Origin of the sequence: Streptomyces sp. F001, from assembly GCF_004187715.1 — a bacterium.
Lineage (GTDB): Bacteria > Actinomycetota > Actinomycetes > Streptomycetales > Streptomycetaceae > Streptomyces > Streptomyces flavusporus.
In genome coordinates this window covers 1-56,593 of the sequence record NZ_QZWF01000022.1, presented here as the reverse complement: position 1 = coordinate 56,593, position 56,593 = coordinate 1, and the positions used below count along the sequence as shown (strand labels likewise).

The 56,593-nt window shown below is 71.1% G+C and carries 48 protein-coding genes and 3 pseudogenes (1 of these 51 cut by a window edge); 20 read left to right on the top strand and 31 right to left on the bottom strand.

The features are described 5' to 3' along the window. From StrepF001_RS37660 to StrepF001_RS37650, 3 genes are all read right to left on the bottom strand, one after another. On the bottom strand, positions 1-1,426 hold the 5' portion of the coding sequence (locus StrepF001_RS37660) for an EAL domain-containing protein (protein ID WP_129802666.1). The gene continues 716 nt to the left of window position 1, outside the view; the window shows 1,426 of its 2,142 coding nt (coding positions 1-1,426); the start codon lies at positions 1,424-1,426; the stop codon falls past the left edge of the window. Continuing rightward, entirely contained in the window at positions 1,423-2,235 is an 813-nt protein-coding gene (locus StrepF001_RS37655; RefSeq protein WP_129802665.1) for an SAM-dependent methyltransferase, read from the bottom strand. The genes StrepF001_RS37660 and StrepF001_RS37655 overlap by 4 nt, the downstream gene beginning before the upstream one ends. A gap of 320 nt (positions 2,236-2,555) precedes the next feature. Further along, positions 2,556-3,530, bottom strand: a complete 975-nt coding sequence (locus StrepF001_RS37650; RefSeq protein WP_129802664.1) for an SCO0930 family lipoprotein — start codon at positions 3,528-3,530, stop codon at positions 2,556-2,558. 282 nt (positions 3,531-3,812) lie between these two features. Between StrepF001_RS37650 and StrepF001_RS46600 the strand changes: the two genes are divergently transcribed. Together StrepF001_RS46600 and StrepF001_RS37640 are read left to right on the top strand one after the other, a co-directional pair. Continuing rightward, positions 3,813-4,382, top strand: coding sequence for a hypothetical protein (locus StrepF001_RS46600; RefSeq protein WP_240797838.1), 570 nt, complete (start codon positions 3,813-3,815; stop codon positions 4,380-4,382). Between the two features lie 16 nt (positions 4,383-4,398). After that, a complete protein-coding gene (locus tag StrepF001_RS37640) occupies positions 4,399-5,166 on the top strand; it encodes a DUF4239 domain-containing protein (RefSeq protein WP_129802663.1) in 768 nt (255 codons plus the stop codon). A gap of 121 nt (positions 5,167-5,287) precedes the next feature. On the opposite strand, the gene StrepF001_RS37635 is transcribed toward StrepF001_RS37640, so the two are convergent. Further along, on the bottom strand, positions 5,288-6,154 hold the full coding sequence (locus StrepF001_RS37635) for a hypothetical protein (protein ID WP_129802696.1): 867 nt from the start codon (positions 6,152-6,154) through the stop codon (positions 5,288-5,290). 335 nt (positions 6,155-6,489) lie between these two features. Here StrepF001_RS37635 and StrepF001_RS37630 point away from each other — a divergent pair, with 335 nt between their 5' ends. After that, complete coding sequence (locus StrepF001_RS37630; RefSeq protein WP_129802662.1) at positions 6,490-7,158, top strand: class F sortase; 669 nt, start codon at positions 6,490-6,492, stop codon at positions 7,156-7,158. 30 nt (positions 7,159-7,188) lie between these two features. On the opposite strand, the gene StrepF001_RS37625 is transcribed toward StrepF001_RS37630, so the two are convergent. Then, positions 7,189-8,025 (bottom strand): polysaccharide deacetylase family protein, encoded by an 837-nt coding sequence (locus StrepF001_RS37625; RefSeq protein WP_129802661.1) that lies wholly within the window; start codon positions 8,023-8,025, stop codon positions 7,189-7,191. A gap of 150 nt (positions 8,026-8,175) precedes the next feature. Here StrepF001_RS37625 and StrepF001_RS37620 point away from each other — a divergent pair, with 150 nt between their 5' ends. Next, complete coding sequence (locus StrepF001_RS37620; protein WP_129802660.1) at positions 8,176-8,637, top strand: universal stress protein; 462 nt, start codon at positions 8,176-8,178, stop codon at positions 8,635-8,637. A gap of 87 nt (positions 8,638-8,724) precedes the next feature. Further along, positions 8,725-10,137: an amino acid permease gene (locus StrepF001_RS37615; RefSeq protein ID WP_129802659.1), complete on the top strand. Its 1,413-nt coding sequence runs from the start codon at positions 8,725-8,727 to the stop codon at positions 10,135-10,137. Here StrepF001_RS37615 and StrepF001_RS37610 read toward each other — a convergent pair. Next, positions 10,134-10,949: an alpha/beta hydrolase gene (locus StrepF001_RS37610; protein ID WP_129802658.1), complete on the bottom strand. Its 816-nt coding sequence runs from the start codon at positions 10,947-10,949 to the stop codon at positions 10,134-10,136. The genes StrepF001_RS37615 and StrepF001_RS37610 overlap by 4 nt on opposite strands. A 57-nt stretch (positions 10,950-11,006) precedes the next feature. On the opposite strand from StrepF001_RS37610, the gene StrepF001_RS37605 reads away from it, so the two are divergent. Then, entirely contained in the window at positions 11,007-11,480 is a 474-nt protein-coding gene (locus StrepF001_RS37605) for a MarR family transcriptional regulator (protein ID WP_129802657.1), read from the top strand. A gap of 4 nt (positions 11,481-11,484) precedes the next feature. On the opposite strand, the gene StrepF001_RS37600 is transcribed toward StrepF001_RS37605, so the two are convergent. Further along, the gene (locus StrepF001_RS37600) at positions 11,485-12,639 is read right to left on the bottom strand and encodes a CapA family protein (RefSeq protein ID WP_129802656.1); all 1,155 of its coding nucleotides are present in this window, start codon (positions 12,637-12,639) and stop codon (positions 11,485-11,487) included. A gap of 212 nt (positions 12,640-12,851) precedes the next feature. Between StrepF001_RS37600 and StrepF001_RS37595 the strand changes: the two genes are divergently transcribed. The 3 genes from StrepF001_RS37595 (at position 12,852) to StrepF001_RS37585 (ending at position 14,881) form a co-directional block, all read left to right on the top strand. Further along, the gene (locus tag StrepF001_RS37595; protein ID WP_129802655.1) at positions 12,852-13,397 is read left to right on the top strand and encodes a sigma-70 family RNA polymerase sigma factor; all 546 of its coding nucleotides are present in this window, start codon (positions 12,852-12,854) and stop codon (positions 13,395-13,397) included. A 148-nt stretch (positions 13,398-13,545) separates the two neighbouring features. After that, positions 13,546-14,061 (top strand): hypothetical protein, encoded by a 516-nt coding sequence (locus StrepF001_RS37590; RefSeq protein ID WP_129802654.1) that lies wholly within the window; start codon positions 13,546-13,548, stop codon positions 14,059-14,061. 169 nt (positions 14,062-14,230) lie between these two features. After that, a complete protein-coding gene (locus tag StrepF001_RS37585; protein ID WP_129802653.1) occupies positions 14,231-14,881 on the top strand; it encodes a zf-HC2 domain-containing protein in 651 nt (216 codons plus the stop codon). A 119-nt stretch (positions 14,882-15,000) separates the two neighbouring features. On the opposite strand, the pseudogene StrepF001_RS37580 reads toward StrepF001_RS37585, so the two are convergent. Continuing rightward, positions 15,001-15,895: pseudogene (locus StrepF001_RS37580) on the bottom strand (DNA-formamidopyrimidine glycosylase family protein). A 41-nt stretch (positions 15,896-15,936) separates the two neighbouring features. Further along, on the bottom strand, positions 15,937-18,024 hold the full coding sequence (locus StrepF001_RS37575; RefSeq protein WP_129802652.1) for a SpoIIE family protein phosphatase: 2,088 nt from the start codon (positions 18,022-18,024) through the stop codon (positions 15,937-15,939). A 189-nt stretch (positions 18,025-18,213) separates the two neighbouring features. Between StrepF001_RS37575 and StrepF001_RS37570 the strand changes: the two genes are divergently transcribed. Then, complete coding sequence (locus StrepF001_RS37570; protein WP_129802651.1) at positions 18,214-19,635, top strand: lipase maturation factor family protein; 1,422 nt, start codon at positions 18,214-18,216, stop codon at positions 19,633-19,635. Here the strand turns inward: StrepF001_RS37570 and StrepF001_RS37565 are convergent. The 8 genes from StrepF001_RS37565 to StrepF001_RS37530 are packed head-to-tail and all read right to left on the bottom strand — an operon-like array spanning position 19,623 to position 27,448. Next, the gene (locus StrepF001_RS37565) at positions 19,623-20,456 is read right to left on the bottom strand and encodes an amidohydrolase family protein (RefSeq protein ID WP_129802650.1); all 834 of its coding nucleotides are present in this window, start codon (positions 20,454-20,456) and stop codon (positions 19,623-19,625) included. The two genes, StrepF001_RS37570 and StrepF001_RS37565, sit on opposite strands and share 13 nt — an antisense overlap. Next, positions 20,453-20,767: an L-rhamnose mutarotase gene (locus StrepF001_RS37560; protein WP_129802649.1), complete on the bottom strand. Its 315-nt coding sequence runs from the start codon at positions 20,765-20,767 to the stop codon at positions 20,453-20,455. The genes StrepF001_RS37565 and StrepF001_RS37560 overlap by 4 nt, the downstream gene beginning before the upstream one ends. Then, on the bottom strand, positions 20,764-21,732 hold the full coding sequence (locus StrepF001_RS37555; RefSeq protein WP_129802648.1) for an aldo/keto reductase: 969 nt from the start codon (positions 21,730-21,732) through the stop codon (positions 20,764-20,766). Before StrepF001_RS37555 ends, StrepF001_RS37560 begins: the two co-directional genes overlap by 4 nt. Next, positions 21,729-22,484 carry an SDR family oxidoreductase gene (locus tag StrepF001_RS37550; protein WP_129802647.1) on the bottom strand — a complete coding sequence of 252 codons (756 nt, stop codon included), beginning with the start codon at positions 22,482-22,484 and terminating at the stop codon, positions 21,729-21,731. Before StrepF001_RS37550 ends, StrepF001_RS37555 begins: the two co-directional genes overlap by 4 nt. Continuing rightward, positions 22,481-23,824 (bottom strand): L-fuconate dehydratase, encoded by a 1,344-nt coding sequence (locus StrepF001_RS37545; protein ID WP_129802646.1) that lies wholly within the window; start codon positions 23,822-23,824, stop codon positions 22,481-22,483. Before StrepF001_RS37545 ends, StrepF001_RS37550 begins: the two co-directional genes overlap by 4 nt. 36 nt (positions 23,825-23,860) lie before the next feature. Further along, positions 23,861-24,886 (bottom strand): ABC transporter permease, encoded by a 1,026-nt coding sequence (locus StrepF001_RS37540; protein WP_129802645.1) that lies wholly within the window; start codon positions 24,884-24,886, stop codon positions 23,861-23,863. Further along, positions 24,879-26,378 carry a sugar ABC transporter ATP-binding protein gene (locus StrepF001_RS37535; protein WP_129802644.1) on the bottom strand — a complete coding sequence of 500 codons (1,500 nt, stop codon included), beginning with the start codon at positions 26,376-26,378 and terminating at the stop codon, positions 24,879-24,881. The genes StrepF001_RS37540 and StrepF001_RS37535 overlap by 8 nt, the downstream gene beginning before the upstream one ends. Continuing rightward, the gene (locus StrepF001_RS37530; protein WP_129802643.1) at positions 26,375-27,448 is read right to left on the bottom strand and encodes a sugar ABC transporter substrate-binding protein; all 1,074 of its coding nucleotides are present in this window, start codon (positions 27,446-27,448) and stop codon (positions 26,375-26,377) included. Before StrepF001_RS37530 ends, StrepF001_RS37535 begins: the two co-directional genes overlap by 4 nt. Before the next feature lie 181 nt (positions 27,449-27,629). On the opposite strand from StrepF001_RS37530, the gene StrepF001_RS37525 reads away from it, so the two are divergent. Further along, a complete protein-coding gene (locus StrepF001_RS37525; RefSeq protein ID WP_129802642.1) occupies positions 27,630-28,331 on the top strand; it encodes an FCD domain-containing protein in 702 nt (233 codons plus the stop codon). An 18-nt stretch (positions 28,332-28,349) separates the two neighbouring features. Here StrepF001_RS37525 and StrepF001_RS37520 read toward each other — a convergent pair whose 3' ends face one another. The 6 genes and pseudogenes from StrepF001_RS37520 to StrepF001_RS37495 form a co-directional block, all read right to left on the bottom strand. Then, positions 28,350-31,370 (bottom strand): glycoside hydrolase family 38 C-terminal domain-containing protein, encoded by a 3,021-nt coding sequence (locus StrepF001_RS37520; protein WP_129802641.1) that lies wholly within the window; start codon positions 31,368-31,370, stop codon positions 28,350-28,352. Between the two features lie 30 nt (positions 31,371-31,400). Further along, a pseudogene (locus StrepF001_RS48710) lies at positions 31,401-31,605 on the bottom strand (endo-beta-N-acetylglucosaminidase); the annotation flags it as partial. A gap of 98 nt (positions 31,606-31,703) precedes the next feature. After that, positions 31,704-32,972, bottom strand: coding sequence for a cellulase family glycosylhydrolase (locus StrepF001_RS37510; protein ID WP_129802640.1), 1,269 nt, complete (start codon positions 32,970-32,972; stop codon positions 31,704-31,706). 33 nt (positions 32,973-33,005) lie between these two features. Continuing rightward, positions 33,006-33,920 carry a carbohydrate ABC transporter permease gene (locus tag StrepF001_RS37505; protein ID WP_129802639.1) on the bottom strand — a complete coding sequence of 305 codons (915 nt, stop codon included), beginning with the start codon at positions 33,918-33,920 and terminating at the stop codon, positions 33,006-33,008. Then, positions 33,917-34,810: a sugar ABC transporter permease gene (locus StrepF001_RS37500; RefSeq protein ID WP_129802638.1), complete on the bottom strand. Its 894-nt coding sequence runs from the start codon at positions 34,808-34,810 to the stop codon at positions 33,917-33,919. The genes StrepF001_RS37505 and StrepF001_RS37500 overlap by 4 nt, the downstream gene beginning before the upstream one ends. Before the next feature lie 6 nt (positions 34,811-34,816). Beyond that, on the bottom strand, positions 34,817-36,109 hold the full coding sequence (locus tag StrepF001_RS37495) for a sugar ABC transporter substrate-binding protein (RefSeq protein WP_129802637.1): 1,293 nt from the start codon (positions 36,107-36,109) through the stop codon (positions 34,817-34,819). A 278-nt stretch (positions 36,110-36,387) separates the two neighbouring features. On the opposite strand from StrepF001_RS37495, the gene StrepF001_RS37490 reads away from it, so the two are divergent. The 4 genes from StrepF001_RS37490 (at position 36,388) to StrepF001_RS37475 (ending at position 41,388) form a co-directional block, all read left to right on the top strand. Beyond that, positions 36,388-37,398, top strand: coding sequence for a LacI family DNA-binding transcriptional regulator (locus tag StrepF001_RS37490; RefSeq protein WP_129802695.1), 1,011 nt, complete (start codon positions 36,388-36,390; stop codon positions 37,396-37,398). Between the two features lie 46 nt (positions 37,399-37,444). Next, the gene (locus StrepF001_RS37485) at positions 37,445-38,116 is read left to right on the top strand and encodes a TetR family transcriptional regulator (RefSeq protein ID WP_129802636.1); all 672 of its coding nucleotides are present in this window, start codon (positions 37,445-37,447) and stop codon (positions 38,114-38,116) included. 179 nt (positions 38,117-38,295) lie between these two features. Next, positions 38,296-39,843: an MDR family MFS transporter gene (locus StrepF001_RS37480; RefSeq protein WP_206307062.1), complete on the top strand. Its 1,548-nt coding sequence runs from the start codon at positions 38,296-38,298 to the stop codon at positions 39,841-39,843. A gap of 201 nt (positions 39,844-40,044) precedes the next feature. Beyond that, on the top strand, positions 40,045-41,388 hold the full coding sequence (locus tag StrepF001_RS37475; protein ID WP_129802634.1) for an amidase: 1,344 nt from the start codon (positions 40,045-40,047) through the stop codon (positions 41,386-41,388). A 9-nt stretch (positions 41,389-41,397) separates the two neighbouring features. Here StrepF001_RS37475 and StrepF001_RS37470 read toward each other — a convergent pair whose 3' ends face one another. Both StrepF001_RS37470 and StrepF001_RS37465 read right to left on the bottom strand, forming a co-directional pair. Then, the gene (locus StrepF001_RS37470; protein ID WP_129802633.1) at positions 41,398-41,880 is read right to left on the bottom strand and encodes a GNAT family N-acetyltransferase; all 483 of its coding nucleotides are present in this window, start codon (positions 41,878-41,880) and stop codon (positions 41,398-41,400) included. A gap of 64 nt (positions 41,881-41,944) precedes the next feature. After that, entirely contained in the window at positions 41,945-42,118 is a 174-nt protein-coding gene (locus StrepF001_RS37465) for a hypothetical protein (protein WP_129802632.1), read from the bottom strand. Between the two features lie 468 nt (positions 42,119-42,586). Here StrepF001_RS37465 and StrepF001_RS37460 point away from each other — a divergent pair. From StrepF001_RS37460 to StrepF001_RS37450, 3 genes and pseudogenes are all read left to right on the top strand, one after another. Then, positions 42,587-43,150: pseudogene (locus StrepF001_RS37460) on the top strand (metal-dependent phosphohydrolase); the annotation flags it as partial. Positions 43,151-43,241: 91 nt separating this feature from the next. After that, the gene (locus tag StrepF001_RS37455; protein WP_129802630.1) at positions 43,242-43,898 is read left to right on the top strand and encodes an IS607 family transposase; all 657 of its coding nucleotides are present in this window, start codon (positions 43,242-43,244) and stop codon (positions 43,896-43,898) included. A 68-nt stretch (positions 43,899-43,966) separates the two neighbouring features. Beyond that, on the top strand, positions 43,967-45,688 hold the full coding sequence (locus StrepF001_RS37450) for a hypothetical protein (protein WP_240797837.1): 1,722 nt from the start codon (positions 43,967-43,969) through the stop codon (positions 45,686-45,688). Here the strand turns inward: StrepF001_RS37450 and StrepF001_RS37445 are convergent. The 5 genes from StrepF001_RS37445 to StrepF001_RS37425 all read right to left on the bottom strand — a co-directional run bounded on the left by StrepF001_RS37445 (position 45,667) and on the right by StrepF001_RS37425 (position 52,099). Beyond that, positions 45,667-47,160 carry an SDR family NAD(P)-dependent oxidoreductase gene (locus StrepF001_RS37445; RefSeq protein WP_129802629.1) on the bottom strand — a complete coding sequence of 498 codons (1,494 nt, stop codon included), beginning with the start codon at positions 47,158-47,160 and terminating at the stop codon, positions 45,667-45,669. The two genes, StrepF001_RS37450 and StrepF001_RS37445, sit on opposite strands and share 22 nt — an antisense overlap. A gap of 105 nt (positions 47,161-47,265) precedes the next feature. After that, positions 47,266-48,627, bottom strand: coding sequence for a wax ester/triacylglycerol synthase family O-acyltransferase (locus StrepF001_RS37440; protein WP_129802628.1), 1,362 nt, complete (start codon positions 48,625-48,627; stop codon positions 47,266-47,268). Positions 48,628-48,875: 248 nt separating this feature from the next. Continuing rightward, entirely contained in the window at positions 48,876-50,096 is a 1,221-nt protein-coding gene (gene glgC, locus StrepF001_RS37435) for a glucose-1-phosphate adenylyltransferase (protein WP_129802627.1), read from the bottom strand. A 51-nt stretch (positions 50,097-50,147) separates the two neighbouring features. Next, positions 50,148-51,299, bottom strand: coding sequence for a glycogen synthase (gene glgA, locus StrepF001_RS37430; RefSeq protein ID WP_129802626.1), 1,152 nt, complete (start codon positions 51,297-51,299; stop codon positions 50,148-50,150). Between the two features lie 38 nt (positions 51,300-51,337). Further along, positions 51,338-52,099 carry a (2Fe-2S)-binding protein gene (locus tag StrepF001_RS37425; protein ID WP_240797836.1) on the bottom strand — a complete coding sequence of 254 codons (762 nt, stop codon included), beginning with the start codon at positions 52,097-52,099 and terminating at the stop codon, positions 51,338-51,340. A gap of 211 nt (positions 52,100-52,310) precedes the next feature. Here StrepF001_RS37425 and StrepF001_RS37420 point away from each other — a divergent pair, with 211 nt between their 5' ends. Next, positions 52,311-53,441: a DMT family transporter gene (locus StrepF001_RS37420; protein WP_129802625.1), complete on the top strand. Its 1,131-nt coding sequence runs from the start codon at positions 52,311-52,313 to the stop codon at positions 53,439-53,441. On the opposite strand, the gene StrepF001_RS37415 is transcribed toward StrepF001_RS37420, so the two are convergent. After that, the gene (locus StrepF001_RS37415; protein ID WP_129802624.1) at positions 53,431-54,579 is read right to left on the bottom strand and encodes a transglycosylase family protein; all 1,149 of its coding nucleotides are present in this window, start codon (positions 54,577-54,579) and stop codon (positions 53,431-53,433) included. The two genes, StrepF001_RS37420 and StrepF001_RS37415, sit on opposite strands and share 11 nt — an antisense overlap. A gap of 312 nt (positions 54,580-54,891) precedes the next feature. On the opposite strand from StrepF001_RS37415, the gene gndA reads away from it, so the two are divergent. Further along, positions 54,892-56,331: an NADP-dependent phosphogluconate dehydrogenase gene (gndA, locus tag StrepF001_RS37410; RefSeq protein WP_129802623.1), complete on the top strand. Its 1,440-nt coding sequence runs from the start codon at positions 54,892-54,894 to the stop codon at positions 56,329-56,331. Positions 56,332-56,593: the final 262 nt, after the last annotated feature.

Here is a 56,593-nt window from a genome sequence, read left to right as displayed (position 1 = left end):
GGTGGACCAGCGGCTGGTACTCGATGAAGAACTCGCTGCGCTCCAGCGCCGCGGGCAGCGCGGTGGTCAGCCCGTGCCGGGTGATGACGCGGGCATCGGCCTCGGCGTCGGCCAGCTCGAACCGGTTGCCGCCCGCCGACTTGGCCCGGTACATCGTGATGTCGGCGCTGCGCAGCACCTCCGCCGCGCTCCGCTCCCCCGCCGCGCCCTCGACGATACCGATGCTGCCGCGCACGGTCAGCTCCCGGCCTTCCACGATGACCGGGGCGACCAGCGCGTTCATGATGCGGGCGGCGAGTTCGTCCACCTCGCGCCGGCTGTCGGGGCCGGTGGTCAGCGCCACGAACTCGTCGCCGCCGAGCCGGGCGACCATCTCGCCGGGCGCGGTGGCACAGGCCTGCAGCCGGTCGGCGACCTCGACGAGCAGCCGGTCGCCGGCCGCATGGCCGAGGCTGTCGTTGACGGTCTTGAATCCGTCGAGGTCGAGGTAGCACAGGCCGAAACGCCGGCCCTCGCCGGCGTTCAGCACCTTCTCCAGGCGCTCGAAGAACAGGGTGCGGTTGGGCAGGCCGGTGAGGGCGTCGTGCGTGGCCTCGTAGCGCAGCCGGAGGTTGAGCAGCCGCCGCTCGGTGGTGTCCTCCATGAGGGCCAGCTGGTACTGCGGGTTGCCGTCGGCGTCACGCAGCAGGGAGACGGTCAGATTGGTCCACAGGACCGTTCCGTCAGGCCGGTAGAAGGCCTTCTCCACGTGGTAGTGCTCGCGCTCGCCGCGCACCAGTTCCTCGTACAGCCGCCACACCTGGGGCGCGTCGTCCGCGTGCGTCCACTCACGGAAGTTGCGGCCGCGCACGTTCTGCTCGGAGCCGCCGAACATGCGCAGCAGCGCCTGGTTGGCCTCCAGGACGTGTCCGTCCAGGTCGGCGATGCCGATGCCTATGGCCGCGCCCTCGAACACCGCCCGGAAGCGGGCCTCGCTCGTGTGCAGCGCCTGCGCCACCACGCCCTGGGCACGCAACGCCGCCTGGGCGATGGCCTCCTGCTCGGCCAGGGTCCGCTCGCGCAGCGCCTGGGCGAACCCGGCGGCCACGGCGTGCTGCAGCCGGGCCGACCGCGCCCGCAGATCGTCCTGCGGACCGTCCTCGCCGCAGTAGAGCACCAGGTAGGCGTCGATGCAGTCCAGGGCGCGGGTGAGCGCCTCCGGGTCGGTGCAGTGCGCGTCGACCAGGGCGGCGCCGACCGCCCGTCCCTCGGCCGCGTCGAAGGTGCGGGCCCGCAGCATCTCGCTCAACCGCCGGGCCAGCGGCAGCAGTTGCTCCTCGAACTCCGGCCGGGTCAGCGACGTCGAGGTGGCCGGGAACACCGCCCGGCTCCAGATCGTCGCGAACCTGCGCACTCTGTCCTCCGGCCCGTCCGGCTCCGCGCTCACGCCGTACGCCCCACGCCCGCGAAACCGGAGAAGGCATACGGATCCTCGTCCTCCGGTTCGGTGTCCGGTCGCCAGACGGGCATCGGCACCAGTCCCGGTTCCACCATGTCGTACCCCTCGAAGAACCGCGCGATCTCGTCGCGCGAGCGCATGATCAGCGGGTTGCGGAGGTCCTTGTATACGTCCACCGTGCCGCTCGCCCGCTCGGGGGGCAGCGGAATTCCCTCGTACGAGGCATGGGTGAGAACCAGCATGCTGCCGGGCGCCAGTGCGTCGCTCAGCTGAGCCACCGCCCCGTAGGGATCGTCCGCATCCTCCACGAAGTGCAGTATGGCAACGAGAAGCAGCGCGACCGGCCGCTTCAGGTCGAGCAGGTGCTCCACCTGAGGGCTCGACAGGATCTCGTGCGGCTTGCGGAGGTCGGCGGCGACGACGTCCGCGTTCTCGTTGCCCTCGAGGACGGCCTCGCTGTGCGCCACGGCCACCGGGTCGTGGTCGACGTAGACCACGCGCGCTCCGGGCCGCGCCTGCTGGGCCACCTCGTGGACGTTGCCGAAGGTCGGGATGCCCGAGCCGACGTCGAGGAACTGTGTGATGCCCTCGCCGACCGCGTACCGCACCGCGCGACGCATGAACGCCCGGTTCGCCTGCATGATCTTGGGGAGTCCCGGCATGAACTCCATCGCCCTGCGGGCCGCCTCCCGGTCGACCTCGAAGTTGTGCGAACCGCCCAGGTAGTAGTCGTACATTCGCGCAACGCTCGGCACCGAGATGTCGATGCTCCGTGGGGCCCAGGCGGGACGCTCCATCTATCTCTCCAAGGCGTAGGCGATCCGGTGTTCGAGCTGAGGCTACTGATCGCCCGCCAAAGGAGCGAGCGGAAACGGAAATTGACCATCCGTTCCCGGTCACTGCCTGCGGCACGTGCCAAATTGACCCACTCGGGAACAGGCTACGAAAAGTATCCGCAGCATCTCGCAGAGTTCCGGAGTTCCGGCGTAAGGGGATGAGTCAGGCGGACTCCCGGTGAATTACGGCAAAGCGGTCCGCCTTCCGCGAGGGGTGCGGAAGGCGGACCGCGAGGTCGCGCGCCGGGGCCGGACCTGGTGGGGAGGTCCTCCTGCTCTTCCTACTCGGGCGCGCCGACCGGCTTGCCGTCGGGCGCCACGGCGAACCAGGTGCCGCCCACGCCCTGACCCTTGGTGTCGCCGGGCTTCTTGTCGCCGGCGAAGGTGTAGATCGGTACGCAGTCGATGGTCTGCTGCTTGATGCCGTCGGGGCGGTCGAAGACGACGTAGCCCCGGTTGGGGGTGGACCCCTGCAGATCGATCCCCTTCGTGTCCTTCGCGTCGACCGGCGCGACGACGGGCCACTTCTCCAGGCACTCACCGGTGCACGCGGTCTTCATCGGCCACTGCGAGTCCTTCATGAAGCGGTAGACCGTGTGGCCGTTCTTGTCGACGACGATCTCGCCGAGCTTCGGGTCCTCGCGGGTGGACAGTCCGGGCAGGTCGGCGAGCTTGGCCTTCTTGCCGTCGGGGGCCAGCGCGTACCAAGTGCCGCCCACGCCCTGGCCCTTGGTGTCGCCCGGGTTGACATCCTTCGCATAGCGGTACGCCGGCCAGCCGGCGATCGTCAGCTGCTTGGTGCCGTCGGGACGGGTGACCTCGCCGAGCAACTCCTCGTCGACTCCCTCACCGGCCTTGACATCGTCCGCAGGCACCGGCGGCCAGGCAGTCGCACAGTCGCCCTCGCAGTTGGTCTTCGGCGGCTCGGCGGTGTCCTGATCGAACCGGTACAGGGTGCGACCGGCACTGTCGGTCAGCACCTGGCCGAGCTCCGCATTGGCCGACACCGCCAACTTGCCCGCGGGGGCGGCCTGGGCCCCGGCGTTCTGCCGGTCCGGCGCCGCGCCCGCATCGGCCCCTGTTCCGGTACCCGTACCCGTACCGATGCCCGTGCCGCCGTAACCGCCCGCCGCGGCCGTGGCGCCCACGTTCTGACTGGCCGACTGGCCGCCGTTTTCCTGACCGCACGCCGTCGTCAGCGCCAGTACGGCCACGGCGCTCGCCACGAGTGAGGCGCTCCGCCAGGAGGTCTTCATCGTCAACTCCCCATAATCCCAAGGGTGTTGCAGCGCCCTGCTGCGCCGCCGCACGACAATGGGTACGAACGGGGACGGTGGTTGTGTTCAACCGCGACGAGATTTCTTTCCGGAATCTGTGAAGTGGCCGGGCCGGACTCCCGGGTGGGTCGCATGTGCGTCCACCCGTCCGGACACACGGGCGCCCGCTGATCAAACGCCCTGCCACCTCGCTTCCCTCCTTCGGGGCAATCCCCCGGGCGAGGCGCGTGCGGCGGCCTTGGACGCCTCATGATCTCCGTCGTGCATGGATCCGAACCGACCCGTTCGCCCGTCGCCGTACGGGTGTTGACCCTGGTGACACTGGCCTGGGTCCTCGTCGGCGTCCCGGCCGGTGTCGCGACGGCCGACGCCTGTGCGTACGCCTCGACCGGACCCGGCGGCACGGAGGCGGTGGCGGTGGCCGGGAGCCACACGTGGCCCACTCCCCCCATGTGCCCGTCGCCCACACCGACACCCACCCGACGCCCACTCCGTCTCCGCCGCCGAAACCGGCCCCGCCGCCTCCTCCAGAACCACCGCCACCGAACCGGCACCGGAGCCACCGCCTCCGTCTCCCCGCCGGCTCCCCGGCCCGCACCGCCCGCCGCTCCCACCCCGACTCCGACGCCCATCCCGAAGCCGACCCCGACCCCGACTCCGAAGCCGTCGCCGTCGCCCACTCCGCGTCCCTCGGTCACCCCGGTGAACTACCCGGAGTACCGCACACCGCCGCGCAACCGGCCATCGCACCACGGCCGGTCGCCGGTCACCTACGTCCTGCTCATCACCGCGCCCGCGGTGATCGCCGTCGCCGCGCTGCGGCCGCGTTGATCCCTGGAGGAACCCGTTGCCGGAATGGCTTGTTCTCACCCTCGCGATGCTGGCCGCCTGCGCCGTGGTGGTCGTCATCACCCTCCTGCGCCACCGATCGGCGTCCGAGGACGAGGATCCCTCCGAGACGCCGGACGTCATCGAGTACATGACGATGTGGATCGGCGTGGTCTACGCCATCGTCCTGGGCCTGGCCATCGCCGGTGTCTGGGAGGCCCGCAGCGTCGCCCAGGAGCACGTCCGGGCGGAGGCCCAGGCGCTGCACGAGATCTCGGAGCGGGTACGGGTCTACCCTGCCGACGTCCGTGACCGCATCCGGGACGATGTCAACGCCTATGTAGGACATGTCGTCACCACCGAGTGGCAGGCGATGGCCGACAACGGCAAGGTCACCGAACGCGGCACCGAGCTCCTGGGCCGCGTACGCACGGACGTGACGGACTACCAGCCGAAGTCGGACTTCGAGGCCCAGGCCTACCAGCCGCTCCTCGACCAGGTGGCCGCGGCGGACCAGGCGCGTGCCGCCCGCGCGGACTCGACCGCGCCGACCATGCCGGGCGTGGTCTGGTTCGGCCTCGTCGTCGGCGCCGTGGTCACCATCGGGATGATCCTCGCCCTGCAGATCCGGCGGACACCACGCGAGCTGATCCTCGCCGGCCTGTTCTCCGCGCTGATCGCCTTCCTGCTCTTCCTGATCTGGGACTTCGACGCGCCCTACAGCCGTGGCATCACAGCCTCGGCCGAGCCGTTCCTCAGTCGCTTCCCCGACGCCAAGGGCGGCTGACAAGTCCCTACCGCGGCATCCGTTCGCCGCCACCGCAGAGGCCTTCGCCACGGATTCCGTCGGGACGTCGGGATACGTGGCGAAGGCCTTGCACGTGAGAGGCCTGAGGGCCGACCCGGCCTCAGTTCTGCTGCTCCGAGCGGCGGCGCACCCAGAGCAGCCCGCTGCCGAGGACGGCCGAGGCCACCATGCCGCCGCCGATGGCCATGTCGGTCGGCGTCGCCCCGACGCTGCTGCTGCCGCCGATGCCTCCGCGGACACCGCCGAGGACGGTGAAGGCGCCCGGGCGGGTCAGGACCCGGCCGGAGCAGTTGACGGTGATGTCGTACCTTCCGGGGCGGGCGTTGCTGTTGATGATCGCGGTGGCCCTCAACGCCCCGCCGACGCTGTTGATCGGCAGCCTGGTCGTCGGGAAGGCAGGGGACGTGATGGTGCCGCCGTTGGGGCAGTCGTTGACCGTGACGGCCAGCTGGCCGCCTCGGGAGATCACGCCGGGCAGGGCGACGATGTTCCTCGGGGAGACGAGGCCGTTGCCGCCGGCGTTGCCGCCTCCGATGCCGCCGCCGTTCCCGCCTGCGTTTCCGCCGCCGTTCCCCCGACCGTTCCCGCCGTTACCGCCGAAGCCGCCGCCATTACCCCCACCATTACCGCCGTTCCCGCCGAAGCCGCCGCCGTCACCCCCACCATGGCCACCATTGCCGCCATTACCGCCGAAGCCGTTCCCGTTCCCGTTCCCGTTGCCCCCGAATCCGCCACCGTTCCCGTTGCCGTTCCCCCCGAAGCCGCCGCCGTTGCCGCCGCCGTTACCGTTGCCATTGCCCCCGAAGCCGCCGCCGTTGCCGTTGTCGCCCCCGTTGCCGCCGTTCCCACCAAAGCCGCCGCCGTTCCCGCCGCCGTTCGGGTCTTCCCAGGCTACGGCCGCGGGAGCGGCGAGCCCGAGGGCGGCGACGGCAGCCGCAGAGGCCGCCAGTGCACGTAGAGTTCGCATGTCTTCCTCCGCGGAAGACGCCCCGGGACCCGTCCCCGGTCGATCGGCGAGAAAGCGTCTCCCAGACAGACCCTCAGTTGCCGGGGACGCGCCCGCATTTCGGCAATGGTCCGTCCTGGTGAGGCGACACGCCGGACGAAAACCACACAATCGGATATTGCCGCAGGTCACGCGCCGTCGAAAAATTCCTGTTCGCGGCGACTCGGATGGCGCACCGGGAAGCCGCGCAGGGCCACCCGTTCGTATCCGCCCCGTCGCCTGTGACTCGCGCTGGACTTAGCGTTCTCCTATGCGCGAAATGACGTGGCGACGGCCGCGTCGAGAGGGGATGGCGAATGTATGTTTCCGAGTTCGGGCCGGCCGAAGAGGAGGTGCGGCCGAGGAAGCGTGCCCCATGGGGCGTGATAGCGCTGGTCCTGCTGACCGGTCTCGCGCTCATCCGGAACGGCTCGGGGGAGTTCAACGTGGGTCCGCCGCAGCCCGCGTCGGCGGCGGCCTCGGACACCCGCACCGTCCCGGACACCTTCACGAATGCCCCGTCCCCGCTGCCCTACTCCGTGCCGGACCGGGTCCGGATTCCCGCCATCCAGGTCAACGCGCCCATGATGCCCGTCGGTCTGGACTCGGCCGGCTGGGTCGATGCGCCGCCGCCCGCGAACGCCAATCTGGCGGGCTGGTTCACCGGTGCCGTCTCCCCCGGTGAAAAGGGCACCGCGGTGATCGTCGGCCATGTCGACAACCACCAGGGGCCCGCCGTGTTCTACGGTCTCGGGACGCTGAAGCGGGGGAATCGGGTGGAGGTGAGCCGGCAGGACAGAAGGACCGCCGTTTTCGAGATCTACAGCATCGAGGTGTTCGAGAAGAACAACTTCCCCGGCGACCGGGTCTACGGTTCCAAGGGCACGCCCGAACTGCGGGTCATCACCTGCGGCGGCGGTTTCTCCGAGCAGAACGGCTACGACGGGAACGTGGTCGCCTTCGCCCGCATGATCGAGGTCCGCTGACCGGGCCCCGACGGTGCGGGCGCTCGCCCCTCACACCTGGTACCGACGCGGCACGGTGATGTGGTACCCGGCGTCCAGCAGCTGCGGCAGATAGTCGCGCAGCGCCCGCACGCTCTGCGAGCGGTCTCCCCCGGAGTCGTGCGAGAGCACCACGACGCCAGGGCCGGCGCCGTTTCGCACCCGGTCGACAATGGTGCGGGTGCCGGGCTCGATCCAGTCGAGGGAGTCGACGGTCCAGCCGAGGGGTTCCATGCCCAGTTCGGCGCCGAACTGGAACACCGCCCGGTTCCAGGCGCCATAGGGGGCACGGAACCAGCGGGGCCGCTCACCGTACGCCTCCTCGATGATCTCGCTGGTGCGCTCCATCTCGGAGCGGATCCGACCACGGGTCAGCCCGGTCAGCAGGGGGTGGGACCAGGTGTGGTTGCCGACGACGTGCCCCTCTTCGGCCATCTCGGCGAGCAGGTCCTTGTTGTGGACGACCATCTCCCCGCACACGAAGAACATGGCGCGGACGTCGTAGGCCCGCAGGGTGCTCAGGATGTCCGGGGTGTAGTGCGGGTCGGGACCGTCGTCGAAGGTCAGCACCATGGTGCGGCCGATTCCGGTCACCCGCAGGAGGGGTTCACTGCGTACCGGGGTCCCGCCGGAGGCGGCCGGGGGGCCGTATCCGGCGAGGGGCTGGAGGCGGTAGGCGGAGGGCTTGAGCGGGCGGCGCGCCGGAGGACCCGCCGCGGGGGCGGCAAGCGGTGTGACCGGGTCGCTGTCGGTGCCCAGGGCAAGCAGACCGGCCGTTCCGGCCGTGCCCAGTGCGGCTGCGCCGCCCAGCACCACCCTGCGCCGCGTGAGCATCTGATCCTTCTTCATGACTCATCAGTCGCCCGGCCCACGCCCGGCGCATCTCAGCAACACCGCAGCGGCGGCAGGAAACACCCGTGCGGCCCATGACACTCCGTCCGCGGCGCCCGTCGCTTCCCGCCCGGCGTCCGGACCTGCGGCTTCCGATAGCCTCGAGCCGTGACGGAACAGCACTCGCACCAGTTCGAGCGCGGCACGGACGGCCCCAAGGTCATCCTGGTCGGCGTCGACGGCTCGGACACCTCGATGCGGGCGACGGCGTACGCCGCGGGCCTGGCCCGCAGGCAGAAGGCCCTGCTCGCCATCGTGTACGTCCAGCCGGTCATGGCGGCCGGCGCGGCACTCGGGGCGCCGGTCGCGGCGACGACCGACGCGATCGCCGAGAACCTGGTGACGGAGATCCGGGAGGCCACCGAGCGGCTGAAGGGGATATTCGAGCTGCGCTGGGAGTTTCACACCTTCCGTGGCGATCCCTACAACGGCCTGGTCAAGGCGGCGGACGAACTGAAGGCGGACGCGGTCGTGGTGGGCGCCTCCGAGCAGGCCGGTCACCGCTTCGTCGGCTCGGTGGCGGTGAAGCTGGTGAAAGCGGGACGCTGGCCGGTGACCGTGGTGCCGTAGGGCGTGCGTGGCGTCTTCCTTCGAGGACGTGGCTGAGCCATCATGATCCGCGGTCAGCCGGTTGCCTATCGCGAAGAGGTGAGGCGTATGGCCAGGCTCCGAATGGGTGAGGGAATTCTCCGCCGCAAACCCATTGAGCACATCGAGGAGACGGAAGTCGTCGAGGGCACCCAGCTCGAACGATCCCTCGGTCTGTGGCAACTGACCGCGATCGGCGTCGGTGGCATCATCGGCGCGGGCATCTTCACCCTCGCGGGCACGGTGGCCAACGGCACGGCGGGGCCGGCGGTGCTCATCTCGTTCCTCATCGCGGGCGTCGCAAGCGCGGCGGCGGCACTGTCGTACGCCGAGTTCGCGGGCCTCATTCCGAAGGCGGGTTCCGCCTACACGTACGGCTACGCGGTGCTCGGCGAGCTCGCTGGCTGGTTCATCGGCTGGGACCTGCTGCTGGAGTACACGGCGATCGTGGCGGTGGTCGCGATCGGCATCTCGGGATACTTCAGCTTCCTCATCGGCGAGATGGGCGCCGACCTGCCGAACTGGATGCTGGGCGCGCCCGGCACCGGCGACGGGCACCGGATCGACCTGTTCGCGGCGCTGCTGTGCCTGCTCATCGCGTATCTGCTGAACCTCGGCATCAAGAACGCGGCGCGCTTCGAGACGGTCGTGGTCGCCCTGAAGGTGCTGGTGGTGCTGCTGGTGATCGCGGTCGGTGTGTTCCACATCGACACGGCCAACTACAACCCGTTCTTCCCGTACGGGATCGGCGGGGCGTTCACCGGCGCGGCGACCGTGTTCTTCGCGGTGTTCGGGTACGACGCGATGTCGACGGCGGCCGAGGAGTCGAAGGACGCGCAGCGGCACATGCCGAAGGCGATCATCTACTCACTGGCGATCTCGATGGTGCTGTACGTGGCCGCGTGCCTGGTACTGACCGGCATGCAGAACTACACGGAGATCGACCCGGAGAGCGGCTTCTCGACTGCGTTCAAGGCGGTGGGGCTGAGCGGGCTGGCGGATGTGATCGCGGTGGGCGCGATCATCGGCATTCTGACGGTCATGTTCACGTTCATGCTGGGCGTCACCCGGGTGTGGTTCGCCATGTCCCGGGACGGGCTGCTGCCGCCGTGGTTCGCGAAGACGCACCCCACGCGGCACGTGCCGACCCGCGTGACATGGATCGTCGGGGTGGCGTCGGCCGCGATCGCCGGGTTCCTCCCCATCGGCGAGGCGGCCGAGCTGACCAACATCGGGATCCTGTTGGCGTTCGCGGTGGTGTGCACCGCGGTGATCGTGCTGCGCTACCGGCACCCGGAGCTGCCGCGCACCTTCCGTACGCCGTGGATGCCGTGGGTGCCGGCGGTGGGGGTCGTCTTCTCGATCTGGCTGATCACGTTCCTGTCCTGGCAGACCTGGGCGCGGTTCGCCGTGTGGTTCGCGCTCGGCCTGGTGATCTACTTCGGCTACTCGTACCGGAAGTCGGAACTGGCGGGCCGTTAGAGGGTGCGCAGGAATTCGGCGAGGATCTCGTTGAAGACGTCGGGCCGCTCCATGTTCGGGTAGTGCGCGGCGTCTTCGACGGTGACGGAACGGCCGTCGGGGACGGTGCGCGCGAGTCGTTCGGCCTCGGCGATCAGTTGGGCGGAGTCCAGGGCGCCGTTCACGGCGAGCAGCGGTACATCGATCTTCGGCACGCGGGGCCAGGTGTCGGTGAGGGGGACGTGCCAGTTCTGCTCTCCGACCGTGTGCTTGGAGATGGTGCCGAGGGCCATCTCCCGCAGCCGCCGCAGGATGTCCGGGTCCACCTCGTCGACCGTGCGGTGCGGTCCGGCCGCGCCCCGCATGAACGCCGCCAGCCAGGCGTCGATGTCCCCGGCACCCAGGGCGCGGGCGAACTCGGCCTCGATCTCCCGCCCCCACGGTTCGGTGTACGCGAACTCACTGGTCGCGGCTCCGCAGACGACGACTGCCCGGACCAGCTCCGGGTACTCCAGCGCGGTGTCCGTGGCGATGCCCCCGCCCATCGACACGCCGACGAGGACGGCCGGGCCCGCGTCGAGGTGACGCAGCAGCGCGGCCAGGTCGTCGGCCCAGCGGAACGGCCTGCTCGCGTTGGCGGAGGCACCGTGGCCGCGTACGTCGGGGGCGATCACCCGGTGGCCGGCGGCGAAGGCCGGCGTCTGGGCGTCGAAGACGCGGTGGTCGGCGTACCCGGAGTGGAGCAGGACCAGCAGGTCGCCGCTGCCCGTGTCGCGGTAGGCGAGATCGCCGTCAGCAGATGCGAAGTACCTCAGTTCCGTAGCAGTCGTCATGACAACCAAGGTGTCATCTCTTGGCCAGTTTGACAACCGAGGTGCCATGATGGCCTCGTGAACGAGATCGACAGACCGCTCCCTCCCGACGAACTCGCTCACCGCCTCACCGCGGTGTTCGACCTGGTGGGCCCGCTGTACCGGCGCGTGCAGCGCAAGGTGGAGCAGGGCGAGGCCGTCGAAGGGCTGTCCGTGGGAGTACGGGCCGTCCTGGACCTGCTGGGCAAGCAGGGGCCGATGACTGTGCCGCAGATGGGCCGGGCCCAGGCACTGAGCCGGCAGTTCGTGCAGCGGATGGTCAACGACGCCGCGGCGCGCGGACTGGTGGAGAGCGCCCCCAACCCGGCGCACCAGCGCTCGCCCCTGATCCGGCTCACGGACGAGGGCCGCACGGCGATCACCGCGGTCCTCGCCCGCGAGCACGCCCTCCTGCGGGAGGTCGCCGGCGATCTGACGGACACCGAGGTGACGGCGTGCCTGCGGGTGCTCGGCGAGATGCTGAAGCTGTTCGATCACGTCGACGTGAACTGACCGGCTACTCCCCCATCACCAGACCGTCCTGCGCCGCACCCCGGCTGAGCACGACCTGCTGGATGCGGTCACGCGCGGCGGCGACGTCGGCGCCCTGGGCCAGGGCGGCGTTGATGTTGACCACCCGGCCTGCGTCGATGTCGTACAGCTGCGGAATGAACTCGGCCTTCGTCACCTGCCAGCGCTGCCCCGGCCGGGCGGGCGGGGTGAAGGTGAAGCGGCCGATGGTGGACTGGGTGCCCCGGGGGTCCGGGACGCCCTGGCGGTCGGGCATCTGGCCGGTGACCTGATCACCCGTCCCGTAGACCACCCAGGTGCCGTTGACCTTTTCGTACGCCTGCGGGACATGGGCGTGGGTGCCGAGGATCAGGTCGATGTCGGGGCGGCCGCGGGTCTTGGCGGCGGTGAGGGTCTCCGCCAGGCTCAGCTGCCGCCGGTCCGGTTCGTCCTGCCACTCGGTGCCCCAGTGCAGGGACACGACGACCACATCGGCGCCGGCCTGCCGGGCCGCCCGGGCGTCGGCGAGGATCCGGCCCTCGTCGATCTGGTGGACGGCCCAGGGCCGCCCTGGGAGCGGGTGACCGTTGGTGCCGTTGGTGTAGGCGAGGTGGGCGACCATCGCCCGGCCCGCGGGCAGGATGGTGACCGTGCGCGCCTCGGCCTCGGTACGCGCCGCCCCGGCGTGCCGGACCCCGGCCCGGTCGAGGGCGTCCAGGGTGTGCCCGATGGCCTCGGCACTCTCGGCGGTGCCGCGGGTGGCGGCGGTGGAGCAGCCGTCGTAGCCGGTCGCGGCGAGCCCTCCGGCGATCTCCGGCGGAAACGTGCCCGGCCGACCGGCGTGGGCGCCTCCCACGCCGTACACGGCCTCCATGTGACACAGCGCCAGGTCCGCCTGGGAGACGACCGGCTCCACCCCGGACAGCATGGGCCGGAAGTCGTGGCCGACCCCGCCCCCGTCGAAGCGCGCCCGGTCGAGGACGGACGCGTGCGGGAGGACGTCGCCGGACGCGACGAGGGTGAATGCGCTGGAGTCGGCGGAGGCCGGGCTGCCGGCCCGGCCGGAGGACTTCTCGTTCTGGGCCTGGCAGGTGGCGCCCGCGGCGAGAAGGGCCGTCAGAGCCAGGGCCACCTGTCGTCTGCGTGCGATGCGTACGATCATCAGCTCACCCCAGTGCTGTCACATTTACGGACTAATAAGTACGAAGTTGAACACAGCGCCAAACAGCCCCAGGGCTCCCTTTAACCCATCCGGTGTGCGCGACCGGCGGTTGCGGACCGTTCGTCGTACCGTTCGCCGACGCGTTCGACCGTCCGCCGCACCAGCGTGTGCGCGCCCTGTCCCGGAACCGCACCCTGCGATCCCATACGCGCATGACGGCCGGAACCACCATCACCAACGGGACGACCGCCGAGCACGAGCTCGCCGCGCTGCAGCGGGAGCACGGCCGACCGCTCTTCGCGCTGCTGCTCCGGCTGTGTGACGGCGACCGGCAGCGCGCCGAGGACCTCGTCCAGGAGACCCTGGTACGCGCCTGGCAGCACCCCGAGGCGCTGCGCGCCGACGCCTTCGAGTCCGTACGGCCCTGGCTGCTGACCGTGGGCCGACGGCTCGCGATCGACGCGCGGCGGGCCCGGCAGGCACGTCCGCCGGAGGTCGGCGACGCGGTTCTGGAGAGCGCGCGGGTGATCGCCGACCACGCCGAGCGGTCGGCCGCCACCGTCGACGTACGCGAGGCTGTGAAGACCCTCACTCCGGAGCACCGTGAAGTCCTGGTGCTTGTGTACTTCCAGGGGGCCAGTGTGGCGGAAGCGGCGGCAACCCTGGGAATCCCGCCCGGTACCGTGAAGTCCCGCGCGTACTACGCGCTGCGCGCCCTGCGCCGGGTGCTTCCGGGATACGCGGCCGACCTGCGGTGAAACCGGCTGCCGAGTCAAACCTCCGTAAAGCGCCTTGCTGAGGACCCCGGTTGAGTAATCGGCTGTCCTCATCCGTGTTCCGGATAGGGCCACGGGCCACCGGCCCGGGGCCGGGCGACGCGCACGCACCGGAGGAAGGCAGGAAGGGATGCAGCACAGAGGTCACCAGAGTACGGACGGCACCGGTGGCGGTGAACTGACCGTCCCCATGGCCTGGTTGTACGCCGAGTACATCGCCGACGAACTGCTGCGGACCGGCGATCTCATGCCGCCGACGTCCTTCGAGTTCCGCGCCGGGCGGGACGCCCTGGCACTGACCATCTTCCTGTCCGACACGGAGGGTGAGCTCTCCGGCATCCGGGTCGTCTCCCAGCTGGAGACCTGGCTGTCACTGACGGCGTACGACCAGCCGTGGCAGGACTGGGTGCGCGAGCGCACGGCCGAACTCGCCGCCGAGGCGGCCCGGGCGGGCGGACCCGCGCCGGACCTGGAACTGGCTCAGGCGGCCTGGCGCTGGCTGCAGGAGACCGAGCTGCTCGCCCCCGACCTGAACGCGGTCCCGGGCGGCGGTGCCGTGGTGGGCGAGGACGACGGGCCGAAGGTGTGGACGCCGGCGTGGCAGCTGGGGCTGCCACTGGGGCACCTCGCCATCCATCTCTTCTAGATTCCTCTGGATTCCTCGGAATCCGACCAATCCTCGGGCCGGACCGCTCCGAATTCCTTGGTTGCGATTCTGTACGGGGCTTGAGTGATTCGGCGGCTTGGTGCGTACCGGTGGGAGCAAGGAGTAACCCCACCCACACCCACCGACACGAGGATCACGAGGATTCGGCATGAGGTCCCTGGAGAGGCATCGCGACGTCGGCGCGTACGCGCTCGGCGTGCTGGACGAGGCGGACGCCTTCCGTTTCGAGGACCACCTCATGGAGTGCCCTCGATGCACCGCACACGTCACCGAATTCGGGCCCACCGCCCGGCAGTTGATGCTCTACCGGCGCGCGACGCCACGCTCGGTGCACCCCATGGCCGGACCCGGCCCGCGGCTGCTGGACCGGCTTCTCGGCGAGGTCGCGGCGCGGCACCGGGCCGGGCGTCGACGGCTGCTGTTCGCCGTGGCCGCCGCGGTGGTGTGCGCCGTGGCCGGGCCCGGGATCGCAATCATGACCGAGGGCGGCGACCGGGCGGTGCGTGTGTCGGCGACCGACGAGCGCACCGGGGTGTGGGCGCAGGTCACGACCGAGAACGAGGTCTGGGGCAGCCAGGTGGTGGTGGAGGTCAAGGATGCGGCGGGTCCCCGGGCCTGCCGGCTGGTCGCCATCGGCCATGACGGCTCGGAGGAGACGGTGACCAACTGGACCGCGCCCCACCATGACGCCCGCCCGAACACTCTGCAGGGCGCGGCGGCCCTGCATCCCGACCAGATCGCGCGGTACGAGGTGCGCACGAAGACCGGGGAGCGGCTGGTGGCGGTCGACTCTCGCTGAGCGCTCCGCTGGAACGCCGGTACGCCATCTGCGGGTGCGTCGTGGCTGGTCGCGCCCACGCGGCGGAGCCGCATGTCGACACAGCCCCGCGCCCCTTGGGTGCGCTGCCCAACCGCCCGTTACTTGAGCAGGCGGGACATTCTGCGGTCCGCCAGTGGCTTGCCGCCCGTCTGGCAGGTGGGGCAGTACTGGAGCGAGGAGTCGCTGAAGGAGACCTCCCGGATCGTGCCGCCGCACACCGGGCAGGGCTCGCCGGTCCGGCCATGGACGCGCAGGCCGCTCTTCTTCTCGGCCTTGAGGCGTCCGGCGGCCAGGCCCCGGGAGCGTTCGACGGCTTCCGTGAGCGTCGTGCGCAGGGCCTCGTACAGTCTTCGGGTCTCCTCGGGTGCCAGGGAGGCGGCGAGCTTGAACGGGGACGTCTTCGCGGCGTGCAGGATCTCGTCGCTGTAGGCGTTGCCGACGCCGGCGATCAGGCTCTGGTCGCGCAGCGCCCCCTTGAGCTGTCGGCGTTCGCCCTGAAGCAGCGCCGCGAATCGGGCCTCGTCGAAGTCGTCGGCTGGGGGTGCCCCCAGGCCCTTAAGGCACTGGGGGAGGGTCCGGGCCGAGCCGGGCCACGCCGGGCACCTCCTGCGGGTCCCGGACGACGTACACCGCGAGCCGTTTCTGGGTGCCGGCCTCGGTCAGGTCGAAGCCGGCACCGGTCTCCAGCGCGACGCGCAGCGCCAGTGGGCCCTTGCCGGGGCGGGGCGGGCCGTCCGGGAGGCGGTCCTTCCAGTGGAGCCAGCCCGCGCGGGCGAGATGGGTCACGAAGTGCGGGCCGCCGTCCGTCTCGCAGTCGAGGAACTTGCCGTACCGGTGCACGGCGGCGATCTCGCGGCCCTCGACGGCGGCGAGGGGCGGGTCGTACGTCTTGAGCACACTGATCGCGACCGGCAGCACGCGCACGACCTCGTGACCGACGAGGTGGTCGGTCAGGAAATCCTTGAGCGCCTCGACCTCGGGCAGTTCCGGCATACGTCCAGAGTGCCATCCGGGACCGACAGTGCCACGGGGATTCAGCGACGTTCCGGCACCACGAACTCGGCCCACACGCACTTGCCGCCGCCACGCGCCTCCACGCCCCACACGTCCGTGAGCACCTCGACGAGGAGCAGGCCGCGTCCGGAGACGCAGGAGTGGGTCGCCTCGCGGCGGCGCGGCAGGGCGCTGGAGGAGTCCTCGACCTCGACGCGCAGCCGGCGGTCGGAGCCGGACAGGACCCGCAGGGTGACGATCGCGGCGCCCTCGGTGTGCATCAGGGCGTTGGTGATCAGCTCGTCGGCGACGAGTTCGACCTCGTCGGAGCGGTCGGCGGCACCCCAGGCGCCGACCGCGGCGCGGATCATGCGCCGGGCCTCGGTGAGGGCCTCCGGGTCGCCGGGGGCCACGTGCTGCTGGAGCCGGCCGCCGGTCTGGGGGGCGTCAAGGCCGCGGCGGCGCAGCAGGAGCAGCGCGACGTCGTCCTCGCCGCCGCGTTCCTCGGCCACGTCGATGAGCAGGTCGGCGAGTTTCCACACGTCCTCGGGACCGGAGGCAACCATCGCGGTGAGGGTCTGCACGCCGTCGTCGAGGTCGGCGCCGGGCTCTTCGACCAGGCCGTCGGTGCACAGCAGCAGGGTGTGGCCGGGATCGAGCTCGACAGTGCCGACGGGGTACTCGAGGCGCCCGAACTCGGCGGACAGGCCGAGCGGCAGGCCGCCCGGGACGGGCACGCGGCGGCAGCTGCCGTCCGGGGCCCGGATCAGCGGGTCGATATGGCCGGCCCGGACCACCTGGACCACGCCGGTGGCCAGGTCGGCCTCCGCGTACAGGCAGGTCGCGAAGCGATCGGTGTCCAGTTCGTGGAGGAAGACGGAGGCGCGCGCCATCACCGTGGCCGGCGTGTGCCCCTCGGCGGCGTAGGCGCGCAGGACGATGCGCAGCTGGCCCATGACGGCGGCGGCGTGTGTGTCGTGGCCCTGGACGTCGCCGATGACGGCGCCGACCCGGCCGCCGGGGAGCGGGATCAGGTCGTACCAGTCGCCGCCGATGTCCCGGCCGAGGGAGCCCCCGGCGCCGCCGGCCCGGTAGCGGACCGCGACGTCGGCGCCCCGCACGCTGGGGATGGTGCGCGGCAGCATGGCCTGCTGGAGACCGCTGGCCAGGTCCTTCTCCTGCTCGTAGAACATCGCCCGTTGCAGGCTCTGCGCGATGCTGCTGCCGAGCGCGACCAGGATGTTGCGTTCCTCGGGGGTGAAGCCGCGGCGGTCGTTGTAGAGCAGGCCCATCGCGCCGATGGGCTGGGCCTGGACGATGAGCGGCAGATAGGCGGCCGAGGTGATGTCGAGGTCGGTGATGTGCGGCCACAGGATCGGGTAGCCCTCGGCGAACTCCTCCGGGGACTCGATGAAGCGGGGACTGAGGGTGCGCACGACCTCGCTCATCGGGTAGGGCTCGTCGATACGGGTGATCAGCGTGCCGGGCACGAAGCTGCCCTCGGGTCCCTCGGCGACCAGCCGGATGCGTCCGGCCTCCACCAGGCCCATGACCAGACTGGCCGCGCCGAGGTGGGTGACGCCATGGGTGTCCTTGAGGACGTCGATGACGTCCTGGACGGTACGGGCGTGCGCGAGGGCGGCTGTGGTGAACTCCACGACGTCGGTCTGATCGCGCCGGGCGTGGTCCTGGCCGGCCGGTTCGCGGCGCGCCGCGAACTCGCCGAGCTCCTGGGTGGCGTCCCGGACGATGCCGATGATCCGGCGCGGCCGGCCCGTCTCGTCGCGCCGGATGTAGCCCTGGGTGTGGGTCCAGCGCAGGGTGCCGTCGCGGCGGCGGAGGCGGAAGTAGGCGCCGTAGTTCTCGCTGCCGTCCTTGATGGCCTGGGCGACCAGGGTGTCGAGTCGTCGGCCTTCGGTGCGCGGGACCCGGACGCCCAGGGACTCCGGGCGGCCGTCGTATTCCTCGGGGCGCAGGTCGAAGACCTCGTGGGCCTGGGGGTCCATGTGGAACAGACCGGTGTCCAGGTCCCAGTCGAAGCTGCCCATCTGGTTGAGCGCCAGGATCGGGTCCGGGTGGGCGGGCCAGTCGTCCGGGAGAGACAGGGCGCTCGCTCCCCGATCAACCATGCGCCCACTTTGCCAGCATTCGACCGATTCTTCGACCGGGTCAGCCGTCGAGGCCATCAGCCGGACCGCCGAAGATGTCTGCTTCACTCTCCTGTGGTCACGTAAACAGAGAGAGCGGATGCAAAGAGTGACGAACCCGCCCGGGGGCAGACGTACCGGCGCCAGAATGGAAGAGAGGAGCGCATGCCCGTGGACTGGTTCACCGCACCCGACTACTGGCTGAGCCGGCTGGTCTTCCAGCGGGCTCTGGCCGGCGTGTACCTGGTCGCGTTCCTGACGGCGGCCCTGCAGTTCCGGGCGCTGATCGGTGCCCGCGGGATGCTGCCGGTGCCGCGGTTCGTCGAGTACGTGCCCTTCAAGCGGGCCCCGAGCCTCTTCCAACTCCACTACTCCGACCGTTTCTTCGCGGTGTGCGCCTGGTCGGGCTGTGCGGTGTCGGCGGCGCTGCTGGCCGGCCTGGACTCGCTGCTGCCGTTGTGGGGCGGCATGCTGCTGTGGCTGGTGCCGTGGGCGCTGTATCTGTCGATCGTCAACGTGGGCCAGACCTGGTACGGGTTCGGCTGGGAGTCCCTGCTGCTGGAGGTCGGCTTTCTCGCCGTGTTCCTCGGCAACGACGAGGTGGCGCCGCCGATCGTGGTGCTGTTCCTGCTGCGCTGGATCCTGTTCCGGGTGGAGTTCGGCGCGGGTCTGATCAAGCTGCGCGGGGACGAATGCTGGCGGAAGCTGACATGCCTGGACTACCACCACGAGACCCAGCCGATGCCAGGCCCGCTGAGCTGGTTCTTCCACCGTCTGCCGCGCCCGCTGCACCGGGTGGAGGTGGCCGCCAACCACTTCACCCAGCTCGTGGTGCCCGTTCTGCTGTTCACCCCGCAGCCGGTCGCCACCGCCGCCGCCTCGCTGATGATCGTCACGCAGTTGTGGCTGGTTCTGTCGGGCAACTTCTCCTGGCTGAACTGGATCACCATCGTGCTGGCCCTCTCCGTGGTGCAGTTCCCGGCCGACCCGCCGGCGGTGCCCGACGCTCCCCTCTGGTACATGGTCGTGGTCCTCGCGGTAGCCGCGCTGATCGCGTTCCTCAGCTACCAGCCGGTCCGCAACATGATCTCCCGCCGCCAGATCATGAACCGCTCCTTCGACCCGCTCCACCTGGTGAACACCTACGGCGCGTTCGGCAGCGTCAGCCGGGTGCGGTACGAGGTGGTGGTCGAGGGCACCGCCGACGCCGTACCGCACGAGGACTCCGACTGGCGGGAGTACGAGTTCAAGGGCAAGCCCGGTGATCCCCGGCACTGGCCGCGCCAGTTCGCGCCGTACCATCTGCGGCTGGACTGGATGATGTGGTTCGCCGCGCTGTCGCCCGCATACGCCGGCTCGTGGTTCGGCGCGCTGGTGGAGCGGCTGCTGGAGAACGACCGGGACACGCTGAAGCTGCTGCGCCGCTCGCCCTTCCCGCCCGACGAGCCCCCGCGGTTCGTCCGCGCCCGGCTCTTCCGTTACCGCTACACCACCTGGCGGGAGCTGCGGGAGACGGGTGCGTGCTGGGAGCGGACGTATGTGCGGGAGTATCTGCCGCCGACCCGGCTGGCGGAGGTGGCTCAGAGGCCGTAGACGCGGGTGGCGGTGGCTTCGAAGACCCGGGTGCGATCGAACGGGCCGAGCAACTGCTCCGCTGTGGCAAACACCTGACCGTACGACGCCGCCAGAGTGCACACCGGCCAGTCGGAGCCGAACATCAGCCGGTCCGGGCCGAAGGCGTCCAGCACCACGTCGGCGTACGGGCGCAGGTCGTCGACCGTCCAGGAGGCGAGGTCCGCCTCGGTGACCATGCCGGAGAACTTGCAGACAGTGTTGGAGAGGGCGGCCAGAGAGCGGACGGCGGTCTCCCAGGGTTCTCGCTCCCCGGAGGCGATGGGCGGCTTGCCCAGGTGATCGAGGACGAAGGTGAGCTGCGGCAGCGCCTCGGCCGTCTTGACGCAGGCCGGCAGCTGGTTCGGCAGGACGACCAGGTCGTAGACCAGCCCCGTGTCCGCGACGGCGGCCAGTCCGCGCCGTACCTCCGCACGCAGCAGCCACTCCGGGTCGGGCTCGCCCTGGACCTGGTGGCGGATGCCCTTCAGGTACTGCCCTCCGGGCAGCTCCCGCAACCGGGCCAGTTCCTCGGCGACGTCCGGGCGGGTGAGGTCGGTCCAGCCGACGACACCGGCGATCAGCTCGTGCTCGGCGGCGAGGGCCAGGAACTCCGGGGTCTCCTCGGGCACAGTGATCGTCTGGACGAGGACCGTACGGTCGACTCCGGCCGCCCGCGCCTCGGGGGCCAGGTCGGCGACGGTGAAGTTCCTTCTGAGCGGCTGAAGTACGGGGCCGGTGATCCAGTCCTGGTCCCGCACCGACAGGTCCCACACGTGGTGGTGGGCGTCGACGACGGTCACGGCAGCTCCCACACGACGGGCAGCCCGGCGTCCGCGCCCTCGCCGGAGTAGTCGTGCACCACGTCGAGCAGCTCGGCCATGCGGGCCTGCCAGGCCACGTTGACGGGCAGTTTCTCCAGCTCGGCGAGCAGGCGGCCGTAGTCCTCGCACTCCAGGACGTGGAAGAGGTCGGTGCCGCTGCGCCAGATCGTCCAGGAGGTCGCCCCGGCGGCCCGGATGGCGTCCGTGAGCTCCTTCGGGACCTCGCGGTGGGCGGCCTCGTACTCGGCGACGCGGTCGGGGCGGACCTTGGTGTGCAGGGCGACTCTCATGACGTCTCCTCGGCGGGGAGCAGGCCCGTCTCCCGCAGCTCCTGCCAGAAGGCCGCCGGCACGGACGTGTGGAACTGCTCGGCGCAGTCGACGACTTCGTGCGCCGAGCGGGCGCCGACGAGGACGCTCGCGACCGCCGGGTGCGCGGTGCAGAAGGCCAGGGCGGCGGCGCGCAGGGTGGTGCCGTGGCGGTCTGCGACGGACTTCAGCCGCAGGGCGCGGTGCAGCAACTCGGGTGACGCGGTGGCGTAGTTGTACGTCGCACCCGGCTTCGGGTCCGCCAGGAGGCCGGAGTTGAAGGCCCCGCCGATCACGACGGAGGTGCCGCGTGCCTGGGCGGTGGGCAGCAGCTCGGTGAGCGCCCCCTGGTCGAGCAGCGTGTAGCGGCCGGCGCACAGCACCACGTCGACGTCGGTGTCGTGCACGAAGCGCGTGAGCATCTCCGCCTGGTTCATGCCGGCGCCGATCGCGCCGACGACTCCCTCCGAGCGGAGCTTCTCCAGCGCCGGGTAGCCCTCCCGGAAGGCCCACTCGGCGTGGTCGTCGGGGTCGTGGAGGTAGGCGATGTCGACGCGGTCGAGGCGGAGCCGTTCCAGGCTGGCCTCCAGGGTGCGTCGTACGCCGTCCTCGCTGAAGTCCCAGACGCGGCGGTGCGTGGCGGGGACGGCGAAGCCGTTGCCGAGGTCGTCGCCGGTGCCGTCCGACGGCTCCAGGCGGCGGCCCACCTTGGTCGAGATCGTGTACTGCGCGCGGGGGCGTTCGCGCAGGGCCGCGCCGAGGCGGCGTTCCGACAGGCCGAGGCCGTAGTGCGGCGCGGTGTCGAAGTAGCGGATGCCGTGCTGCCAGGCGGCGTCCACCGCCTCGTACGCCTGCTGCTCGCCGACCTCGGTGTACAGGTTGCCGATGACGGCGGCGCCGAAGGCCAGTTCGCTGACCTCGACCCCGCTGTTGCCGAGCCGTTTCACCGGCCCACCGGCCGCAGGCGCAGGCCCTGCATTCCGCCGTCGACGGCGAGGGCGGTGCCGGTCGTGGCCCCGGAGAGGGGGCTCGCCAAGTAGGCGACGGCGCCCGCGACTTCGGCGGCCGAGACCAGGCGGCCCGTGGGCTGGCGGGCCTCCAGAGCGGCGCGTTCGGCCGCCGGATCGTCGGCCGCATCCAGCAGACGGCCGACCCAGGGGGTGTCCGCGGTGCCGGGGTTGACGCAGTTGACGCGGATGCCCTCGCGGACGTGGTCGGCGGCCATGGCGAGGGTGAGCGAGTGGACCGCGCCCTTGGTCGCGCTGTACAGCGCCCGCTGCGGGAGCCCCGCCGTGGCCGCGATGGAGCAGGTGTTGACGATCGCCGCGTGCGACGACGCGCGCAGGTGCGGCAGGGCGGCGCGGGCCACCCGCACCATGCCGACGACGTTGACGTCGAGGACCCGGTGCCACTCGGCGTCGTCGTTGTCCTCGACGGTCCCCTGGGCGCCGATGCCGGCATTGTTGATCACCACGTCCAGTCCGGCGAGGTCGGCGACCGCGGCCGCCACGGCCTCGCGTACGGAGGCGTCGTCGGTGACGTCGGCGCGGAAGGCGAGCAGCGGCTTCTCCACCGACGACGGGTCGAGGTCGAGCACGGCGACCTGGGCGCCGCGCTCGGCCAGGAGTTCCGCGGTGGCCCGGCCGATGCCGGAGGCGCCGCCCGTCACCAGGGCCTTGAGGCCCTCGAAGTCGCTCATGCGGCCTGGCCCTTCTTCTGCGTCTCGAGGTCGGCGGCCCAGAAGGTACCGCCGGGGAACGTGTACCGCGCGATCGACTCGGGCCGCATGGCAGCCGAGAAGCCCGGCGCGACGGGTGCTGTGTAGTGACCTTTCCTGATCACCACCGGATCGAGGAAGTGGTCGTGCAGATGGTCGACGTATTCGATGACACGGTCCTCGGTGGTGCCGGTGACCGCCACGTAGTCGAACATCGACAGGTGCTGGACGAGTTCGCACAGTCCGACGCCGCCCGCGTGCGGGCACACCGGCACACCGAACTTGGCGGCGAGCAGCAGGATCGCGAGGTTCTCGTTGACGCCGCCCACGCGGGCCGCGTCGATCTGCAGGACGTCGATCGCCCCGGCCTGGAGGAGCTGCTTGAAGACGACCCGGTTCTGCACGTGCTCTCCGGTGGCCACCTTCACCGGGGCGACGGCCTTGCGGATGGCCGCGTGGCCGAGGACGTCGTCGGGGCTGGTGGGCTCCTCGATCCAGTACGGGTCGAACTCGGCGAGGGCCTTGGTCCAGCGGATCGCCTCGTCGACGTCCCAGCGCTGGTTGGCGTCGATCGCCATGCGGATGTCCGGCCCGACGACCGAACGGGCGACACGGCAGCGCCGTACGTCGTCCTCCAGGTCCGCTCCGACCTTCAGCTTGATCTGCCGGAAGCCGTCGGCGACGGCCTCGGCGGCGAGGCGGGTGAGTTTGTCGTCGTCGTAGCCGAGCCAGCCGGCGGAGGTGGTGTAGGCGGGGTAGCCGCCCTTCAGGAGCCGGGCGACGCGCTCCTGCGAGCCCTCCCGGCCCCGGCGCAGGAGGGCCAGTGCCTCCTCGGGCGTGAGCGCGTCGGAGATGTACCGGAAGTCGATCTGCCGGACGATCCACTCGGGGTCGGCGTCGGCGAGCAGCCGCCACAGCGGCTTGTCGGCACACTTGGCGGCGAGGTCCCACACGGCGTTCATGACCGCGCCGAGCGCCATGTGCATCACGCCCTTTTCGGGGCCGAGCCAGCGCAGTTGGCTGTCGCCGATCAGGTCGCGGTTGAGGGTCCCCGGGTCGGCGCACAGCTCGTCGACGGACCGGCCCACGACATGGCCGCGCAGCGCCTCGATCGCGGCGACCTGGACCTCGTTGCCCCGCCCGATGGTGAAGGTGAATCCGTGCCCCTCCAGCCCGTCCCCGGCGTCGGTGCGCAGGACGACGTACGCGGCCGAGTAGTCGGGGTCCGGGTTCATCGCGTCGGAGCCGTCGAGCTCGCGCGAGGTGGGGAAGCGGATGTCGTAGGTGTCGACCGCGATGATGCGGGCGGAGCTCGGGGACACAGAGTGCCTTTCGGTCGGTGGCAGTCAGGCGCGGGGTCAGTCCTGCGCGCGGCCCGTCGTCACGCGGGCGATCATGAGGGCGACCAGGATGATTCCGCCGTAGATGGCCTGGATCCAGAAGGACGGGACCTGGGCGAGGGTAAGCAGGTTCTGGACGACACCGAGGAGGAGTACGCCGGTCAGGGCGCCGAACATGGTGCCCTTGCCGCCGTCCAGGCTGATGCCGCCGATCACCGCGGCCGCGAAGACGGTGAAGATCATGTTGTTGCCCTGGTTGGCGCTGATCGCGCCGACATAGCCCGTCTGGATGATCCCGCCGACGGCCGCGAGCATGCCCGCGACGACGAACACCCCGAGCATCACGCGCTCGACGCGGATACCGGCCGCGCGGGCGGCGTCCGCGTTGCCGCCGATGGCGTACAGGGCGCGCCCGATGCGGTGGTACCTCAGCACGAATCCGGCGGTCGCGAAGGCCGCCGCCGCGAGCCACACCGACATCGGGATGCCGATGAAGGTCGTGGTGGCGAGGGAGTAGAAGCTGTCGGGCATCCCGAACAGCGTCTTGCCCTTGGTCGCCCCGACCAGCAGACCACGCAGGACGATCAGCATCGCGAGCGTCACGATGAACGCGTTGAGCTTGAACTTCACGACCAGGATGCCGTTGAAGGCACCGACGGCCGCTCCCGCGACGACGATCGCCGACAGAGCGAGGGCGGCGGGGAGTTCGGTGCCCCAGCCGGACTGCGCGGCGGGCAGGACGAGGAGCGCTCCGACGGCGGGTGCGATGCCGACCACCGACTCCAGAGACAGGTCGAACTTGCCGGTGATGAGAACGAGCGACTCGGCCAGCACGACCATCGCCAGCGCGGCGGAGGCGCCGAGGATGGAGATCAGGTTGCGCTCGGTGAGGAACGAGTCGTTGACCAGCGCACCGAGCACCAGGAGGAGCAACAGGGCGGGAACGAGGGCGAGTTCGCGTGCGCGGCGGAGCAGGACCGTCCTGGCCGCACGGGGATCGGGGACCTTGACGGGCGTAACCGGTGGGGCTTTGGTGTCAGCCATGGTCCACTCCTTCGATGGAGGCGATCAGCTCGTGGTCGCGCCACCCCGCCGGGTGCTCGGCGACGACACGGCCGTGGAACAGGACGAGGACGCGGTCGCAGCGGCGCAGGTCGTCGAGTTCGTCGGAGACGACGAGCACGGCGGTGCCGTCCTCGCGGGCGCTGTCCATGCGGGCGAGCAGGGACTCCTTGGACTTCACGTCGACGCCCGCGGTGGGGTTGATCAGCACGAGCAGACGGGGGTCGGAGGCGAGGGCGCGGGCCATCACGACCTTCTGCGCGTTGCCGCCGGACAGGTCGGAGACGGGCTGGTCGGGGCCCTCGGTGTGGATGTCGAGGCGTTCGATGAGGGCGGTGGCGAAGCCGCGCTTGCGTTCGGTGCCGACGAAGCCGAAGCGGCCGAGCCGGTCGAGGACGCTCATGGTGGCGTTGTCACCGATGGTCATGCCGGCGACCAGGCCCTGGTCGTGCCGGTCGCGGGGCACGCAGGCGACACCGGCCTTGAGAGCGGCCTGCACATCGCCGAACGGCAGCCGATCGCCGCCGAGTTGAGCGGTACCGCCGGTCGGGGTGTGCAGTCCCGCGAAGGACTCGGCGAGCTCCACCTTGCCGCTGCCGCTGATCCCGGCGAGTCCGACGACCTCGCCGCGGCGGACGGTGAGGTCGATGTTCTCGTACGACGGTGAGGTGAGGCCGCGCGCTTCGAGGAGGACGGGCGCGTCGTGGTCGACGTCCCTGGGGTCCACGGCCTGTTCGGCGATGGTCTCGATGGACTCGCCCGCCATGGCCTCGACCAGGGCCCGGCGCGAGAGTTCGGCGACCGGTGCCGTCGTGATCCAGCGGGCGTCGCGCAGGACCGTGACGGTCTGGCAGACCTCGTACACCTCCTGGAGGTGGTGTGAGATGAACAGGAAGGTGACGCCGGAGTCCTGGAGTGCCCGCATGCGGGAGAACAGCCGCTCGATCTCGCGGTTGTCGAGCTGGGCGGTGGGCTCGTCGAGGATGATGAAGCGGGCGCCGAAGCTCAACGCCCTCGCGATCTCGACCATTTGGCGGTCCTCGACCTTGAGGTCGGCGGTGCGGGCCTCGGGGTCGACGTGTACGTCCCAGGTGGCGAGGAGGTCGGAGGCCTCAGCCCGCAGCTTGCGCCAGCTGATGAAGCCACGCTGGAGCGGCTGGCGGTTGATGAACAGGTTCTCGGCGACCGTCAGCTCGGGGACGACGGTGGGCTTCTGGTAGACGCAGGCCACCTTGCGGCGCCAGGCGTCGCGGTCGGCCGGCGGGGGCGCGGGGTGACCGTCGAAGCGGACCTCGCCCTCGTCCGCCGCCTGGAGGCCGGTGAGGATGTTGACCAGGGTCGACTTGCCGGCGCCGTTGCGGCCGACGAGGGCGTGGGACTCGCCGGGCAGGACGGTGAGCCGTCCGTCGGCGAGGGCGGTGGTGGGGCCGTAGCGCTTGACGATGTCCCGCGCCTGGACGAGTGGCGTCGTCATTTGACCGTGTTGCCCCAGAGCTTGGGATCGTCGACGTTGTCCTTGGTGACCAGCGGGGCGGGCAGCTGGTCCTCGAGGATGCCGCTGGGCAGCTTCACGATGGTCGAGTCGTGGTCGGTGGGGCCGGGCTCGAAGGTCTTACCCTCCATCGCCGCCTTGATGTAGTACATGCCGTACTTGGCGTACAGGTCGGCGGGCTGGGAGACGGTCGCGTCGATCTCGCCCTTGCGGATGGCGTCGTACTCCTGCGGGATGCCGTCGTTGGAGACGATCGTGATGTGACCGGCCTGCCCGGCCTTCTTCAGCATGCCCTTCGACTTCAGGGTCTGGAGGGTCGGCGCGAGGTAGACGCCGCCGGCCTGCATATAGATGCCCTTGATGTCAGGGTTGGCGTTCAGGAGGGTGTCGAGCTTGGAGGCCGCGGTGTCGGACTCCCACTTGGCCGGGATCTCCAGGACCTTGAGCTTGGGGAAGTTCTTCTTGACGCAGGCGCGGAAGGCCTCGGAGCGGTCGCGGCCGTTGACGGAGGCGAGGTCGCCCATGATCTGCACGACCTTGCCGGAGCTGATGTGCTCGCCGAGGTACTGGCAGGCCTTCTCGCCGTACGCCACGTTGTTGGCGCGTACGACCATCGCGACCTTGCCCTTGTCGGGCGCCACGTCGACGGCGACGACCGGCACGCCCTTGCGCTCCGCCTGGTCGAGGCCGGCCTCGATGGCGGCGCTGTCCAGCGGGGCCACGACCAGGCCCTTCACGCCCTGGTTGAGTTGGTTGTTGATGTCGGTGATCTGCTGTGAGGGGTCGCTGTTGGAGTTGACCGTCTTGAGCGCGTCGACGCCTTCGGACTTGGCCGTCTTCGGCACGTAGTCGTTGTACGACTGCCAGAACGGCGAGGTCAGCAAGGGCAGGATCACTCCCACCTTGCCGGTACCGCCGCCTCCTCCGGCGCTGGAGGCGCCGGTGTCCTTGGTACTGCCGCACGCGGCGAGCACGAGCGAGACGCCGGCGACCGCAACCACCGCCTTGACCATCCGTGACCTGTTCTGCTTCCGCGCTGTTGTGCCGGGCATCTGGCAGCTCCTCGTTGAGCGTGTCGAGCAGATGCCCGCATATTTATCAGACCACTTTGCCGGTACAACACCCTGCGGAGGCAGATTCTCGCTGTTTCGGCCGCAGTGGTCCGACCAACCTGGTGATTACACTGCCGCTCACCAGGCGCCCTCAGGCGCCTCGGGCGACGGGAGGAACGGCGTGGACGAGACAGCCCCGCAGAAGGGCACCGTGACGCAGCGCGCCATCGAGCAGATCAAGGCGATGATCGCCGAGGGGCGGCTGGAGCCCGGCCAGCGGCTGCCGACCGAGCGCGATCTGGCGGCCCGGCTCGGCATCTCCCGCAGCTCGATGCGCGAGGCGATCCGCGCGCTGACGGTGCTGGGGGTGCTGGAGGCCCGGCACGGCTCCGGCATCTACGTCACGCAACTGGAGGCCGGCGACCTGCTGGAGACGTTCGGTGTGGTGGCCGACCTGTCCCGCGGTCCACGTCTGGTGGAGCTGCTGGAGGTGCGCCGCATCCTGGAGTCGACAGCGACGGCCCTGGCGGCGGCGCGCATCACACCGGACCGGCTGGCGGAGGTCGAGAAGCACCTGACGGCGATGAACGCCACGGACGACCCCGAGGAGATCCTCGCCCACGACCTGGCGTTCCACCGCGAGATCGCGGCAGCTGCCGGCAACGACACCATGGCCGCCATCCTGGAGGGCCTGTCCTCCCGCACCTTCCGCGCCCGCGTCTGGCGCGGCTACCAGGAGGAGGGCGCCTTCACCCGCACCCGCCGCGAACACGCCGCGATCCACCGCGCCCTGGCCGCCCGGGATCCGGAGGCGGCCCGGGCGGCGGCGGCCGCGCATGTGGGCGAGGTGGAGGAGTGGCTGCGGGACCGACTCGCGCGGTGAGCGGTCCCGCGAGGGACGTCAGGCCCGCTTCAGCCGCAGGGTCATCAGCTCGAAGGGGCGCAGGCGTACGGTGATCCCGTTGCCGTCCCGGGCGGGGGTGGCCGTCTCCGGCAGCGGGCGTTCCAGCAGGTCGGTGACCGTGACCCCGGTGACGTGGAAGCCCGCGGTGAGCGTGGCCCGAGCTCGGCCGCCGTGGGCCTCGTGGAAGCGGACGACCACGTCGCCGCTGCCGTCGTCGGCCAGCTTGACCGCGGTGACGACCACCGCCTCCTGGTCGACCGCGACCAGCGGCGCGACCTCCCCCGCGCCGGTGATCCGCCGCTCCGGCAGGTTCAGCCGCCAGCCCTCGCGGACCGCGTCGCCGATGCCCGCGCCCGGGACGAGGGCGTGCCGGAAGCGGTGGACGCCCTGGTCGGTCTCGGGGTCGGGGAAGCGCGGGGCGCGCAGGAGCGAGGCGCGGACCGTGGTCGTCGTACCTCCGTCGCCGTCGGTGCGGACGGTGCGGGTCACGTCGTGGCCGTACGTCGAGTCGTTGACGATCGCCACCCCCCAGCCGGGCTCCTCCAGGTGGACGAAGCGGTGGTTGCAGGCCTCGAACTTGGCCGCCTCCCATGAGGTGTTGGTGTGGGTCGGCCGGTGGAAGTGGCCGAACTGCGTCTCCGACGCATACCGTTCGGCGTGCACGTCGAGCGGGAAGGCGAGCTTGAGGAACTTCTCCGTCTCGTGCCAGTCCACCTCCGTGTCCACCACCAGCCGACGCTCCCCCGGCGCGAGCGACAGCTCCTGCGTGACGCGCGACGCGCCGAAGGACCGTACGATCCGCACCGACACGCCGTCCTCACCGGCGATGACCTCGTCGGCGTCGGTCAGGTCGGTGACCGTGTTGCGGTAGAACTCGTCGACGTCCCAGGCGTCCCACATGTTCGGGAAGTCGGGGTGGAGCTGGAGGAGGTTCGCGGCCCGGCCGGGGGCGATCGTCTCGCGGTCGGCCTGGATGTCGTACGCCGACACGACCAGGCCCCGGGCATCGACCTCGATGCGCAGCAGCCCGTTGTCCAGGACGTGGCCGCCGTCCGGACGGGCGGCGAGCGTGGTCCGGCCCTTGGTGGTGGGCGCGGCCGCGCCGCCCGCCGGGACTCCGGCGCGGGCATGGGGGGCGGCGTTGAAGACGACGGGTGTCGTGCCCTCGCCGGCCAGGGCGCGCTGGGCGGCGTCGATGATCCGGTTCAGCTCTTCGGCGATCCGCTCGTAGGTACGGCGGGCCTCGCGGTGCACCCAGGCGATGGAGGAGCCGGGCAGGATGTCGTGGAACTGGTGCAGCAGCACCGTCTTCCAGATGCGGTCCAGGTCCTCGTAGGGGTAAGGGAATCCCGTTCGCACGGCCGCCGTGGCCGCCCACAACTCGGCCTCGCGCAGAAGGTGTTCGCTGCGGCGGTTGCCCTGTTTGGTCTTGGCCTGGCTGGTGAGGGTGGCGCGGTGGAGTTCGAGGTAGAGCTCGCCGACCCAGACCGGCGGGTTCGGGTACTCGGCCGCCGCCTTGGCGAAGAAGTCCGCCGGGGTCTCCCAGGCGACGGTCGCCGAGCCTTCGAGGTCGCGCAGCCGGGCCGCCTTGGCGACCATCTCGCGGGTGGTGCCGCCGCCACCGTCGCCCCAGCCGGTGGGGGCGAGGGAGTGGCGGGCGACACCCTTGTCCTTGAAGTTGCGGGCCGCGTGGGCGATTTCGCTGCCCTTCATGGAGCAGTTGTAGGTGTCGACGGGCGGGAAGTGGGTGAAGATCCGGGTGCCGTCGATGCCCTCCCACGTGAAGGTGTGGTGCGGGAACTTGTTGGTCCGGGACCAGGAGATCTTCTGCGTCAGCAGGTACTTGCTGCCCGCGGCCTTGATGATCTGCGGCAGTCCGGCGGCGAAGCCGAAGGTGTCGGGCAGCCAGGCCTCGTCGTTCTCGATGCCGAACTCGTCGAGGAAGAACCGCTTGCCATGCACGAACTGCCGGGCCATCGCCTCGGATCCCGGCATGTTGGTGTCCGACTCGACCCACATCCCGCCGGCCGGCACGAACCGCCCGTCCGCCACGGCCTTCTTCACCCGCGCCCACACCTCGGGCCGGTGCTCCTTCACCCAGGCCCACTGCTGAGCCTGCGACATGGCGAACACGAAGTCCGGCTCGTCGTCGAGCAGCGCGGTCATGTTGGACGTCGTACGCGCCACCTTGCGGACCGTCTCGCGCAGCGGCCACAGCCACGCCGAGTCGATGTGCGCATGGCCGACGGCACTGATGCGGTGCGCGGACGGGGCCGCCGGGGTGGCGAGGACGTCGGTGAGCCGGGAACGGGCCTCGGCCGCCGTACCGCCCACGTCCTGGAGGTCGACCGCGTCCAGGGCCCGCTCCACGGCCCGCAGGATCTCCCAGCGGCGCGCGGACTCCACCGGCAGCTCGGCCATCAGCTCGCCGAGCACCTCCAGGTCGATCACCAGCTGCCACACCGTCTCGTCGAGGACGGCCAGATCCATGCGCGTGAGCGTGTACTGCGGTTCGCTGCCGGCGGTCTCCTTGTCGCCGAGCTGTGTGGGCCGGAAGGGGTGGTAGTCGAGGATGACCGGGTTGGAGGCGCCTTCGATGTGCAGGCGCACCTCCTCACCGCCCTCGACCGGGGCGCCGATGCGCACCCACTGGTTGCGCGGGTTGAGCCCCTTCACCGGCGTGCCGTCGGGCCGGTAGACCAGGCCCTCGCACTGGAAGCCGGGCATGTTCTCGTCGAAACCGAGGTCGAGGATCGCCTCGACGGTCCGGCCGGCCCACGCCTCGGGCACGGTCCCGGTGACCTGGAACCAGCTGGTGCCCCAGGGAGCACCCCACCGGGCGCCCACCTCGATGGGCTCCGGTTCGGCCGCGAGGCCCTCGGCGACCGGCACGGGTTCGTCGGGGGCGTGCCAGACGGCCACGTCGAGTGGCACGGACTCGGGATACACGGCGGGTCGGATGCGTTCGTCGAGGACACGCCTCAGGCGGGCTTCCACGAGGCTGCGGTCGTCATGCATGCGGGGTGCTCCGTAGCTGGGTTGCGGTGGTTACCAGGTGTGGTTCACGGTCACGGGGTCCGACGAGGTGTAGAGCTCCCCTACGGCGCGCAGTTCGAACCGTGCCGCCCGCTCGCCCTGTCCGGGCCCTGAGGCCGCCGACGAAGTGGGCCCGCCGGCAGGTGCCGCCGAGGAAGCGCCGGGTGCTGTCGGGCAGTAGGCGGTGGAGGGTGTAGCGGCGAACGCCGCCGGGGGCAGACTGCCGGCCGAAGCGCAGGTCGTCTGCGGAGGCGGCGGGGGCCTGGGGCGGCGCGGTGCGGACGGCAAGGGTATCGGGGCGCCGGCGCACACGGCTCACGAGCGGGTGCCTCCTCGGGTTCCTTCCGGGGCGGGGAGTACCTGTTCGGGAGTGACGACCTCGGTGATGCCGCGGGCGGCGAGATGGTCCTTGTCGTCCGCGTTCATGTCAAGGACGGTGGTGGGCCGGGCGCCGTCGGCGACCAGCCGGAAGAAAGCGTCGAAGACCGGGCCGCCGGGCGCGCAGCGGGAACGGAGGGACGGGTCCGCGGGAACGACGAGCGCTGTGGTCCGGGCGGCGGCTGCGGCGCCGGTGTGCTCACGGGCCGCGCGGGCCAGCACCCGCGCGGAGTCCTTGGGCCGCCGGTCGTTGGTCAACAGGCCGAGGCCGTACTCGAGTTCGGGGAAGTCGGCGAGGTCGCGGGAGACGTCGTGGGAGCACCACCAGGTGATGCCCCACAGGTCCGGGCAGTCCAACGCGTGCCGCACGGTGGCCTCGGTGAAGGAGGCGGCGTGCTCCGGCGGGACGAGCGGGGCGGGTGCGCCGACCTCCTGAAGCCAGACGGGCCGGTGCGGGTCGTCGGCCCAGGCCTTGCTGAGCTCGATGAGGTACTCGGCGTGGTGTTCGCTCGGCACGGACGTGCGGCCGTGGCGCTGGGCGGTGCCGTTGAACACCCAGGAGTGCACGGCCGTGACGGCACCGCGCCGGGCCGCCTGGGCCGGGGTGAACGGCTGGTCGTCCTGGTACCAGGTCGCGTCGTACTCGGCGTGCAGGTGCAGTCTGCCGGGCGCGCCCTCCTCGCAGGCGGCCAGCATCCGCTCCAGCCATGCGTCGATCTGCGCCTCGGTGGCCCGGTCGGGGTCGGGATGCGGGCCCGCGGCGAACTGGTTGACCTCGTTGCCCAGGGTCATGCCGAGGAAGTTGGGGCGGTCGGCGAGGGCGGCGGCCAGGGTGCGCAGGTAGGTCGCCTGGCCGTCGAGGACGTCCGGGTCGGTGAAGAGGTTCCGCCGGTGCCAGGTCCCGGTCCAGGCCGGCAGGAAGTCGAAGCTGCTCAAATGCCCTTGCAGCCCGTCCACGTTGACGTCGAGCCCGCGTTCGGCGGCGGCGTCGACGAGCGCGACCAACTGCTCGACGGCCTTCGGCCTGATGAGGGTGCGGTTGGGCTGGAAGTACGGCCACAACGGGAAGACGCGGATGTGGTCCAGGCCGAGCGCGGCGATCGAGTCGAGGTCGGCGCGCACGGAGTCCAGGTCGAAGTCGAGCCAGTGGTGGAACCACCCTTCACTCGGGGTGTAGTTGACGCCGAAGCGCACGGCAGGGGGCATACGGGATCCTCGCGAATCGGAGGTACGGGTGGGTCAGCCCTTGACGGCGCCCTCGCCGACGCCACGGAAGAAGTACCGCTGCAGACAGGCGAAGAGCACGATCAGCGGCGCGACGGCGATGATCGTGCCCGCGGCGACGAGGCGTTCGTCGTTGGCGAAAGTGCCGTGCAGATAGTTCAGGCCGATGGTCAGCGTGAACTTGGAGGGGTCGCTGAGCACGATGAGCGGCCACAGGAAGTCGTCCCAGGCGCCCATGAAGGCAAAGATCGCGACAACAGCGATCGTCCCCTTCACGGACGGCAGCGCGATCCGCAGGAACCGCTGCCAGACGTTGGCGCCGTCGACGAAGGCCGCCTCCTCGATCTCGTACGGCAGGTTGAGGAAGGCGTTGCGCATCAGCAGCACGTTCAGTGAGGCGATGGAGCCGGGCAGCAGCACGCCGACGAGGGTGTTGTTGAGGCCGAGATCCCGCATGAACGTGAACTGGGCGATGATGATGCTCTCCACCGGCACGAGCATCGCCAGCACAAAGGCGAGCGTGGCCGCGCGGCGGCCCCGGTAGCGCAGCCGGGCCAGGGCATAGCCGGCGAGGGCGGCGCCGACGCAGTTGGTCACCACGTTGGCTACGGCGACCTTCAGCGAGTTCAGGGCGTAGTCCCAGACCGGGATGGTCTCTGCGACGCGCTCGTAGTTGTGCAGAGTCGGGTCGCTCGGCAGGAACTTCGGCGGGGAGCTGAAGATGTCCTCGGTCGGTCCCTTGAGCGAGGTGGACAGCTGCCACAGGAACGGGCCGACGGTCAGGGCCAGCACGGCGAGCAGCAGCAGGTAGCGCAGGGCGAGTTCCCAGCCGGGGATGCGGCGGCCGTTCTCGTCGGTGAGGCGGCGGCGGGGCGCCCGCTTCGGGGCGGGCGGCGATTCGACGGGACGTACTTTCTCGATCACGCTCATCGCTCCTCCCTCCGGTCGGCGCGCAGCACGAGCAGCATCAGGACGACGGTGACGACGAAGACGACCACGGAGATCGCGGAGGCGTAGCCGACCCGGCCGGTCAGGCCGGTGCCGGTGCGCTGGACCAGCATCACCAGGGTGGTGTCCTCGCCGGCCGGTCCGCCGGCGGGTCCGGCCATCAGATACACCTCGGAGAACACCTTGAAGGCGGCGACCGAGGAGAGCGCGGCGACCAGGACCATGGTGGAGCGCACGGCGGGCACGGTGACGGTGAGGAAGCGGCGGACCGCTCCGGCGCCGTCGACCGCGGCGGCCTCGTGCAGTTCGCGCGGTACGTTCCCGAGCGCCGCCAGGTAAATGATCATGTAGTAGCCGAGGCCCTTCCAGACCGTGACGGCCATGGCGCTGAGCAGCAGCAGCCACTGGTCGCTGAGGAAGCCGATCCGACCGACGCCGACCGTCTCCAGCAGCGCGTTGACCAGACCGCGCTCGTCGAGCAGCCACACCCAGATCAGGCCGACCACGACGATCGAGGCGACGACCGGCGTGTAGAAGGCGGAGCGGAAGAAGGTGATGCCGGGGATGCTCTTCTGCACCAGCAGGGCCAGAAGCAGCGGCAGGATCACCAGGGCCGGGACGACCCCGAGGACGTAGAGCGTGCTGTTGCGCAGGCCGATCCAGAACATGTCGTCGTGGAGCAGCTCGCGGAAGTTGGCGAGGCCCACGAACTCGCCCGGAACCAGCGTCCGGCGGTCGGTGAACGCGTTGACCAGCGTGGAGACGAACGGGTACAGCACGAACGCGCCGATGACGATCAGTCCGGGCGCGGCGAACAGCCAGGGGCTGCTCGGCAGCTGGCGCCGCACCCGGGAGACAGCGGGACTCGCCATGACGACTCAGCCCTGCTGCTGGAGCAGCCGGTCACACGCCTTGACAGCGTTGTCAAGAGCTTCCTTGGGGCTCTCCTTGCCCTGGAGCGCGCGGGCGACGGCGTTGCGCAGCTCGACCTTCATCTGCTCGCTGAACAACACCGGCGTGTAGTTGACCGCGTTCTTCAGTGACTCGGCGGCGGCCACCCGCACCCGGGTCTCGTCGGTGCCGTCCTCCTTGGTGAAGTACGGGTCGTCGAGCGAGCCGGCGGTGCTCGGGAAGATGGCGACCTGCTTGGCGAACGACATCTGGTGCGCGGCGTCGGTGACGTAGTGCGCGAAGGCGACGGCGGCGGGCTTCTGCTTGGTCTGCGCGTTGACCATCACGCCCATCACGTACATGTTGACGTGGCCGGTGCTGGTGATCTGGTCGGTGATGCCGATGTTGTTGTACAGGTGCGGCGCCTGCTTCTTGAAGTTGCCGAGGTCGAGGGCGCTGCCCGGGTTCATGGCGACGGCCTCGGTGAGGAACTTCTTGCCGGACGACTCGGGCGTGGCGGTCAGCGCCTGCGGGTCCAGGGCCTTGGCATCGTACAACTCCTTGTACTTGGTGAGGAGTTCGACGCCCTTGGCGTCGTTGAAGGTGAAGCCGGTGCCCTCCTTGTTCATCAGCGGGACGCCGTAGCGGCCGAAGTCCTCGATGGTGGGCACGTTGGCGAGGGTGGCGACCTCGCCGTCGGTCTTCTGCGCGATCTGCAGGGCGGCGGAGAAGACTTCGTCATACGTCTTGGGCGGCTGGTCGGGGTCGAGTCCGGCCTTCTCGAACAGGGACTTGTTGTAGAAGAGCGGGCCGGTGTTGAGATACCAGGGGAAGGCGTACGTGCCGGTCATGCCTGGTATTTCATGGCTGGCCCAGGCGCCTTCCAGGTACTCCTTCCTGTACTGCGGCGCGGCCTTGTCGAGGTCGAGCGCGAGGCCGGCCTTGGCGAGCGGGGCGACCAGGTCCGGAGAGACGTTGACGACGTCGGGCAGGGTGCCGCCGGCCGCGTCGGCGCTGATCTTGTCGGCGTAGCCCTCGGCGGGCTGGTCGACCCACTTCACGTCGGTGCCCGGGTACTTCTTCTCGAAGTCGGCGACCAGGCCCTCGAAGTAGTCCTTGAAGTTGGCGCGGAGGTTCCAGGTCTGGAAGGTGATGTTGCCCTCCACCTTGCCCGAGGCGTCGGCCGAGCCGCCGTCGTCTCCCCCGGAGCCGCAGGCACTGAGCGGCACGAGAACGACGGCGACGGCAGCGGCGGCGAAGGTCCGGCGGGAAATGCGCACGACGAGGTGCTCCTTTGCGGCGGTGAGGTCCGGTGACGTCCGGCATGGACCGGCGCGTCGGGCAGACCTTGCACTTCCCCTCCGCAGAAAGTCAATGGATTCAGCCCAGCTAAAGCCTTAAGTTGAGCAAAGTGCCAGTTCAGGACGGTGTGAGCAGGGCCTTGCGTTGGGTCACTAATGCGCTTTAGGGTGATCGAACTCAAGCGCATTAGTGCGCGGCGCTTTTCGAATGGGAGCAGCACGTGACGGGCAAGCGGTCTCCCGCGCGCCGGCCGACGATGAAGGACATCGCGCGGCGTGCCGGGGTCTCCGAGAGCGCGGTGTCGTTCGCGCTCAACGGGCGTCCGGGGGTCTCCGAGGTGACCCGGGACCGGGTGCGCAGGGTCGCCGAGCAGCTGGGCTGGCGGCCGAGCACGGCGGCGCGGGCGCTGTCCGGCGAGGGCGCGGCGACAGTCGGCTTCGTACTGGCCCGGCCCGCGGACACGCTGGGCGTGGACTCGTTCTTCCTGCAGCTCGTGTCCGGCATCCAGGAGGTGCTGGCGGAGCGTCATCTCGGGCTGCTGTTCCAGATCGCGCAGAACATCGCCGACGAGTGCGCGGTGTACCGGCGCTGGTGGGCCGAGCACCGGGTGGACGGCGTGCTCGTCGTCGACCCGCGCACCGACGACCCGCGCCCGGACCTGCTCGACGAACTGGGCCTGCCCGGCGTGGTGATCGGCGGCGCGCCCGACGCACGGCACCCCGGGCTGACCACGGTGTGGGCGGACGACGCGGGCGCGATGGCCGCGGTCGTCGACGAGCTGTACGCCCTCGGGCATCGGCGGATCGTGCACATCGCCGGCCTCGCGGGACTCGCGCACACCGAGCGCCGGATCCGTACGCTGCGCGCCGAGGCGGACCGGCGCGGTCTCACCGAGGTGCGGTCGGTGACGACCGACTACTCGGACGCGGAGGGCGCCGCCGTGACCCGCCGCGTGCTGTCCGGACCCACTCCCCCGACGGCCCTGGTCTACGACAACGACGTGATGGCCGTCGCGGGCGTCGCCGCCGCGGCAGGGCTGGGCTTCTCCGTGCCGGCCGATGTGTCGGTGGTGGCGTGGGAGGACTCCGCACTGTGCCGCATGGTCAAGCCCTGGCTGTCCGCACTGTCCCGGGACACGGTGGAGTTCGGCCGTACGGCGGCGCGGGAGCTGACCGCCCTGCTCGACGGCGGCCCGGCCCGCACGGTGCAGGTGCCGGTGCCGCAGTTGATCGGGCGGGAGAGCACGGGGCCGGCGCGGGGCGACTGAGGCGCAGGCCTGGGTCAATTTTGCAGGGCGTGCATCTTTGCATAGCATGCAAGTTATGCCGGAGAAGAGTGCCGCAGGGGGCGGCCTGCGTGAGCAGAAGAAGCGGGCCACCCGGGCCGCGCTCGCGGAGGCGGCGGTACGCCTGGCCGCCGAGCACGGGGTGGAGAACGTCACCGTCGAGGCCATCAGTGCCGCGGCGGGTGTCTCCGTGCGGACGTTCTTCAACTACTTCGACGCGCGTGACGACGCCTTCGTGGTGATCGACACGGACATCAGCGCCCGGGTGCGGAGCACCGTGCTGCGTGCCCCGGCCGAGGTCCCCCCGCTCGACGCCGTGCGCGACGCCATCGCGGCCGAGCTCGCCGAGGCCGAGCAGCAGCACGAGCTGTGGCAACTCCATGCCGAGGTACTGCGGGCCGCGCCGCATCTGCTGGTGCGCAGCCTCGGCGCGCACATGGCGGACGAGACCGGGCTGGCCGTGGCCATCGCCCGGCGCCTGCGCGGCGGCCCCACGGACGTCCCCGGGACGACCGCGACGGACGAAGACGCCCGCCGGAGCCTCGACCTGTATCCGCGACTGCTGGCCGCGGTCGCGGGCACCGCCGTCCGGGTCGCCGTGGAGCACTGGAGCGCCGACCCGGCGGAACGCCACTTCGCGGACGTGTTCCAGGAGACGTTCGCGAGCCTCGCCGCCGGGCTGCCGGCGCCGCCCGGCTGAGCATCGCACCCACCGCCCGGTCCGACCCCGGGTCATCGTCCCCTCTCCCGTCGCGCGCCGCCCGAGCACCTCCTCCCCGCCCCCTGAGCGTGCCCTCTCGCGCGGATCCGATCACCACCATCGAAAGAGCTGTCGTGACCGCACCACCGCAGACGCCGGAACAGGCGTCGCCCACCTCCATGACCCAACGGCAGATACTCCAGGCCATGTCCGGTCTGATGGCCGGCATGTTCGTCGCGATCCTGGCGGGCACCGTCGTCTCGAACGCGCTGCCCCGGATCATCGCCGACCTGGGGGCCAGCCAGTCCTCCTACACCTGGGTCGTCACCTCCGAACTGCTGGCGATGACCGCGACGGTTCCCCTGTGGGGCAAGCTGTCCGACCTCTACAACAAGAAGCTGCTCCTGCAGCTGTCCCTGTCGATGTTCGTCGTGGGGTCGCTGCTCGCGGGCTTCTCCCAGGGCGTCGGACTGCTCATCTTCAGCCGGGTCGTTCAGGGCATCGGCGCCGGTGGTCTGACCGCGCTCGCCCAGGTCGTCATGGCCGCCGTCATCCCGCCGCGCGAACTGGGCCGGTACGCGGGCATCTTCGGTGCCGTGTTCGCCGTGGGCACCGTGGCCGGACCGCTGGTCGGCGGTGTGCTGGTCGACACCGACTGGCTGGGCTGGCGCTGGTGCTTCTTCATCGGCGTGCCGTTCGCCCTGCTGGCCATCGCGCTGCTGCAGCGCACCCTGCGGCTGCCCACGGTCCGGCGGAAGGTACGGATCGACTGGCTCGGCGCGTTCCTGATCGTCGCCGGTGTCTGCGCGCTGCTCATCTGGGTCTCGCTGGCCGGCAACCAGTTCGACTGGGCGTCCTGGCAGACCGCGGCGCTCACCGGCGGTGGCGTGCTGCTGCTGGTGGCCGCGGTGTTCGTGGAGTCCCGCACCCCCGAGCCGGTCATCCCGCTCGGCATCTTCCGCAACCGCACGGTCACGCTGACCACCGTGGCCAGCCTGCTGGTCGGTGTCGCCATGTTCGGCGGGACCGTGTTCCTGTCGCAGTACTTCCAGGTATCCCTCGGCAAGTCGCCGACCGTCGCTGGTCTGATGAGCCTGCCGATGATCCTGGGCCTGCTGGTGTCGTCCACCGTCGCCGGCCAGGTGATCAGCCGGACCGGCAAGTGGAAGCGGTACCTGGTGGCGGGCGCCGTCTTCATGACCGCCGGACTCGGACTGCTCGCCACGATCGGCGCCGACACCCACTTCGGCCTGCTCAGCATCTACATGGCGGTGCTCGGCGTCGGCGTCGGCATGCTGATGCAGAACCTCGTGCTGGCCGCCCAGAACGACGTGCCCGCCGCCGAACTGGGCGCGGCGACCTCCGTGCTGTCCTTCTTCCGCAGCATGGGCGGCACCATCGGCACCAGCGTCCTCGGCGCGATCCTCGCCAACCGCGTGGCGACCGAGATGACCAAGGGCCTCGAGGAGGCCGGCATCACCGGGGCGGCGGGCCAGGGTTCGGGCGGCGAGTCCTCGCACGTGCCGGACATGACGACGCTGCCCGCCCCGATGCGGTCGATCGTGGAGCACGCCTACGGCGTCGCCACCGCCGACCTGTTCCTCATCGCCACGCCGTTCGCCCTGCTCGCGCTGATCACCGTGGTGTTCCTGAAGGAGAAGCCGCTGAAGACCACCAGCGGCATGGAACGCCTCGCCGAGGAGTCGGCGGGCGCTCCGGTCGGCTGAGCCCGGGAAGGGGCTGCCCTGCCGCACGCGGGGCAGCCCCTTCGCCGTACGGTCGGTGACAGGGCCGGAGTTGATGAAGTCACCGGATGTCAGCCGGATTCGGGTCGGCACCCTCGACGTGACGGGCGCGTCCGGGCACAGTTCTGCCTACGTACTCGCGAGTACGTACGCATCAGCCGCCCCCTGCCCCAAGGAGCGCCCGTGACCCACTGGGTCGGACGGACCGCCGTCGAGATCGCCGCCGCCGTACGCGAGAAGCAGGTAACGCCGCGGGAGGTGGTGGCCGAGCACCTCGCGCGGATCGAGCGGATCGACGGCCGGGTCGGCGCCTTTCGCACGGTGCGGGCACAGGCCGCGCTCGCGGAGGCCGACGAGGTGGGCGCCCGCGGTGATCTGGGCGAACTCCCGCTCGCGGGCGTGCCCGTGGCCGTCAAGGACAATCTGGCGGTGCGCGGCGAGGCCGTGCGGATCGGCTCGGCCGCGACTGCCGACACGCCGGCCGACCAGGACCATGTCACCGTCGCCCGGCTGCGGGCGGCGGGTGCGGTGGTCGTGGGGCTGACCAATGTGCCGGAGCTGTGCGTGTTCGGTACCACCGAGGGCGTGCACGGCACCGCCCGCAACCCGTGGGACACGACGCGCACGGCGGGCGGCTCGTCCGGCGGCAGCGCGGCCGCCGTCGCCGCGGGCCTGGTGCCGATCGCCCTGGGCAACGACGGTATGGGCTCGCTGCGGATACCGGCGGCCAACTGCGGTGTCGTCACCATCAAGCCGGGCCGCGGGGTGGTTCCGGCGGGCATCAGTGACGGCGACTGGTTCGGCATGTCGGAGAACGGGCCGCTGGCGACGACCGTGGCGGACGCGCGACTGATGCTGTCCGTCCTCGCGGACACCGAGGTCGTACGGGGTGGCGCGCCCGACACCCACCGCGTCGCCGTCTCCCTGCGCAGCCCCCTTGCCGGGGTCACCGTCAGCAGACCGTATACGACCGCCGCCCAGGAGGCGGCCGGGCTGCTGATCAAGGCAGGGCACCAGGTGCGGCGTGCCGATCCGCCGTATCCGCTGTCGCTGAGCTTCACCTCGCTCGCCCACTGGACGGCGGGCACCTCCGTCGACGCCCAGGGCCTGGACCGGCGGCTGCTGGCCCGGCGCACCCGGGTGCACGCGGCCGTCGGGAGGCGGTTCGTGGGAGCCGTGCGCGGCGGCGGGAGCCGGGACGCCCTGCGTCGGCGTCTGGAGCCGTTCTTCGCCGAGTACGACGTGCTGCTCACACCGGCGCTCGCCCGCCGTTCCCCCAAGGCCGGGCCCTGGCACGAGCGGGGCTGGCTGCGCAACGTGGCCGCCAACACCGCCTACTCGCCGATGACACCGCCGTGGAACCTGACCGGCTGGCCCGCGATGACGGTGCCGCTGGGCACCCTCCCGTCCGGCGCCCCCTGCGCCGTACAGCTCGTGGGGCGGCCGGGGTCGGAGGCGGAACTGCTGGGACTGGCGGCCCAGTTGGAGGCCGCGCGTCCGTGGCAGCGGACGGCACCGCTGGAGTAGGACGCCTGACTACAGGGCCTTGTACATGATGTGCAGTCCCACGGGGCCGTGCCGGGGGTGGTCGTACGCGTCCGGCACGGTGCCGAGGATGGTGAAGCCGAGAGAAGTCCAGAGCTCGACCGCCGGGTTGGTCTCGACGACCGCGTTGAACACCATGCCCCGGTAGTCCTGGGCCGCGGCCTCGGCCAGGATGTGCTCGGCGAGGGCGCGGCCGATACCGCGGCCGCCCTGGTCGGGGTCGACCATGAAGCCGGCGTTGGCGATCCGGGCGGCGGGGCCGCCGTAGTTGGGGGTGAGGTAGGCGGAGCCGACGACGGCTCCGGTCTCGTCCTCGGCGACGTACACGCGTTTGGCCGGGCTCATCCACAGGGCGCGGGCCGCTTCCTCGGTGGTGTCCGGGTCCCAGGCGTAGGTCTCGGCGGCGGCGACGATGCGGTGCCAGAACGGCCAGATGTGCGGCCAGTCGTCGGCCGTTGCTTCCCTGATCAGCATGGGCGTGAGTCTCGCACGCCCATGCCGTCGGCGATCGCGAAGGGGCCTGCCGGGTAAATCCGGGTCAGTCCACGCTGGGCAGGATGTGCGGCTCGGCGAGGTCGTCCTCGTAGCCCGCCAGGCGGATCGGGGCGGACCTGGCCCACACGTCGAGGTTGCCGAGCTCGCCGGGGCGGCGGCCCGCGCGCTCCGTGCGTTCCTTGGGGCGCTGTTCGCGATTCGTCTTCTCCGGTGTCACCGCGCACTCCTTATGTGTCGGGTCACCCTCGGGGCGCGTCGGCGGTCTGCGGTCCGCTGCCCGACGTCCGTTGGGTCTGACGTGCTGCTGCGCGGACGCGGTGGCGTCGGTGGGTCGCGTGAGAGCAGGCCGTTGTGCACCGGCTTGCCCCGGGACGGACGGTGGGTGTGGGTAGGGACCCGTTCTGGCTGTCCGTCTGAACCAGACTAACCAAATGAGCGGGGGTCCGCTCGATAGGGCTGAAAACAGTGGGTAACTATTGCGCGTCACCCCGTGCGCAATCAGGGGAAAACTACCCTTATTTGTTACGCAATGGACTCTTTTCGGATCACTCGAACGGCCTACCCGAGCGAACACGCCCTCGAGCAGCGGCTGCGGGGGCCACGCAGTTCAAGTCCCGTTGGCCGATTCGCAAGGCGGCCATGATCTGCTGACGTCCGGCAACGGCTTGTCCGGCGGGAGGACTGGCGCATGGAGCTGCGCAGTGTCGAAGAGCTGATGGATCTGCTGAACGCCTGCCGCGGAGTCCGGGACACCCCGGACTGCACCGGCGACCCGGTCGACCTGCACGACCACGCGCTGCAGACGGCCGCACTGCTGCGCCGAAGTCGCCCCGCCGACAAGGAACTCCAGATCGCGGGCCTGGTGCACGACATCGGGTATCTGCTGCGGCCCGGCGACGAGGCCGGTCAAGCCGACCACGCGGCGGACGCCGTCCGGGCCTTGCTCGGTGAACGGGTCTCCCGTCTCGTACGACTGCATGTGGCCGCCAAGCGCTATCTGGCCGCCGTGTCTGCGGGGCGTGAGCTGTCCCCGCGGAGTGCTCAGACCCTGAGCAGGCAGGGCGGCCCGATGAGTCCCGCGGAGGCGGCCGCGTTCGAGCGGGACCCGCTCGCCGACGACGCCGTGACCCTGCGGCAGGCCGACGAGGCCGGCAAGGTCATCGGGTTCGACGCGGGGGTCCTGGAGGACTGGCGCACGGTCCTGGAGCTCGTGGCGGCCCGCAACTCGCGGCTCGGGGCCGTCGAGTAGCGTCCGCCTGGTCCGGCCTCGGCGAGGACGCCAGCCGGGTTGAGAGCTGTTGATTCGGTTGTAGGTCACGGTTGGCCATACAGTCACTCGCATGAGTGAGAAGGCCGACGACTGGATCTCTGCGGGCAGGGCGGCGAAGCGGTTGGGCGTGTCGACGCGAACGCTGCGCCGCTACACCTTTGAGGGTGTGCTGGAGGACCGGAGGTCGCCGGGTGGGCGGCGGGTTTTCCGGGTGGGGGATCTGGATGCCTTGTCCCGCCGTCGTGGGCGGCCGGTGCAGCCGGAGGGCGCGGTGGTGCTGTACGGGCGTGTGCCGTCTCACCGGCAGCGGGCCGAGGGGGATCTGGACCGGCAGGTGGAGCGTCTGCGGGCGGCGGCCGGGGAGCGCGTGGTGGCGGGGGTGTTCACCGATGTGGCATCGGGGCTCTCCGACAAGCGCAAGGGGCTGCGCAGGGCGCTGCGGGCGTGCCAGGACGAGGCGGTGACCGCCTTGCTGGTGACGCATGAGGAGCGGCTGGCGCGGTTCGGTACAGCGCTGCTGGCGGAGGTGGTGCTGCCGTCGTGGGGCGTGCGGCTGGAGATCGTCGGCGGGGACGAGGAGTTGGACGGCGGCGAGGGCGGGGACCTGGTGCGGGACATGATCGCGATCGTGACCTCGTTCTCCGGCCGCCTGTACGGGGCGCGTTCGGCGAAGGCGCGCGCGTTGACGCGGGCAGTGAAGTCCACGATCGAGGGAAGTGACTTGTAGGCCATTGTTGGACGCGCATAGGGTCTTGCTTGTCGGTTGGAGAAGCTGACGGGAAGGGGGGCGTGGCCATGGGGAAGCGCCGGAAGAAGCGCGCACTGCGCCCGATCACGGCCCCCTTCACCGTGGCCGCCCCGGCCGGGGCCCGTATCCGTGACCGCCTGCGCCTGAGCGCCGCCGATGCCGAAGTCCTCACGCTCGTCGGCTCCCATCTGGGCCGCCACCAGCGCGCCGATCTCGCCGAGCGGGTGGCGATCGGGCAGGTGCCGGTGAAGCGGAACCAGCGCGCGGAGCGCAAGAAGGCGCTCACGGCCGTGTCGTCCTCGCGGTGGGCGGGGGCGATGACCCGCGCCAGCGAGGACCAGTACCAGCTCTCCTTACGGTGCCTGTACGACGAGGCCGCCGGGCTGCGCCGCGCCATCGGCACCATCGAGCGCCGCCTGGCTGTGCCGTGCCAGAAGCGCGTGGGGAGGGTCCGGGGCTACGCCGACCAGAACGAGCGCTTCCACAAGCAGCGCCGCTTGTTGGCGCTGAAGACCCGCCTGGCGGCCGTCGAGGCCCGCATCGCGTCCGGTCGCCCGGCCATCGCTGCGGGCGGCAGGCGACTGCTGAAGGCCCGTCACAATCTCGCCGACGCCCAGCTCACCGAGGCCCAGTGGCGCCGACGGTGGGAGGCGTCACGCCTGTTCCTGACCGCCGACGGCGAATCCGCGGCCCCGTTCGGGAACTACACCATCACCGTCGACCCGCACGACGGCACCGTGAGCCTCGTGCTGCCCGAACCGCTGCGGCACCTGGCCAACGCGCCCCGCGGCCGTTACCGGCTCACGTGCACCGTGCGGTTCTCGCACCGGCGTGAGGAGTGGTTGGACCGCGTGACGGCAAACCGGGCCGTCCGCTACGACATCGCCCACGACCCGGCCCGCGGCCGCTGGTACCTGGACGCCTCCTGGTCCACCGACAAGACCGTACTGCCCACACCAGAGGAGATCCGCGCCTCGGGCACGCGCATGCTCAGCGTCGACCTCAACGCCGACCACCTCGCCGCCACCGTCCTCGACGAGTACGGCAACCCGGTCGGCGAACCCGTCACCATCCCGCTGGAACTGACCGGCCCCACCGGCCGGCGCGACGGCCGCCTCCGCGCAGCGATCACCCGCCTGACCGTCCTCGCTCACGAGCACGGCTGCGCAGGCATCGTGATCGAGAACCTCGGCTTCGATGACGCCCGCGCCACCGGCCGCGAGACCATGGGCCGCGGACGGCACGGCAAACGCTTCCGCCGCACGGTCGCGGGCATCCCCACCGCACGCTTCCGCGAACGACTGCGCGGCATGGCCTACCACCAGGGCCTCATCGTCATCGCCGTCGACCCCGCCTACACCAGCATCTGGGGCGAGAAGTACTGGAAGACCCCGCTCCAGCAGCAGACCAGGACCACCGTCACCAGGCACCACGGTGCCGCCGTGGCGATCGGCAGACGCGGCCTGGGCCACAGGGTCCGGCGTCGGCCAGGTGTGACCGCTCCCGACCAGAGGATCGGACAGCGGAGAGCTACCGGCCAGACCGCACCCCTCCCCAGGCCACGCGGGACCACGAGCCCACCCAGGACAGCGGGCACGCCCCACCAGGGCGACAAGACCCGACCACGCCGAGGTGACCAGCTCGTGCTGTTCCCCGACCTCGAAGACCGTTCGCGAGGTCACCAGGCCCTCACCGGCCCGGTCTACGGCGATTTGGCCAACACCGGCCAACTCCCACAGGAACGGTCTCACCACTTGCCGGGCGCGTAATCCTTGAGGAAGACGCCGTACAGGTCCTCGCCCGCCTCGCCGCGCACGACGGGGTCGTAGACGCGGGCCGCGCCGTCGACCAGGTCGAGCGGGGCGTGGAAGCCCTCCTCGGCCAGGCGCAGCTTGTCGTAGTGGGGGCGCTCGTCGGTGATCCAGCCGGTGTCGACCGAGGTCATGAGGATGCCGTCGGTCTGGAACATCTCCTGGGAGCTGGTCCGCGTGACCATGTTCATCGCGGCCTTGGCGGCGTTGGTGTTCGGGTGGCCCGCGCCCTTGTAGCCGCGGCCGAAGACGCCCTCCATCGCCGAGACGTTGACGATGTACGCGCGCCCGCTCGCCGACTTCTTCGCGGCGTCGGCCATGACCGGGCGGAGCTTGCTGATCAGGATGAACGGCGCCGTGTAGTTGCACAGCTGGGTCTCGAGGAGCTCCACCGGGGAGATCTGCTCGATGGTCTGCACCCAGGTGTTGGTGTCGACGACGTCGGGGACGAGGCCGCCCGCGTCGATGGCAGTGCCGTCGTGGTGCCGGGCGACGCTGGCGTTGCCGGCGACCAGGGCGAGGTCGGCGACCTGCTGTGCGTCGAGGCCGGAGATCCCGACGGGCAGCGCGGCCAGGCCGTCGACGGCACCGGAGCCGAAGGCGCCGATCACGTGGTGGGCGGGCAGCTCACCGGCGGGCAGCGGGGCGCTCTCGCCCTCGACCAGGGCGGCGTAGGCGGAGGGCAGACGGCGTACGGTCTGCGTCGCGTTGTTGATGAGAATGTCCAGCGGGCCCGCCTCGGCGACCTGGTCGGCGAGGGCCACGGCCTGCGCCGGGTCACGCAGGTCGATGCCGACGACCTCGAGGCGGTGCATCCAGTCCGCCGAGTCGTCCATGGCCTTGAAGCGGCGGATGGCGTCCTTCGGGAACCGTGTGGTGATCGTCGTGTGCGCGCCGTCGCGCAGCAGCCGCAGCGCGATGTACATGCCGATCTTGGCGCGGCCGCCGGTGAGCAGCGCGCGCTTGCCGGTGAGGTCGGCGCGGGCGTCGCGCTTGGCGCGGTTCAGACGGGCGCAGTCGGGACAGAGCTGGTGGTAGAAGTAGTCGACTTCCACGTACCGGGTCTTGCAGGTGTAGCAGGAGCGCGGGCGCTGGAGTATCCCCGCGATCTTGCCCTCTTCCGTGATCGACGACGGGAGGATGCCCTCCGTCTCGTCGTCGATGCGCTGGGCGGAGCCGGTCGCCGTGGCCTCCGTGACCGTCTTGTCGTGCGCGGTCTTGGCGGCCCGGCGCTCCTGGCGGCGGCGCTGCTTGACGGTGCGGTAGATGCCCGCGGTGGCCCGGCGCACGGCGATCGCGTCGGGGTGGTCGACCTCCAGCTTGTCGAGCTCCTCGAGCACGCTGAGGCAGACGGCCAGCCGCTCGGGGTCGATGCCGGGCCCGTACACCACCTCGTCCGTGGTCGCCGAGCCATCCTCTGTCACCGTCATCGCCGCTGCCGTTCCCTGTGTCTGCCGTCGCGGCGCTCCGGTCGCGCCCGCATTCGAAGGGCAGATTTTACGGAGCGCCGGGCCGCACCACCAAACCCGTCGCGATCAAGGAGCGCAGGCCTTGATCAGCGTCTCCACCTCGTCGGACACCGCCTGAGCGAACCGGTCCAGGTCCGGTACGGCCCGTGCGTCGGCGACGAGCCCGTAGTGGACCCGCCCCCGGTACGTCGAGACGGCGACGGCGAGGGACTGGCCGGCGGCCAGCGGGGCGAAGGGGAACACCTCCGTGAGGGGGTTGCCGCCGAGCTTCAGGCCGAGGCCGGGCAGCGGCACGCTGGTGACCAGGATGTCGAACCACAGCCGGGCGGCCTGGCTGACCAGCGGGCCGCCGAGCCGGTGGCCGAGTGCCGGCACATGGTCGGCGAGCAGCGCGACGGCGCCCGCGCCCCGGTTGGGGCCGGCGTCCTTGTTGCGGCCCATGGCCGTGCGGACCGCCTCGAGGCGGCCGAGCGGGTCGGGGTCGTCGACCGGGAGCTGTATCAAGTAACCGGACAGCCGGTTGCCCCGTGGGTGCGCGGTGCGCGGGCGGCGCTTGGAGACGGGGATCAGCGCGCGCGGCGCGACGCCCTCGCTGCCGTCGCCGCGTTCGTCGAGCCAGCGGCGCAGGGCGCCCGCGACGACGGCGATCAGGACGTCGTTGACGGTACCTCCGACGGCCTTGCGGACGCGGTGCACGTCGTCGATGTCGAGGACCACTCCGGCGGTACGACGGGTGCCGGAGGGCTCCGAGGTCAGCGCGGGCGACGAACGCATACCCAGGGTGGACAGGGCGACGGAGGCGCCGATGTCGAGGGCCCGGCCCATGTCGGACACGGCGCCGCGCAGCAGCCCGGGCAGCTTGCGCACGTCGGGCAGCAGGCCGCGCGGGGGCTCGGCGGGGCGGGGCCGCGGGGCCGGCATGTCCGTGGGGTCCAGGACGGCCGCGGCCAGGGTCAGCGCGCGCAGGCCGTCGGCCAGGGCGTGGTGGAACTTGAAGAGCACGGCGAACGAGACGCCGTCCTCCCCCGGCAGCACGTGCGCCTCCCACGGCGGCCGGCCGCGCTCCAGCGGACGCTCCATGAGCCGGCCCGCCATCCCCTGGAAGTCGGCGGTGGGGGCATGCAGCCGGACGTGGTCGAGCGGGTCGAAGTCGGGGGCGGGCTCCCTGGCCGCGCCGCCGAAGGCGAGCGGCCGGCGGAGTCCGAAGGGGAACGGCTGCCCCAGATCGAGCGGCCGCCACACGTCCCGGATCCGCATCCGCAGCCCGGGCACCGCGGCGGCTCGGGCGGCGAGCAGGTCCGCGGCGTGGGCACCGGCGGCGGGCGAGTGGGACGCGAACACGCCGAGTGCGCCGAGATGCATGGGATGCAGGTCGGACTCGATGTTCCAGAACGCCAGGTCGAGTGGTGCGAGCAGGTCAGGAGTCAATGGCTTGCCTCGCGACGATGACGGGTGGGCCAGCAGTCAATCGCCCCGGGGCGATTACGGTCAAGTACGATCAGGCTACGTACAGTTAACAGCAGATTAAGTCCCGCTTCCTGCGAAAGAGGCGGGACTCATGTGGCGTAAGAGGTCATAGTGTCGAGGTCAGCGCCCACGAAGGCGTGAACCGAGGCCCGGCCCGGCGTGTCCGCTCGATCGTGTGACGGGCCGCCGCTCCTGCCGAAGCGGCCGGGCTACGGCACCCGCTGCCCCTTGCCCAGCGCGATCACGCCGCCCTTGGACACCGTGTACAGCTCGGCGTCCCGCTCCGGGTTGACGCCGATCGTCGCGCCGGGCGGCACCTCGACGTTCTTGTCGAGGACCGCGCCGCGCACCACCGCACCCCGCCCGATGTGGACGTTGTCGTGCAGCACCGACCCCTGCACCACCGCCCCCGGGTCGACCACGACACCCGGCGAGAGCACGGACCGCGTGACCTGCCCCCGGATCAGGCAGCCGGCGCTGATGATGGACTCGCCGGCGATGCCGCCGGCGTTGAAGCGGGCCGGCGAGAGCTGGTTGGAGTGGGTGTAGACGGGCCAGCTGCGGTTGTAGAGGTTGAAGGCGGGCCGCTCGGCGATCAGGTCCATGTGGGCCTCGTGGTACGCGTCGAGCGTGCCGACGTCACGCCAGTAGCCCTGGTCGCGGCTGGTCTCGCCGGGGACGTGGTTGTCGCCGAAGTCGTACAGGTGGGCCTCGCCGCGCTCGGTGAGCTGGGGCAGGATCGAACCGCCCATGTCGTGCACGGAGCCGGCGTCGTCGGCGTCCCGCTGGAGGGCCTCGATCAGCGCCTTGGTAGTGAAGATGTAGTTGCCCATGGAGGCGAGGACGGAGTCGGGGTCGTCGGGCAGGCCGGGCGGGTCCGCGGGCTTCTCCAGGAACCGCTCGACGGTGCTTCCGTCCGAGCCCGGAGTGATCACACCGAAGGAGGAGGACTCCGTGCGCGGGACGCGTATCCCCGCCACCGTCACGCCCGCGCCGGACTCGATGTGCTGGGCGAGCATCTGCCGCGGATCCATGCGGTACACATGGTCGGCGCCGAACACCGCGACGTACTCGGGCCGTTCGTCGTAGATCAGGTTCAGGGACTGCAGGATGGCGTCCGCGCTGCCCAGGTACCAGCGCGGGCCGAGCCGCTGCTGGGCGGGGACGGGCGTGACGTAGTTGCCGAGCAGGCTGGACATCCGCCAGGTCGTGGTGATGTGCCGGTCCAGCGAGTGGGACTTGTACTGCGTGAGGACACAGATACGCAGGATGTCGCCGTTGACGAGGTTGGAGAGGACGAAGTCGACAAGTCTGTACGTGCCGCCGAAGGTCACCGCCGGTTTCGCGCGGTCCGCGGTCAGGGGCATCAGGCGCTTGCCCTCTCCGCCCGCCAGTACGATCCCGAGCACCGAAGGTCCACCACGACGCATGGCCGCTCCCCTCACCCTGGTTGACCCATGATTGCCCTTGAGCCGGGCGCGCTAAGCCTGTTCGAGGATCTCCGCGTAGAGCCGGGCCGTGCGGCGGGCGACCGTGTCCCAGCCGAACTCCCCCACCGCACGCTCCCGTCCCGCCTCGCCCATCCGCCGGGCGCCCTCCGGGTCGGCGAGGAGCGCGTCCAGGGCGCGGGCGAGGCCCGTTTCGAAGTCGTCGTCCACGGGCACCAGCAGGCCCGTCTTGCCGTCCGCGACGACCTCGGGGATGCCGCCGACCTGGGAGGCCACGACGGGTGTGCCGCAGGCCATCGCCTCCAGGTTGACGATGCCCAGCGGTTCGTACACCGAAGGGCAGACGAACACGGCGGCGTGCGTGAGGAGTTGGATCACCTCCGGGCGCGGCAGCATCCGCGGGATCCAGTGCACGCCGTCGCGGACGCGGCTCAGCTCCTGGTACAGGTCGCGGAACTCCTGGTCGATCTCCGGGGTGTCGGGCGCCCCCGCGCACAGCACGACCTGCGCCGCGGGGTCGATGTCCCGTGCCGCGCGCAGCAGATGGGGCACGCCCTTCTGCCGGGTGATCCGGCCGACGAACAGGAGGTACGGGCGGGCCGGGTCCAGGCCGAGGCGGGTCAGGACGTCGGTGGCGGGGTCGGGCCGGTAGAGGGCGGTGTCGATGCCGTTGTGCACGACGTGGACGCGGGCGGGGTCCAGCGCGGGATAGCAGTCGAGGATGTCCGTGCGCATGGCACCGGACACGGCGATCACCGCGTCGGCGGCCTCGATCGCGGTGCGCTCGGCCCAGCTGGAGAGGGCGTATCCGCCGCCGAGTTGCTCGGCCTTCCAGGGGCGCAGCGGCTCCAGGGAGTGGGCGGTCATCACATGCGGGATGCCGTGCAGGAGCTTGCCGAGGTGGCCGGCGAGGTTGGCGTACCAGGTGTGGGAGTGGACGAGTTCGCGGCCCTCGAGGGCGGCGGTCATGGCGAGGTCCACGGAGAAGGTGCGCAGCGCGTCGTTGGCGGTGTCGAGCGCGGGCCAGGGGCGATGCCGCAGCACGCCCTCCGCGCGGCCCTCGCCCCAGCAGTGCACCTCGAGGTCGACGAGGGATCTCAACTCCCGGGCGAGGAACTCGACATGGACGCCCGCACCGCCGTACACGTCCGGGGGGTACTCCCGGGTCAGCAGTCCCACTCGCACCCGCAAACCCCCTGTCTCGGCGGCTGGTTCCCTCATGGTCACCCAGATGTGGCGCGTGGGGAAGAGCCCGGGGGCCGGGTGAAGCAGCAGTCGCCGCACAGTCCACCGCCGGGCACCCGGTAGTACAGGCAGCAGCTGCGGCGCCGGAAGGCAGTGCCCGTGAGCGTGCCGGTTGCGGTGAGGCGGGGGTGGGCGAACAGCTCGCCGGCCAGCGCGCGGGCCCGGGCGGCGGCGTCGGTACGGCCGTTCGCGCGCGCCCAGCGGTCCAGCTCGCGGACGGCGCCCGCCAGCGCGGATCCGGCGTTGCCCCACAGCAGCCCCGCCGCGAGCCGGTGGCGGGTGCGCAGAGCGGCCGCCAGCGGTTCCAGGTGACCGTGCAGCACGACGTCCACGACGGTCGCCGCGTCCCCCGGCAGCGGGCGCACCTGGGTGAGCCACAGGTCGTCGGGTGCGCTGCCGTCGGCGTCCCAGTGCAGCAGCCGCGGGTCGAGGTCGGGGATGCTGCCGTACAGGACGGCGCAGCCGAGCGCCGTCGACCACAGCCGGGCCGCGAGCCCGAGGTGCGCCACCGAGGCCGCGATCCGCACCTCGGGAGCGCTCAGAGCGGCCGCCACTTTTCGGATCCGGACTCCCAGGGGATCCGGATCCGAGGCCGACGGATCGTAGGCCTGCGCCAGGGTCGGCAGCGACCTCCCGGGGGCTGACGGCCCGTCCACGACCGTGCGCAGGGCGAAGAACCCGCCGAGCGGACTCAGAGCGGCGAGATCGGGGTCGAGGTCCACGAGGAGCAGTAGTACCAAGCCCCCTAGGGGACGGGATCAGGGGGTCTCCGTCCCGGTTCACCCACCCTGGGGATGACCGGGGGGCGTTCGTACTCCATCGGCAGTAGGACTCATTGCGTGCTCAGGGACGACGACGGGGAACAGGGCGAGCGGGCATCGTGTTGGTCATGGAAGCCGACCGTTCGCCCCGCCGGGCCCAGCGCCCCAGCCTCCGGCAGAGGAGCAGCTCATGAGCGCCCTCGCGTTGTCCGTGCTCCTGTCGCTGGTGTCCGCTGTCGCGTACGCGGGCGGCGCGATCGTGCAGGAGCGGGTCGCGGTGTCGTCGCCGGACGGTCAGTACGCGCCGATGCGCAGGCCGGGCTGGTGGGCCGCGGTGGCGCTCAACGGTCTCGGCGGGCTGCTGCACGTGGCGGCCCTCGCCTACGGTCCGCTGAGCGTGGTGCAGCCGCTGGGGGCGCTGACCATCGTGTTCGCGCTGCCGATGACGGCGCTGTTCGTGGGCCGCAGGGCCGGTGGGACGGCCTGGCGGGGCGCTGTGATGGCGACCGTCGGCCTCGCGGGTCTGCTGTCCCTGGTCGGCACGTCCGACTCGCGGTCGCTGGAGGGGGCACAGCAGGTGTCCCTGTTCCTGGCGACCGCCGGTGGGGTCGCCGCGCTGATGCTCGCGGGCCGCGCGGTCCGGCATCGTCCGGCGGTGCGGGCCCTGCTCCTCGCGACCGCGTCGGGCATCGCGTTCGGCATGTCCTCGGTCTTCACGAAGACGGTCGCGGTCGACTGGACCGGCGGGGTGTCGAGCGCGGATCTGCCGTCCCTGGCCGCGATCGGAGTGTTCGCCGTCTCGGGTCTGCTGCTGTCCCAGGCCTCGTACCGGGGCGCCGGCCTCGCGGCGCCGCTGGCCACGCTGACGGTGGTGAACCCGGTGGTGGCGGCTGCGGTGGGCATCACGATGTTCGGCGAAACCTTCCGCTACGGCGCCACGGGCACCGTGCTCGCCCTGAGCTGTGGGGTGGTGGCGGCGGGCGGTCTGATCCTGCTGACGACGGAGCGCATCCGGCAGTCCGACGACTCCGGCAACGCGGAGCCGCTGCCCGAGCCCCTCACCGGGCAGCTGTCCGGCATCGTCGCCCCGGCGCGGCCCGCCGACGAGCCCGCCACCGCGTTCCTCGAGGGCCTCCCCGAGAAGCCCGCCGCGCACCGGGAGGGCGGCATCTTCCTGCCGAGCCCGGTCACGGAGAGCACGTACGGCAACGACGCGCCCGTCGGTCGCGCCGACGGGACCGCGCCCTACTACTCCTCCCTGTACGGCGCCTCGTACATCCCCTTCCCGAGCGTGGAGCAGCGCGCCGGCGTCAGATCCTGACCCCGCCGGCCCGGAGGTACGCCACCGGGTCGACGTCCGTTCCGAAGCCGGGCCCGGTCCGCACCTCGAAGTGCAGATGCGGGCCCGAGCTGTTGCCGGTGGACCCGACCCGGCCGATCCGCTGTCCGCCGCCCACGGACTGGCCGGCCTTCACGGAGATCGCCGACAGGTGCGCGTACTGGGTGTACCGGCCGTCGGCGTGCCGGATGACCACCTGGTAGCCGAAGGAACCGCCCCATCCGGCGGTGACGACCCGGCCCGCGGCGACGGCCTTCACGGAGGTGCCGGTGGCTGCGGGGAAGTCGACGCCGGTGTGGTAGCCCTTCGACCAGCTGGAGCCGGTCGCTCGGTAGGGAGTGCCCAGGGAGCCGCTGACGGGGGCGACGAGGGAGTCCTCGCGTCGGTCGTCGGCGTCGTCCGAAGCGGTCGTCCTCGGCCGGGACTCGGGCGGCGCCGGTGTGGTCGGGGCGGGGGCCGGGGCAGCCGTGGCCTTGGCGCGCAGGTTCAGCCGCTGGCCCGGCAGGATCAGGTCGGGGTCCGTCCCGATCGTGCTGCGGTTGGCGGCGTACAGCCGTTGCCAGCCGCCCTGGACGCGCTGCTCCTCGGCGATGGTGGAGAGCGTGTCGCCGCGGACGACGGTGTACATCTCGGTGGTTCCTGCGCGCGACTGGGGCGTGGTGTGCGGCCGTACGTCCGCCACGGAGCTCTTGGCGGTCCGGGGCGAGGTGCCCCCGCCCGGCCGGATGTCGGGCGTCTCGCCACCGCGCGTGAGTCCGGCCCGCACCGAGCACACGGGCCAGGCGCCGGGCCCCTGCCCGTCGAGCACCTTCTCCGCGACGGCGATCTGCTGGTCCTTGGTGGCCAGATCCGCGCGCGGTGCGTAGGCCGTACCGCCGTACGCCTCCCAGGTGGACTGGCTGAACTGCAGCCCGCCGTAGTACCCGTTGCCGGTGTTGATGTCCCAGTCGTTGGTCGACTCGCACGCGGCGACCTTGTCCCAGGTGTCCACGTCGGCCGCCTGCGCGGCACCGGTGCCGACGAACGGGAGGGCCATTCCGGCGCCGCCCGCCGTGACGGTGAGCGAGGCGCGGTTGATCCTGTTCGGCTGATACCGGCGGTGCCGGCCGCGTAAGGCCATGGAAGTGCCCCCTCGACAAGCGTCAGGAGGGCCAAAAGTAAGGGCCACGAACAGGCCATGACAAGACGGCAATCGGCCGCCCGGTCAGGCCAAGTGGCGCAGAAAGCACCCTCGTTGACGGGTTCGGGCGTGGACCGCTGAGGCACCTGGCCCCTCCCCTACGTACTGAGCCCCGTAGGGTCGGACGTGCGGTCGGCGTTTCGGCACGTCAGGATGGCCCGGGGGGCGATACTGACGGCACGACCGGCACCATCGGCACGACCGGCAATCACGATCTACGGGATCCACTGGACCCCTTGAGGAGCAGGCGGAATGAGCACTTCAGCCCAGATCGGCGTCACGGGTCTCGCGGTCATGGGCCGCAACCTCGCCCGCAACTTCGCGCGCAACGGCTACACGGTCGCGGTGCACAACCGGACGGCGTCCCGGATGCACGCCCTGGTGGAGGAGTTCGGAAGCGAGGGCGAGTTCGTCAAGGCCGAGACCGCCAAGGAGTTCGTGGCCGCCCTGGAACGGCCCCGCCGTCTGGTCATCATGGTCAAGGCCGGCGATCCGACCGATGCGGTGATCCAGGAGTTCGCCCCGCTCCTGGAGCCCGGCGACATGATCATCGACGGCGGCAACGCCCACTTCGCGGACACCCGGCGCCGGGAGCGCGAGCTGCGCGAGCAGGGCATCCATTTCGTCGGTACCGGCATCTCCGGCGGCGAGGAGGGCGCGCTGCACGGTCCGAGCATCATGCCGGGCGGTTCGAAGGAGTCGTACGAGTCGCTGGGCCCGATGCTGGAGAAGATCTCCGCGAAGGCGGCGGACGGCGCGCCGTGCGTCACGCACGTCGGTCCGGACGGCGCCGGGCACTTCGTGAAGATGGTGCACAACGGCATCGAGTACGCCGACATGCAGCTCATCGGCGAGGCGTACCAGCTGCTGCGCGATGTCGCCGGGTACTCCCCCGCCGAGATCGCGGAGATCTTCCGCACCTGGAACACCGGCCGGCTCGACTCCTACCTGATCGAGATCACGGCCGAGGTGCTGTCGCATGTGGACGCGGCCACGGGCAAGCCGTTCGTGGACGTGGTGCAGGACCAGGCGGAGCAGAAGGGCACCGGCCGCTGGACCGTGCAGATCGCGCTGGACCTGGGTGTTCCGGTCTCCGGGATCGCGGAGGCGGTGTTCGCCCGCTCACTGTCCGGACACGCGGCGCTGCGTGAGGCGTCTCGAGACCTGGCCGGCCCGAAGGCGTCCCCGCTGGACAAGGCGGAGGCCGGTGCCTTCGCCGACCGGGTCGAGCAGGCGCTGTACGCCTCCAAGATCGTGTCGTACACCCAGGGCTTCCACGAGATCGCCGCGGGCAGCGAGCAGTACGACTGGGACATCGACCTCGGCCAGGTCGCCTCGATCTGGCGCGGCGGCTGCATCATCCGCGCGGCGTTCCTGGACCGGATCCGCGCCGCCTACGACGCCCGGCCGGATCTGCCGAGCCTGCTGTCGGACGAGACGTTCGCCCAGGAGATCGCGGCGGCTCAGGACGACTGGCGCGAGGTACTTGTCGCCGCCACCCGGCAGGGCGTACCGACGCCGGGCTTCGCCGCGGCCCTCGCCTACTACGACGCCCTGCGCGCCGAGCGGCTGCCCGCCGCGCTCACCCAGGGGCAGCGGGACTTCTTCGGCGCGCACACCTACCGGCGCACCGACCGGGACGGTTCGTTCCACACGCTGTGGGGCGGGGACCGGTCGGAGGTGTCGGGCTGAGCGCTCCGCTGGAGGTCCGGTACGCCACGTGCAGGTGCGTCGCGGCCAGGGCCGGTCCTGCGGTACGGCAGTGGTGGGCGGCCTTCGTGGTCGCCCACCACGCGTCATGGGCGCTCACCGCCCTTCGTGATGCGGCCGCTCAGGAGAGTGGCGGTCCCGGCTCCGGGTTCGGAACGGGCTCCGGGCCCGGCGGGATCGGGGAGGGATCGGGTCCCGGGACCGGGCGGGGCCCCGGCGGCGGCTCAGGAGCCGGAGGCGGGGG

Bases quoted from the DNA above. Each gene is read 5' to 3' on its own strand.
- StrepF001_RS37655 (WP_129802665.1), bottom strand. From the start codon at position 2,235: ATGGAGCGTCCCGCCTGGGCCCCACGGAGCATCGACATCTCGGTGCCG.
- StrepF001_RS37650 (WP_129802664.1), bottom strand. From the start codon at position 3,530: ATGAAGACCTCCTGGCGGAGCGCCTCACTCGTGGCGAGCGCCGTGGCC.
- StrepF001_RS37635 (WP_129802696.1), bottom strand. From the start codon at position 6,154: ATGCGAACTCTACGTGCACTGGCGGCCTCTGCGGCTGCCGTCGCCGCC.
- StrepF001_RS37630 (WP_129802662.1), top strand. From the start codon at position 6,490: ATGTATGTTTCCGAGTTCGGGCCGGCCGAAGAGGAGGTGCGGCCGAGG.
- StrepF001_RS37625 (WP_129802661.1), bottom strand. From the start codon at position 8,025: ATGAAGAAGGATCAGATGCTCACGCGGCGCAGGGTGGTGCTGGGCGGC.
- StrepF001_RS37615 (WP_129802659.1), top strand. From the start codon at position 8,725: ATGGCCAGGCTCCGAATGGGTGAGGGAATTCTCCGCCGCAAACCCATT.
- StrepF001_RS37610 (WP_129802658.1), bottom strand. From the start codon at position 10,949: ATGACGACTGCTACGGAACTGAGGTACTTCGCATCTGCTGACGGCGAT.
- StrepF001_RS37600 (WP_129802656.1), bottom strand. From the start codon at position 12,639: ATGATCGTACGCATCGCACGCAGACGACAGGTGGCCCTGGCTCTGACG.
- StrepF001_RS37595 (WP_129802655.1), top strand. From the start codon at position 12,852: ATGACGGCCGGAACCACCATCACCAACGGGACGACCGCCGAGCACGAG.
- StrepF001_RS37590 (WP_129802654.1), top strand. From the start codon at position 13,546: ATGCAGCACAGAGGTCACCAGAGTACGGACGGCACCGGTGGCGGTGAA.
- StrepF001_RS37585 (WP_129802653.1), top strand. From the start codon at position 14,231: ATGAGGTCCCTGGAGAGGCATCGCGACGTCGGCGCGTACGCGCTCGGC.
- StrepF001_RS37575 (WP_129802652.1), bottom strand. From the start codon at position 18,024: ATGGTTGATCGGGGAGCGAGCGCCCTGTCTCTCCCGGACGACTGGCCC.
- StrepF001_RS37560 (WP_129802649.1), bottom strand. From the start codon at position 20,767: ATGAGAGTCGCCCTGCACACCAAGGTCCGCCCCGACCGCGTCGCCGAG.
- StrepF001_RS37550 (WP_129802647.1), bottom strand. From the start codon at position 22,484: ATGAGCGACTTCGAGGGCCTCAAGGCCCTGGTGACGGGCGGCGCCTCC.
- StrepF001_RS37540 (WP_129802645.1), bottom strand. From the start codon at position 24,886: ATGGCTGACACCAAAGCCCCACCGGTTACGCCCGTCAAGGTCCCCGAT.
- StrepF001_RS37535 (WP_129802644.1), bottom strand. From the start codon at position 26,378: ATGACGACGCCACTCGTCCAGGCGCGGGACATCGTCAAGCGCTACGGC.
- StrepF001_RS37530 (WP_129802643.1), bottom strand. From the start codon at position 27,448: ATGCCCGGCACAACAGCGCGGAAGCAGAACAGGTCACGGATGGTCAAG.
- StrepF001_RS37520 (WP_129802641.1), bottom strand. From the start codon at position 31,370: ATGCATGACGACCGCAGCCTCGTGGAAGCCCGCCTGAGGCGTGTCCTC.
- StrepF001_RS37510 (WP_129802640.1), bottom strand. From the start codon at position 32,972: ATGCCCCCTGCCGTGCGCTTCGGCGTCAACTACACCCCGAGTGAAGGG.
- StrepF001_RS37505 (WP_129802639.1), bottom strand. From the start codon at position 33,920: ATGAGCGTGATCGAGAAAGTACGTCCCGTCGAATCGCCGCCCGCCCCG.
- StrepF001_RS37500 (WP_129802638.1), bottom strand. From the start codon at position 34,810: ATGGCGAGTCCCGCTGTCTCCCGGGTGCGGCGCCAGCTGCCGAGCAGC.
- StrepF001_RS37490 (WP_129802695.1), top strand. From the start codon at position 36,388: ATGAAGGACATCGCGCGGCGTGCCGGGGTCTCCGAGAGCGCGGTGTCG.
- StrepF001_RS37485 (WP_129802636.1), top strand. From the start codon at position 37,445: ATGCAAGTTATGCCGGAGAAGAGTGCCGCAGGGGGCGGCCTGCGTGAG.
- StrepF001_RS37480 (WP_206307062.1), top strand. From the start codon at position 38,296: ATGACCCAACGGCAGATACTCCAGGCCATGTCCGGTCTGATGGCCGGC.
- StrepF001_RS37470 (WP_129802633.1), bottom strand. From the start codon at position 41,880: ATGCTGATCAGGGAAGCAACGGCCGACGACTGGCCGCACATCTGGCCG.
- StrepF001_RS37455 (WP_129802630.1), top strand. From the start codon at position 43,242: ATGAGTGAGAAGGCCGACGACTGGATCTCTGCGGGCAGGGCGGCGAAG.
- StrepF001_RS37450 (WP_240797837.1), top strand. From the start codon at position 43,967: ATGGGGAAGCGCCGGAAGAAGCGCGCACTGCGCCCGATCACGGCCCCC.
- StrepF001_RS37445 (WP_129802629.1), bottom strand. From the start codon at position 47,160: ATGACGGTGACAGAGGATGGCTCGGCGACCACGGACGAGGTGGTGTAC.
- glgC (WP_129802627.1), bottom strand. From the start codon at position 50,096: ATGCGTCGTGGTGGACCTTCGGTGCTCGGGATCGTACTGGCGGGCGGA.
- StrepF001_RS37420 (WP_129802625.1), top strand. From the start codon at position 52,311: ATGAGCGCCCTCGCGTTGTCCGTGCTCCTGTCGCTGGTGTCCGCTGTC.
- StrepF001_RS37415 (WP_129802624.1), bottom strand. From the start codon at position 54,579: ATGGCCTTACGCGGCCGGCACCGCCGGTATCAGCCGAACAGGATCAAC.
- gndA (WP_129802623.1), top strand. From the start codon at position 54,892: ATGAGCACTTCAGCCCAGATCGGCGTCACGGGTCTCGCGGTCATGGGC.